The 42,984-nt window shown below is 67.3% G+C and carries 43 protein-coding genes and 1 tRNA gene (1 of these 44 cut by a window edge); 14 read left to right on the top strand and 30 right to left on the bottom strand.

Annotation, left to right across the window (positions count from 1 at the left end; all coding sequences use genetic code 11):
- Both G554_RS0105575 and G554_RS0105570 read left to right on the top strand, forming a co-directional pair.
- The coding region (locus tag G554_RS0105575) for an integrase core domain-containing protein (protein WP_027587129.1) at window positions 1-304 on the top strand (304 nt) is incomplete at its 5' end.
- Between the two features lie 105 nt (window positions 305-409).
- Window positions 410-2,494 carry a glucose PTS transporter subunit IIA gene (locus G554_RS0105570; protein WP_027587128.1) on the top strand — a complete coding sequence of 695 codons (2,085 nt, stop codon included), beginning with the start codon at window positions 410-412 and terminating at the stop codon, window positions 2,492-2,494.
- A gap of 81 nt (window positions 2,495-2,575) precedes the next feature.
- On the opposite strand, the gene G554_RS14930 is transcribed toward G554_RS0105570, so the two are convergent.
- The 3 genes from G554_RS14930 to G554_RS0105550 form a co-directional block, all read right to left on the bottom strand.
- On the bottom strand, window positions 2,576-5,134 hold the full coding sequence (locus tag G554_RS14930) for a glycoside hydrolase family 65 protein (protein WP_036924754.1): 2,559 nt from the start codon (window positions 5,132-5,134) through the stop codon (window positions 2,576-2,578).
- Window positions 5,131-5,844, bottom strand: a complete 714-nt coding sequence (locus G554_RS0105560; protein WP_027587127.1) for an HAD family hydrolase — start codon at window positions 5,842-5,844, stop codon at window positions 5,131-5,133. The genes G554_RS14930 and G554_RS0105560 overlap by 4 nt, the downstream gene beginning before the upstream one ends.
- Before the next feature lie 199 nt (window positions 5,845-6,043).
- Window positions 6,044-6,991 carry a tetratricopeptide repeat protein gene (locus G554_RS0105550; protein WP_027587126.1) on the bottom strand — a complete coding sequence of 316 codons (948 nt, stop codon included), beginning with the start codon at window positions 6,989-6,991 and terminating at the stop codon, window positions 6,044-6,046.
- Window positions 6,992-7,096: 105 nt separating this feature from the next.
- Here G554_RS0105550 and pgm point away from each other — a divergent pair, with 105 nt between their 5' ends.
- Window positions 7,097-8,725: a phosphoglucomutase (alpha-D-glucose-1,6-bisphosphate-dependent) gene (gene pgm / locus G554_RS0105545; protein ID WP_027587125.1), complete on the top strand. Its 1,629-nt coding sequence runs from the start codon at window positions 7,097-7,099 to the stop codon at window positions 8,723-8,725.
- A 51-nt stretch (window positions 8,726-8,776) separates the two neighbouring features.
- Here the strand turns inward: pgm and G554_RS0105540 are convergent, their stop codons facing one another.
- Together G554_RS0105540 and G554_RS16690 are read right to left on the bottom strand one after the other, a co-directional pair.
- On the bottom strand, window positions 8,777-9,304 hold the full coding sequence (locus tag G554_RS0105540; protein WP_027587124.1) for a PH domain-containing protein: 528 nt from the start codon (window positions 9,302-9,304) through the stop codon (window positions 8,777-8,779).
- A gap of 19 nt (window positions 9,305-9,323) precedes the next feature.
- Window positions 9,324-9,470, bottom strand: coding sequence for a hypothetical protein (locus G554_RS16690; protein ID WP_245569959.1), 147 nt, complete (start codon window positions 9,468-9,470; stop codon window positions 9,324-9,326).
- Between the two features lie 183 nt (window positions 9,471-9,653).
- Here G554_RS16690 and mce point away from each other — a divergent pair, with 183 nt between their 5' ends.
- Window positions 9,654-10,115, top strand: coding sequence for a methylmalonyl-CoA epimerase (gene mce, locus G554_RS0105530; RefSeq protein WP_027587123.1), 462 nt, complete (start codon window positions 9,654-9,656; stop codon window positions 10,113-10,115).
- A gap of 196 nt (window positions 10,116-10,311) precedes the next feature.
- Window positions 10,312-11,673 carry a DivIVA domain-containing protein gene (locus tag G554_RS14925; RefSeq protein WP_051232524.1) on the top strand — a complete coding sequence of 454 codons (1,362 nt, stop codon included), beginning with the start codon at window positions 10,312-10,314 and terminating at the stop codon, window positions 11,671-11,673.
- A gap of 16 nt (window positions 11,674-11,689) precedes the next feature.
- On the opposite strand, the gene nucS is transcribed toward G554_RS14925, so the two are convergent.
- On the bottom strand, window positions 11,690-12,403 hold the full coding sequence (gene nucS / locus G554_RS0105520) for an endonuclease NucS (RefSeq protein WP_027587122.1): 714 nt from the start codon (window positions 12,401-12,403) through the stop codon (window positions 11,690-11,692).
- 56 nt (window positions 12,404-12,459) lie between these two features.
- Here nucS and G554_RS18305 point away from each other — a divergent pair, with 56 nt between their 5' ends.
- From G554_RS18305 to G554_RS0105505, 3 genes are read left to right on the top strand one after another with little or no spacing between them, the layout of a single operon-like run.
- Window positions 12,460-12,747, top strand: coding sequence for a hypothetical protein (locus G554_RS18305; RefSeq protein ID WP_245569958.1), 288 nt, complete (start codon window positions 12,460-12,462; stop codon window positions 12,745-12,747).
- Complete coding sequence (locus G554_RS0105510) at window positions 12,744-13,595, top strand: alpha/beta fold hydrolase (protein ID WP_051232522.1); 852 nt, start codon at window positions 12,744-12,746, stop codon at window positions 13,593-13,595. The genes G554_RS18305 and G554_RS0105510 overlap by 4 nt, the downstream gene beginning before the upstream one ends.
- A gap of 54 nt (window positions 13,596-13,649) precedes the next feature.
- The gene (locus G554_RS0105505; protein WP_027587119.1) at window positions 13,650-14,318 is read left to right on the top strand and encodes a cob(I)yrinic acid a,c-diamide adenosyltransferase; all 669 of its coding nucleotides are present in this window, start codon (window positions 13,650-13,652) and stop codon (window positions 14,316-14,318) included.
- A gap of 68 nt (window positions 14,319-14,386) precedes the next feature.
- Here G554_RS0105505 and G554_RS0105500 read toward each other — a convergent pair whose 3' ends face one another.
- The 20 genes from G554_RS0105500 to lysA form a co-directional block, all read right to left on the bottom strand.
- The gene (locus G554_RS0105500) at window positions 14,387-14,908 is read right to left on the bottom strand and encodes a DUF2550 domain-containing protein (protein WP_051232521.1); all 522 of its coding nucleotides are present in this window, start codon (window positions 14,906-14,908) and stop codon (window positions 14,387-14,389) included.
- 112 nt (window positions 14,909-15,020) lie between these two features.
- Window positions 15,021-15,443, bottom strand: a complete 423-nt coding sequence (locus G554_RS0105495; protein ID WP_027587117.1) for a F0F1 ATP synthase subunit epsilon — start codon at window positions 15,441-15,443, stop codon at window positions 15,021-15,023.
- Complete coding sequence (gene atpD, locus G554_RS0105490) at window positions 15,443-16,900, bottom strand: F0F1 ATP synthase subunit beta (RefSeq protein ID WP_027587116.1); 1,458 nt, start codon at window positions 16,898-16,900, stop codon at window positions 15,443-15,445. The genes G554_RS0105495 and atpD overlap by 1 nt, the downstream gene beginning before the upstream one ends.
- 11 nt (window positions 16,901-16,911) lie before the next feature.
- Window positions 16,912-17,835 carry a F0F1 ATP synthase subunit gamma gene (locus G554_RS0105485; protein WP_027587115.1) on the bottom strand — a complete coding sequence of 308 codons (924 nt, stop codon included), beginning with the start codon at window positions 17,833-17,835 and terminating at the stop codon, window positions 16,912-16,914.
- Between the two features lie 3 nt (window positions 17,836-17,838).
- Window positions 17,839-19,476 carry a F0F1 ATP synthase subunit alpha gene (gene atpA / locus G554_RS0105480; protein ID WP_027587114.1) on the bottom strand — a complete coding sequence of 546 codons (1,638 nt, stop codon included), beginning with the start codon at window positions 19,474-19,476 and terminating at the stop codon, window positions 17,839-17,841.
- 65 nt (window positions 19,477-19,541) lie between these two features.
- Window positions 19,542-20,372: a F0F1 ATP synthase subunit delta gene (locus tag G554_RS0105475; protein ID WP_051232518.1), complete on the bottom strand. Its 831-nt coding sequence runs from the start codon at window positions 20,370-20,372 to the stop codon at window positions 19,542-19,544.
- Window positions 20,369-20,920 carry a F0F1 ATP synthase subunit B gene (locus G554_RS0105470; protein ID WP_027587112.1) on the bottom strand — a complete coding sequence of 184 codons (552 nt, stop codon included), beginning with the start codon at window positions 20,918-20,920 and terminating at the stop codon, window positions 20,369-20,371. Before G554_RS0105470 ends, G554_RS0105475 begins: the two co-directional genes overlap by 4 nt.
- Window positions 20,921-20,940: 20 nt before the next feature.
- Window positions 20,941-21,162 carry an ATP synthase F0 subunit C gene (gene atpE, locus G554_RS0105465; protein WP_027587111.1) on the bottom strand — a complete coding sequence of 74 codons (222 nt, stop codon included), beginning with the start codon at window positions 21,160-21,162 and terminating at the stop codon, window positions 20,941-20,943.
- A 103-nt stretch (window positions 21,163-21,265) separates the two neighbouring features.
- Window positions 21,266-22,048: a F0F1 ATP synthase subunit A gene (gene atpB, locus G554_RS0105460; RefSeq protein ID WP_027587110.1), complete on the bottom strand. Its 783-nt coding sequence runs from the start codon at window positions 22,046-22,048 to the stop codon at window positions 21,266-21,268.
- A complete protein-coding gene (locus G554_RS0105455) occupies window positions 22,045-22,308 on the bottom strand; it encodes an AtpZ/AtpI family protein (protein WP_027587109.1) in 264 nt (87 codons plus the stop codon). Before G554_RS0105455 ends, atpB begins: the two co-directional genes overlap by 4 nt.
- A gap of 140 nt (window positions 22,309-22,448) precedes the next feature.
- A complete protein-coding gene (locus G554_RS14915; protein WP_154654186.1) occupies window positions 22,449-22,898 on the bottom strand; it encodes a cyanate permease in 450 nt (149 codons plus the stop codon).
- A gap of 28 nt (window positions 22,899-22,926) precedes the next feature.
- Window positions 22,927-24,042 (bottom strand): MraY family glycosyltransferase, encoded by a 1,116-nt coding sequence (locus G554_RS0105445; protein WP_027587108.1) that lies wholly within the window; start codon window positions 24,040-24,042, stop codon window positions 22,927-22,929.
- Window positions 24,043-24,936 carry an L-threonylcarbamoyladenylate synthase gene (locus G554_RS14910; protein WP_425393339.1) on the bottom strand — a complete coding sequence of 298 codons (894 nt, stop codon included), beginning with the start codon at window positions 24,934-24,936 and terminating at the stop codon, window positions 24,043-24,045.
- A 37-nt stretch (window positions 24,937-24,973) separates the two neighbouring features.
- A complete protein-coding gene (prmC, locus tag G554_RS0105435; protein ID WP_051232513.1) occupies window positions 24,974-25,840 on the bottom strand; it encodes a peptide chain release factor N(5)-glutamine methyltransferase in 867 nt (288 codons plus the stop codon).
- A complete protein-coding gene (prfA, locus tag G554_RS0105430) occupies window positions 25,837-26,922 on the bottom strand; it encodes a peptide chain release factor 1 (RefSeq protein ID WP_084648341.1) in 1,086 nt (361 codons plus the stop codon). Before prfA ends, prmC begins: the two co-directional genes overlap by 4 nt.
- 162 nt (window positions 26,923-27,084) lie before the next feature.
- Window positions 27,085-27,303, bottom strand: coding sequence for a 50S ribosomal protein L31 (gene rpmE / locus G554_RS0105425; protein ID WP_027587105.1), 219 nt, complete (start codon window positions 27,301-27,303; stop codon window positions 27,085-27,087).
- 156 nt (window positions 27,304-27,459) lie between these two features.
- The gene (gene rho, locus G554_RS14905) at window positions 27,460-29,223 is read right to left on the bottom strand and encodes a transcription termination factor Rho (RefSeq protein WP_245569962.1); all 1,764 of its coding nucleotides are present in this window, start codon (window positions 29,221-29,223) and stop codon (window positions 27,460-27,462) included.
- Window positions 29,224-29,627: 404 nt separating this feature from the next.
- The gene (thrB, locus tag G554_RS14900) at window positions 29,628-30,593 is read right to left on the bottom strand and encodes a homoserine kinase (protein ID WP_084648334.1); all 966 of its coding nucleotides are present in this window, start codon (window positions 30,591-30,593) and stop codon (window positions 29,628-29,630) included.
- Between the two features lies 1 nt (window position 30,594).
- Window positions 30,595-31,959, bottom strand: a complete 1,365-nt coding sequence (locus G554_RS0105410; protein ID WP_281167947.1) for a homoserine dehydrogenase — start codon at window positions 31,957-31,959, stop codon at window positions 30,595-30,597.
- A gap of 40 nt (window positions 31,960-31,999) precedes the next feature.
- Complete coding sequence (gene lysA / locus G554_RS0105405; protein ID WP_027587103.1) at window positions 32,000-33,424, bottom strand: diaminopimelate decarboxylase; 1,425 nt, start codon at window positions 33,422-33,424, stop codon at window positions 32,000-32,002.
- Between the two features lie 162 nt (window positions 33,425-33,586).
- Between lysA and G554_RS0105400 the strand changes: the two genes are divergently transcribed.
- The 3 genes from G554_RS0105400 to G554_RS0105390 all read left to right on the top strand — a co-directional run bounded on the left by G554_RS0105400 (window position 33,587) and on the right by G554_RS0105390 (window position 38,926).
- Window positions 33,587-33,658, top strand: a tRNA-Arg gene (locus G554_RS0105400).
- A gap of 102 nt (window positions 33,659-33,760) precedes the next feature.
- Window positions 33,761-35,083 carry a glycosyltransferase 87 family protein gene (locus G554_RS14895; RefSeq protein ID WP_051232511.1) on the top strand — a complete coding sequence of 441 codons (1,323 nt, stop codon included), beginning with the start codon at window positions 33,761-33,763 and terminating at the stop codon, window positions 35,081-35,083.
- 135 nt (window positions 35,084-35,218) lie between these two features.
- The gene (locus tag G554_RS0105390) at window positions 35,219-38,926 is read left to right on the top strand and encodes a multifunctional oxoglutarate decarboxylase/oxoglutarate dehydrogenase thiamine pyrophosphate-binding subunit/dihydrolipoyllysine-residue succinyltransferase subunit (RefSeq protein WP_051232509.1); all 3,708 of its coding nucleotides are present in this window, start codon (window positions 35,219-35,221) and stop codon (window positions 38,924-38,926) included.
- Window positions 38,927-38,944: 18 nt separating this feature from the next.
- Here G554_RS0105390 and G554_RS17150 read toward each other — a convergent pair whose 3' ends face one another.
- Window positions 38,945-39,343, bottom strand: a complete 399-nt coding sequence (locus G554_RS17150) for a hypothetical protein (RefSeq protein WP_245569957.1) — start codon at window positions 39,341-39,343, stop codon at window positions 38,945-38,947.
- A gap of 306 nt (window positions 39,344-39,649) precedes the next feature.
- Between G554_RS17150 and G554_RS0105380 the strand changes: the two genes are divergently transcribed.
- Window positions 39,650-39,901, top strand: a complete 252-nt coding sequence (locus G554_RS0105380; RefSeq protein ID WP_027587101.1) for a WhiB family transcriptional regulator — start codon at window positions 39,650-39,652, stop codon at window positions 39,899-39,901.
- Between the two features lie 6 nt (window positions 39,902-39,907).
- Here G554_RS0105380 and G554_RS0105375 read toward each other — a convergent pair whose 3' ends face one another.
- Window positions 39,908-41,398, bottom strand: a complete 1,491-nt coding sequence (locus G554_RS0105375) for a sensor histidine kinase (protein ID WP_027587100.1) — start codon at window positions 41,396-41,398, stop codon at window positions 39,908-39,910.
- 194 nt (window positions 41,399-41,592) lie between these two features.
- Between G554_RS0105375 and G554_RS18655 the strand changes: the two genes are divergently transcribed.
- Complete coding sequence (locus G554_RS18655) at window positions 41,593-41,667, top strand: 50S ribosomal protein bL37 (protein ID WP_373887156.1); 75 nt, start codon at window positions 41,593-41,595, stop codon at window positions 41,665-41,667.
- 122 nt (window positions 41,668-41,789) lie between these two features.
- Here the strand turns inward: G554_RS18655 and G554_RS0105370 are convergent, their stop codons facing one another.
- On the bottom strand, window positions 41,790-42,050 hold the full coding sequence (locus G554_RS0105370; RefSeq protein WP_027587099.1) for a zf-HC2 domain-containing protein: 261 nt from the start codon (window positions 42,048-42,050) through the stop codon (window positions 41,790-41,792).
- On the bottom strand, window positions 42,047-42,712 hold the full coding sequence (locus G554_RS0105365; RefSeq protein WP_036924750.1) for a sigma-70 family RNA polymerase sigma factor: 666 nt from the start codon (window positions 42,710-42,712) through the stop codon (window positions 42,047-42,049). The genes G554_RS0105370 and G554_RS0105365 overlap by 4 nt, the downstream gene beginning before the upstream one ends.
- A 234-nt stretch (window positions 42,713-42,946) precedes the next feature.
- Between G554_RS0105365 and G554_RS0105360 the strand changes: the two genes are divergently transcribed.
- A protein-coding gene (locus tag G554_RS0105360) for a DoxX family protein (protein ID WP_027587097.1) crosses the window boundary here: on the top strand, window positions 42,947-42,984 show its beginning. It continues 547 nt past the right edge of the window; only the first 38 of its 585 coding nucleotides appear in the window; its start codon is at window positions 42,947-42,949; its stop codon lies off the right edge, out of view.

The raw sequence follows: 42,984 nt of genomic DNA, 5'->3' as shown, positions 1-42,984 counted from the left end.
CACCGCGGTGATGACCGACAACGGTTCCTGCTACCGGTCAGGCGCCTTCGCTGACGCGCTCGGCGACCATGTGAAGCACAAGTGGACCCGGCCATACCGGCCGCAGACCAACGGCAAGGTCGAGCGGTTCAACCGCACCCTCGCCGTCGAGTGGGCCTACGCGAAGCCCTACGCCAGCGAAGCCGAGCGCGCCGCAGCCTACGAGACCTGGCTCCATCACTACAATCACCACAGACCCCACACCGGGATCGGCGGCCAGACCCCCTCAGCCCGCGTTCACAACGTCACGGGGAAGTACACCTAGCGGGCCTCGGGGAGCCGGACGAGGTCATCGGCGCGACGACGACTATGCTTGTCAGGTGTCCCGTTCGGGACACCGTGAAGTTCCAGTCTCAGGAAGGACAACGATATGTCCTCGTCCTCACCAGCCTCCGAGATCGTGAAGGCGGTAGGTGGGCCTGACAACATTGCCAGTCTCACCCACTGCGCCACACGACTGAGGTTCCAGCTCGTCGACGGGTCGGTGGTCAATACCCCGACCGTCGAGCAGATCCCCGGTGTGATGGGGGCGGTTCCCCAGAGCGGGGACCGGTATCAGGTGGTGATCGGAGGGGCCGTCACCACCGTCTTCAACGACATCATGGGTCTGCCCGAGATGGCCCACGAGGGTCAACCCGGCGGATCGGCAGGCAGGTCCGATGCCGAGATCAAGGCAGCCGCCCGTTCCGGTGGCCCGCGCGGCAAGTTCAGCTGGCTCGACAGCTTCTTCGAGTTCCTCTCCGACTCCTTCCGCCCGCTGATCGGCCCGCTGCTGGGAGCCTCGCTGTTCATCACCTTCATGTCGCTGATGGCGACCACGGGGGTGATCGGCAACTGGGCCGACCCGCGGGTCCCGCTGTCTCCTTCCTGGCAGTTCATGAACCTCACCTGGAAGACGGTCTTCTACTTCCTGCCGCTGATGGTCGCCTACAACGCCGCCAAGAAGGTCGGCGCCGATCCCTGGGTCGGTTTCGCCATCATGGCGATCGTCATGCTGCCGGGATTCTCGGCTCTCAAGGACGTCGCCCACCAGGCCACCATCGCCGGTTCCCAGGTCGACATCGTCACCATCTTCGGAGCCCCGCTGACGATCTTCGACTACGGCTCACAGGTCTTCCCGCCGCTGTTGATGGCAGCAGTCCTGGGGCCGCTGTGGAGAGGTCTGAAGAAGCTCGTGCCGGAGAATCTCCAGCTGATCTTCGTACCCTTCCTGGCGATGCTGATCATGCTGCCGCTGACGGCCTTCATCATCGGGCCGATCGGCGTCTACGCCGGCGCCTACCTGGCCAAGGGACTGTCGGCGGTCAACAGCGTCTCGGCGCTGATCTTCGCCATCGTCATCCCGCTGGTCTACCCCTTCATGGTGCCGCTGGGCCTGCACTGGCCGATCAACGCCATCATGCTGCTCAATATCCAGACCCTGGGATACGACTACATCCAGGGGCCGATGGGAGCCTGGAACTTCGCCTGCTTCGGCGCCACCGCCGGTGTGCTGGTGCTGTCGATCCGGGCCAAGGACACCACCATGCGCCAGACCGCCACCGGCGCCCTGGTGGCGGGCCTGGTCGGCGGCATCTCCGAACCCTCGCTGTACGGCATTCACCTGCGTTACAAGAGGATCTACCCCTCGATGCTGGTCGGATGTCTGATCGGCGGGGTCATCATCGGCATCGGCGGCGGCCTGCACACCAGCGCCTTCGTGTTCACCTCACTGCTGACCATCCCTGCCTTCAACAAGATCCCGCTGTACTGCATCGCGATCGCCGCGGCGTTCTTCGCCTCCATGACCATGGTGCTGATCCGCGACTACCGGACCCCCGAGCAGAAGGCCGAGGCGCTGGCCGCCAAGAACGCCACCGAGGCGGCCGATGCCGCTCCGGCGGCACCGGTGCTGCCCGGTGCCCACGCCGACGCCACGGCGCCGGTCAGTCCCGACGTCACCGCCGTCAGCACCTCCGCTTCCCCGGCCGCGGCCGGCGGGGTGGACACCGCGACGCGGACGCTGACGATCACCTCTCCGCTGGTGGGCCGAGCCCTACCGATCACCGAGATCCCCGATCCGGTGTTCTCCACCGGAGTGGTCGGTCAGGGTGTCGCCATCGATCCCGAGGAGAGCACCGTCTACTCCCCGGCGGACGGCACAGTGGTCACCGCCCCGGAGTCGGGCCATGCCTTCGGGCTGGCCCTGGACAACGGCGTCGAGCTGCTGATCCACGTCGGCATCGACACCGTGGAGCTGGGGGGCAGGGGATTCGACGTCAAGGTCAAGGCTGGTGACACCGTCACCGCTGGTCAGCCCCTGGTGGTCTTCGACAAGAAGGTGATCGCCGACGCCGGATACTCCAACATCACCCCGGTGCTGGTGACCAATGGATTCGCCTTCGCCGAGGTGACCGGCACTCCGGCCGACCATGTCGACACCTCGACACCGGTGATCACTGTCACCACCAACTGAGGCACCACCGATCGACCGACAGACCGATGGCCGCCACCCCGCTCGGGGTGGCGGCCATCGGTCTGTCCGGGCCCAGCGGGATCAGTCGCGCGGGGACTCGGCCAGACTCACCATGGCCGGATCCGGATTGTGCTCGCTGGAGACCGACTCGGGCACCTCGGCGGTGACCAGGGAGCCGTCGGCCCGGCGCAGCCCGGCCACCGGAAGGTTGCCGTGCAGGCTGGCGCGGATCGGCCCCTGGTCGGCCAGCGGCACGCTCACCGGCCCCTCGCCGACGTGGATCGACTCACCGCGCACCGTGACATCCAGCGGTCGGCCCGAGGTCACCGTGAAGGTGATCGCATCGCGCACCAGCTCCACCTCCAGGACACTGCCCGCCAGAACCAGATGGAAGCTGATCGACTCCCAGTCGGCCGGCAGTCTCGGGTCGAAGCTGACATTGCCCTTGTAGAACCGCATCCCGGCGAATCCGTTGACCAGACAGGCCCAGATCCCCCCGGTGGAGGCCACATGGACACCGTCGGAGGAGTTGCCGTGAGAATCCGACAGGTCGCAGTACAGCCCCTCGCGAAAGTACTCCATCGCCATCTCCTGATGGCCCACCTCGGCCGCCACGATGGACTGGACCAGCGAGGAGAGGCTGGAGTCACCGGTGGTGATCGGGTCGTAGTACTCGAAGTCGGCCAGCTTGACGGCCTTGGTGAAGTCCTGCCCCTGCAGGAACATCGCCAGCACCACATCAGCCTGCTTGAGGACCTGGAACCGGTAGATCACCAGCGGGTGGTAGTGCAGCAGCAGAGGCCTCTTGGAGGCCGGCGTGTTGGCCAGGTCCCACAACTCCCGTTCCAGGAACTGATCGTCCTGGGGATGGATCCCGAAGGTCTCGTCGAAGGGCACCACCATCCCCTCGGCGCACTCCTCCCAGGCTCCGATCTCCTCCTCGGTGAGATTCATCTGGCCACAGAGGTGCTCGTACCACAGCGGGTCCTCGTCGGCCATCCGGCGCATCAGCCTGGCGGCGTCGAAGAGGTTCGCCCGGGCCATCACATTGGTGTAGAAGTTGTTGTTCACCACGGTGGTGTACTCATCGGGACCGGTGACGCCGTGGATGTGGAACTCGCGCCCGCCATTGATCCGCCAGAAGCCGAGATCGGCCCACATCCGGGCGGTCTCGATCATCACCGGTCCGGCGTCGTGGAAGAGGAAGTTCTTGTCCTGGGTGGCCCAGGCATAGGTCATGAGGGCGTGGGCGATATCGGCATTGATGTGGTACTGGGCGGTTCCCGCCGCGTAGTACGCCGAGGCCTCCTCACCTGTGATGGTCCGCCAGGGGAACAGCGCCCCACGCTCCGACAGCTCGGCGGCCCTCACCTTCGCCTGCGACAGCGTGCTCACCCTGAACCGCAGGGCGTTCTCGGCCAGCCGCGGGTGGGTGAAGGTGAGCATCGGGATGACGTAGACCTCGGTGTCCCAGAAGTAGTGGCCCTCGTAACCCGAACCGGTCACCCCCTTGGCAGGGATGCCTCGCTGGTCGGCGCGGGCCGCGGCCTGGGCGATCTGGAAGAGGTTCCAGCGCACCGCCTGCTGGACGCCGACCGGCGCCCCCTTGGTCTTCACATCGGCCGTCGCCCAGTACTCCTCGAGCCACTCGCGCTGGTCCTGGTAGTAGTCCTCGGTGCCCTTCTCCCGGACCCGGTCGAGGGTCCGCCTCACCCGGTCGAAGAGTTCCGGCACCGGGACCCCGCGCGAGGTGTGGTAGGCGACCGCCTTGTGGATCAGGATCGGCTGACCCTGCTTGGCCTCGATCTGGTAGACCTTCTTGCCCATCTCCGGGGAGGTGTCGATGATCTCGTCGTAGGCGTTCTCGGTCTCGATGGTGTGGTCGGCGCCCACCGCCAGGGTCATCTTGGAGCGCGCGGTGCGGTACCCCAGGATCATCCGCCGGTCCGAGTGCCAGTTGCCCTGGGGCTCCAGCACCCGGTCTCCGAGCCGGGCAGCCTTGCGTGGATCGTTCGCCAGCCCGACGCCCAGCGGACCGCCCCGGCCGTGGTACTCGTCCTGGCCGTCCTGGCGGTTGAGCAGCTGGGAACTGATCACCACCGGGGCATCTCCCTCCAGCATGGTGACCTCGATGCTCAGCAGGGCCAGATGGCGCTGGGTGAAGGAGATCATCCGTGAGGTGGCGACCCGGACCAGCTTGCCGGCCGGGGTCCGCCAGACCAGTTCCCGACGCAGCACTCCCTCCCGGAAGTCGATCCAACGCTTGTAGGACTGCAGCTCGTTGACCGACAGCAGCAGGGGCTCGTCGTCGACGTAGAGCTTCATGAGCATCGAGTCGGGGACGTTGACGATGGTCTGCCCGGTGCGGGCGAAGCCATAGGCGTTCTCGGCGTGGTGGATGTCCCAGACCTCGTGGAAGCCGTTGATGTAGGTGCCGTGGGTGTGGGTGTCACGGCCCTCCGAGGGGTTCCCGCGCATTCCGAGGTAGCCGTTGCCGATCGCGAACAGGGTCTCTGTCTTGCCGAGATCCTCGGTGCTCGGTCTGGTCTCCACCAGAGCCCACTGGTCATCGGGGAATCGGAACCGGTCGATCGGATCCTCGTGAGACCCGAACAACCCCGTTGCACCATTACGGGTCATTGGATGACCTCCTCAAGATCATTGACGACGACATCTGCACCAGATGCCAGCAGCCGCTCGGCGCCGACTCCGCGGTCGACCCCGACGACCAGTCCGAAATGCCCCGCAGCACCGGCCTCGACCCCCGAGACGGCGTCCTCGAAGACCACGCACCGGGCCGGGTCCAGGCCCAGCAGCTCAGCACCGCGAAGGTAGGTGTCGGGAGCCGGTTTGCCGGCCAGCCCCTCCTTGGCCGCCAGCAGTCCGTCGACGACGACATCGAACCGGCTGCGCAGCCCGGAGGCTCTCAGCACCGAGTCCGCGTTGCGTGAGGAGGACACCACCGCCATCTCGACCCGGCGGGCAGCCAGCGCATCGACCAGACGCTGGGAGCCCTGATAGGGCCCGATCCCGTCGCGGGCCAACACGTTGACGAAGACCTCGTTCTTACGATTGCCCAGTCCGCAGATGGTGGCGTCCTGCGGGGAGTCGGTGGGACTGCCCTCGGGCAGCGTGATCCCCCGGTCCGCCAGCAGGCTACGGACCCCGTCATAGCGAGGTTTGCCGTCGACGAACTGGAAGTAGTCCTCATCGGTGTAGGCCCTGGCAGCCGGATACTTCGCCAGCACGGAGTTGAACATCTCGCTCCATGCCTTGCGGTGAATGTCTGCAGTGGGGGTCAGGACGCCGTCCAGATCGAAGAGGGCTCCCGAGTACGCGGTCCAGTCCATGGGCCCAATCGTAGGGGCGATCCGTTGCCGACTGCGACCGACTTCTCACGCCGAGAGCAAGAAAGCCGGCGGGCAGCCCTGCCGATCCCACCGGCCGGTGCCGATCGAGATGAACTCCTGCCGCCCCTGGTGGGGCCTGGAGGTCAGCTCCACGGCGGACACCCGTTGCGCGTCATGGCCAGACCCCGATCCTCACGGCTCAGAACAGTGCAGCGGCCAGCGCCCTGCGTGCCGATGCCACCGTCGGATCGTCGCCCACCATCTCGAACAGCTCCAGCAGCCGCAGCCGCGCCTTCTCCCGATCCTCGTCGCGGGAGGTGCGGATCACCGCCAGGATCCGCCGGAAGGCAGTACCGGGATCTCCCCCGATCAACTCGACGTCGGCGGCGGCGAGCTGGGCGTCGACATCGGAGCCGGCCTCATCGGCGGCCGCCAGCACGGCCTCCTGATTCCTTCCCGCCAGTCTGCTCAACAGGGCGGCCCTGGCCCGGCCGGCGGTGAGCACCGGGTCGGCGGGGTTCTTGGCCAGCAGCTCGTCGTACCCGGCGACCGCCTCGTCATAGCGGCCCTGATCCATCAGGGCCTCGACAGCCGTGGTGCGCGGGTCGGGACCGGCGTCCTGACCGGTGTCGGCCACTGCGGCCTGGGACACCGGGGCGGCGTTACCGGCGATCCCATTGGCCACTGCGAGCTGGCTCACCTGATCGGTGAGCTGGCGGATCTGGTCGGCCGACAGGGTGCCTTGGATCGGCTGGGATACCGGCTGACCGCCGACGATCGGCAGCAGGGTGGGCAACGCCTGGATCTGCAGCGCCTGGGCGAGCTGAGGAGCCTTGTCGGCGTCGACACGCACCAGGATCCAGCGACCGGCCGCCTCATTGGTGATCTGGTCCAGATCGGCGTCCATCGTCTCGGAATGGGCCTGCGCGGAGGTGAACTCGATCAGCACCGGGTGCTGCAGTGATTTCTGGACGTAGTCATTGAACCCCTGCTCGTCATCGACCAGCGCGATCCAGCTGGCGCCGGTGGGGCCGGGGGATCCTGCGCTGGCGGAGGCCGGTGCACTGCTGGACTGAGCCCGGGCCGCCAGATCTGACAGGTCCACGGCTCCAGGACGATTGAACGACTGAGCTGACATGTCCCCAATTCAAGCATGCTGAGAAAGGCCTGTGTACCACTGAACAGGCCCATCTGCGCCGACCTCGAGGATCCGGCCGCACTCCGGGAGCGCAACGGTGGCAGGATGAGGCACATGGCTCATCCACGCGCTGGGCAACCCGCCCAGGAACAAGATCTCATCGACGTCGACGCGGTCCTCTCGGCCTACTACGACATCACACCCGACCCCCACGATCCGGATCAGCAGGTCGTCTTCGGCACCTCCGGGCATCGCGGCTCCTCCCTTGATGGAGCGTTCAACGACGCGCACATCGCCGCCACCACCCAGGCCATCGTGGAGTACCGCGCCGGGCAGGGGATCACCGGTCCGCTGTTCATCGGCAAGGACACCCACGCGCTGTCCGGCCCGGCCTGGCGCACCGCCATCGAGGTGCTGCGCGCCAACGATGTCACGGTGATGGCCGAGCACGAGGATGAATGGACGCCCACCCCCGCTGTGAGCCGGGCGATCATCGTCCACAACCGCGACCACCAGGGTCCGCGGGCCGATGGCATCGTCGTCACCCCCTCCCACAACCCGCCGCGCGACGGCGGTTTCAAGTACAACCCGCCGCACGGCGGCCCCGCTGACACCGACGCGACCAGCTGGATCGCATCACGCGCCAATGAGCTGCTGAGCAATCCCGCCGGGATCCGCCGCAAGCCCTACGAGCAGGTCGAGGCCGACGTCATCCGCCACGACTACCGCACCGCCTACTGCGAGGACCTGCGCAATGCCATCGACATCGAGGCGATCGCCAGGGCGGGGGTGCGCATCGGCGCCGATCCGCTGGGTGGCGCCTCGGTGCAGTACTGGCAGTACATCAGCGAGCATCTCGGACTGGATCTGAGCGTCGTCAACCCGACGGTCGACCCGACCTGGCGGTTCATGACCCTGGACACCGACGGCAAGATCCGGATGGACTGCTCCTCCCCCAACGCGATGGCCTCGCTGATCGCCCACAAGGACGACTACGACATCGCCACCGGAAATGACGCCGACTCCGACCGGCACGGCATCGTCACCCCCGACGCCGGGCTGATGAACCCGAATGCCTACCTGGCGGTGGCGATCCAGTATCTCTACTCGCACCGCCCGGGCTGGTCGCCGGACGCCGGGGTGGGCAAGACCCTGGTCTCCTCCTCCCTCATCGACCGGGTGGTCGGCGAGCTCGGCCGCACCCTGGTCGAGGTGCCGGTGGGATTCAAGTGGTTCGTACCGGGGCTGATGACCGGAGACATCGGTTTCGGCGGCGAGGAGTCGGCGGGAGCCTCCTTCCTCGACCTGTCGGGCAAGACCTGGACCACCGACAAGGACGGCCTGCTGCTGGCCCTGCTGGCCAGTGAGATCCAGGCCGTCACCGGACGGTCCCCCTCCCAGCACTACGCCGACATCGAGGCGAGATTCGGCAGGTCCTACTACGCCCGGATCGACTCCGATGCCAGCCGTGAGCAGAAGGCCCGCCTCAAGGCGCTGTCCCCCTCCGACGTCACCGCCGACACGGTGGCCGGTGAGAAGGTCGAGAAGGTGCTCACCGAGGCCCCCGGCAACGGCGCGGCGATCGGCGGCATCAAGGTCATCACCGAGCACGCCTGGTTCGCAGCCCGACCCTCGGGCACCGAGAGCAAGTACAAGATCTACGCCGAGTCGCTGCTCAGCGCCGAGCATCTCGCCCAGGTGCAGGGCCAGGCGAAGGAGGTCGTGGACGCCGCTCTGAGCTGACCGCCGTTCCTGCCGGGTTCGTCCGGGGCGGCGCGGTGCGCCGTCCCCGGACTACCTGGGATGAGCCAGATTGGTGCGCAGCCCGGCCACCTGGATGACCCGCTGGATGGTGAGGTCGCGCTGCTCGGGATGTCCGACGTAGCGGATCACCCGGAGACCCTGGTCCTGGGCGGCCGACTCGAAGACGAAGTGGCCGTAGCCCAGGATCCGCCCGAGGAAGGGCTGCTCGACCGAGATGTCGAGGATCCGGGTCATCGGCATCGTCGCCAGGTGCTGATTGATGGCCCCGTGCACCCGGAAGACCCGCATATTCGTGATGACGAACCGGTCCATGTGGATCCGGAACATCCGGATCACCGCCCAGACGTCCAGCGCCAGCCCGAGCACCATCAACAGCCACCAGGCCGCACCGGCGTTCACCATCGCGATGTAACAGCCCAGGCTGAGAGCCAGCGCGCACATCGGGGGAACCAGCGTGACCCAGTGCTTGATGACCTCGTCGATGATGAACTCGCCCTCGCTGGCGAGCAGCCGACGGTCCACATCGGGGTCGATGAAGCCTCGCAGCTTACGGGTCAGGGCCGACACGGCGCGCCGATCAGCCGCCCAGGGCCCTGATGAACCCGAAGATCCCGCCGAAGAATCCCCGCACCACTCCCGCTGTCCCCTCGGGGTCGGTGAAGACGTAGTAGAGCGCGAAGGCGATCAGGAAGACGGCGATGGTCGTCGTCAGGAACTTCTTCACGGCGTCTCCTCGGCTGGGATCCCGCAGCCGGGATCTGGACATTCCATCACTGATGGTGTCCCAGTGGGCCCCGGGGCGCCAGCCGCAACGCCGCTACCGGGCGGATCCGCCACCAGCCGGCAGCGGCGCCATTGGGCGGGCCCCGATGTCACTGGCGCCGACCGGGGTGGAAGGATAAGAGGCATGGAGAACTTCAACAACGATCCCTTCGCGTGCATCGACCACGTGGGCTACGCCGTTCCCGACATGGACGAGGCCATCAAGTACCACACCGAGGTGCTCGGTTTCCATGTGCTGCTGCGTGAGACCAACCCCGGACACGGCGTCGAGGAGGCGATGATCGCCACCGGCAAGCGTGGCGAGGAGAGCACCGTCGTCCAGCTGCTCGCCCCCTACGGCGAGGACAGCACCATCGCCAAGTACCTCTCGAAGAACCGCAACATGATCCAGCAGGTGTGCTACCGCACCTACGACATCGACAAGACGATCGCCATCCTCAAGGAGCGCGGCGCCAAGTTCATCAACGACCAGCCCTCCCTGGGCACCGCCGGCTCCCGGGTGGTCTTCCTGCACCCCAAGTACACCGGTGGACTGCTCATCGAGATCACCGAGCCCCCGGCCGGCGGAATGCCCTACAAGGACTGAACCGGGATCGACCGACCCGAACCGGTGACGGCGACGACGCCGTCCAGCACTGCGGCGCAGGACCTTGACGGGTCCTGCGCCGCAGGCGTCCAGCCGGTCATGATGAGAGTCCCGGAAACCGGCCGGTCGCCGACCGTTCGACCTGGCGACATTGGTAGCGTGGTGTCGGTAGCGATCTCAGTGGAAGGAGCCCGTGGTGAGCGAACCAGTCACGCCTGGCAGCGAGGTGCCCGTCGACGAGGAGACCGGCCTCAACCTCTTCGACGACAGTGCGAGCGCGGCAGGCAGTTTCGCCCATGCCATGTGGGGCTATGACCGCACCAGCGTCGACAATTACGTCCGTGAGATCGAGCAGCAGGTCTCCACTCTCAAGCAGCTCACCCGGCACCTGCGTCACGAGGTCGCCACCGCCGAGCAGGAGGCCGACAAGTCGGACTTCGCCCGGCTGGGCGTGCACGCGACCGGAATCCTCACCGCCGCAGAGGCCCAGGCCAAGGATCTGGTGGCCAAGGCCGGCAATGAGGCCGAGCGGATCAAGGAGGAGGGTCGCCGGGTGGCTGCCGATCTGCGGTCGGCCGCCCAGACCGAGGCCGATGACATCCGGGTCGCCGGGTTGGCGAACCAGCGCGAGATGCTGGACAAGGCCACCGAGGAGGCCCGGTCCTCCATCGATCAGGCCCGCCAGCAGGCCGGCACCCTGCTCACCCAGGCCAAGACACAGGCGGCCTCGGTCCTCAATGACGCCAAGGTGCATGCCGAGGCCACCCGCCAGAACGCCGAGGCCCAGGCCCGCGAGATCCTGCAGGAGGCGCAGAAGGAGGGCTCCGCCATCAGCGCCAAGGCCCGGCAGGAGGCCGACGCGCTGCTCAATGGCGCCCATCAGCAGGCCGATGCCGCCCTGGAGGCGGCCCGGCAGGAGAGTGCCCAGCTGACCGCCGATGCCAAGGCCCAGGCCGCCGAGACGACCACCAAGGCTCATCAGGATGCCGACGCCGCGATCGGCCAGGCCCGCGAGGAGTCCAAGCGGATCGCCACCGCGGCCAGGACCAACCACGACCAGGCGGTCGCCAAGATCGACGAGCTGCGCGCCAGCGCCAACGAGAACATGCAGCAGGCCGGCAAGTCCTTGGAGGAGGCGACGGTCGCCGCCGAGAAGATCCGCGAGGAGGCTCTCGCCGAGGCCGAGAAGACCCGTGGCCAGGCGGCCCGCGATGCCGAGAACCGGATCGCGGTGGCTCACCGCCAGTCGGCCATGATGAAGGAACGTCTGGAGGAGCAGTACGCCTGGCGCAAGGAGCAGCTGGAGCGCGAGGTGGCCGCGCTCCAGCAGCATCGTGAGGCGGTGGTCGCCCAGCTCGGAAGTCTTCAGCAGCTGGCGGCACAGGCCGACAAGGAGTTCCCGGGCACCGATCCCTTCGCCAAGGACTCCTCGGACTCCCCCCAGCAGCAGGCCCCCGCCGAATCGTCGCAGAGCGAGCCGGGCGAGGCCGACAAGACGATGATCCGCCCCGCCAGCCAGCAGGCCGGGTCCGACGAGCCCACCACCGTGCTGGAGTAGTCAGCAGGCCCGCTGGTCAGAACAGCCTGTCCTCGGGGTGGTCCATCCCGCGCAGCGCGTCGTAGTCGACCGTCAGGCAGTCGATCCCACGGGTCTGTGCCAGCACCCTGGCCTGGGGTCTGATCTGCTGTGCTGCGAAGACGCCGATGACATGGTCGCCCAGCAGGTGGTCCCGGTTCATCAGGTCCAGGTACCGGGTGAGCTGCTCGACCCCGGCTATCTCGCCGCGGCGCTTCACCTCGACCGCGACGTAGCAGCCCTCAGCGTCACGGCACAGCAGATCGACCGGGCCGATCGGCGTCATGTACTCCCGCTGGACCACCGTCCAGCCATCGCCGAAGGCCTGCGGGTTCTCGGCCAGCAGCTCCTGGAGATGGGCCTCGACGCCGTCCTTCTGCAGGCCCGGGTCGACTCCCAGCTCCTCGGTGACGTCGAGATAGCGAACTCCCAGGAGCACCTGGAGATGGTCACCCGTGGTGGCGTCCACCTCCCAGACCTGCTCGATCCGGGCATCGGCGTCGCCGGTCGCCGCGGCCTCGTCGGCCCTCGGCTCGCGCACCACCATCGAGCACGGCGGGCTCATCCAGTTCAGCGGCTTGTAGGCCCGGTCGTCGGCGTGGATGCTCACCGAGTTGTCGGCCTTGACGATGAGGAGCCGTTTGGCCCAGGGCAGATGGGCGGTGAGTCTGCCGCTGTAGTCCACTTGGCACTGAGCTATCACGAGTCGCACGACAGTCGACTTTACCGCCGGGAGAGAGCCGGCGGCGTCCCGCTATCATCGGGGCCATGGGCCGTCACAAGACTCGCAGCAGCCGCCGGCTGCACCCGACCAGGCCGCTGGCGGGGGGCTCGTACCCGCACTGCGAGACCAAGCGCGACGGGGACCATGTGGTGCGCAATGTCCCGGCCGGCCGGGCGACCAAGATCTACACCTGTCCCGGCTGTCTGCACCCGATCCCTCCGGGCACCCCTCATATCGTCGCCTGGCCGCACGACGCCATCGGTTTCGGTACCGAGTCCCCGGTCTCCCAGAGACGCCACTGGCACACCGGCTGCTGGCAGTCGCGGCCATGACGGGTCCCTCGGCGGCACGGTCCGGCTCCGGACCCGAGACCTCGCAGCTCCACACCACGGTGATCGGCTCCGGTGCCCAGACCGTCGTCTGGTGCCATGGCGTCTTCGGCCAGGGCAAGAACTTCACCCGGGTGGCCAAGGACCTGGTCGCAGACGATCCGCAGCGCTGGCGCTGCGTCCTGGTCGACCTGCCCAACCATGGACGCTCGCCGTGGACCGAGCAGGTCAGCTACCCGCAGATGGCCGCCTCGGTCGCCCGGGTCATCGAACGAGTCAGCCCCGCCTCCCCGGTTCACCTGCTGGGCCACTCGATGGGAGGCAAGGTGGTGATGCGCACCGCCCTGGACTTCCCCGATCTGGTGGCCAGCCTCATCGTGGTCGACATGGCACCGGTGGTCTCCCCGCTGAACCTGCGCTTCGACCGGCTGGTGCGCGCGATGAGATCGCTGAACCTGGCGGAGCTGAGCAGCCGTGGCCAGGCCCAGGCCCAGATGTCGATCGGGGTGCCGGATCCGGTGGTGCGCCAGTTCCTGCTGCAGAACCTGCGCCACGACATCAGCGCCGAGCCCCGACATCAGTGGCACTGGCAGATGAACCTGGACCTGCTGGCCGCCCAGATGGATCGGGTGGCCGGCTGGCCTGAGACCACCGGCCGCAGCTGGCCGGGTCCGGTGCTGTGGATCAGCGGCGAGGACTCCGACTACGTCCATGACGGCCACCAGGCCGCGATGGCCGCCCTGTTCCCCAGGGTGCAGCGAGTGCGGATCAAGAACTCCGGGCACTGGGTGCACGCCGACCAGCCGGAGGTCTTCGTGCATGTCCTGGAGCATTTTCTTCGATCCGTCTGATCGCTCTGGGGGCAGCGCTCCCCCCGGATTCGGGCCACGTCGTAGGCTGGCGCCATGGTGACTCTCTCCCGCATTTACACCCGGACCGGCGACCACGGAAAGACCCGGCTGGTCGACAACTCGGTGGCCTCCAAGACCGATCCCCGCGTCGAGGCCTACGGTCTGGTCGACGCCGCCAATGCCGCCATCGGGATGGCCCTGGCCCTCGATGGCGAACCTGGCGAGGAGTCGGTGTTGAGCCAGTCCCAGCGGCAGGCCCTCGGCATCATCCAGAACGAACTCTTCGATGTCGGTGCCGATCTGGCCAATCCGCTGGTGGCCCATCCCGAGTGGGAGCCGCTGCGCACGGTGACCACCAGCATCGAGCGTCTGGAGGGGTGGTGCGACGAGTTCGGTGAGGAACTGCCCACCCTGCGCTCCTTCATCCTTCCCGGTGGCAACCGGGTCGGTGCCCAGCTGCACGTCTGCCGGACCGCCGTCCGCACCGCCGAGAGGGCTGCCTGGATCGCTGTGGAGCGCTACGGCACGCAGCCCTCCGAGGATCCCGAGACCACCCCGGGCGGGGTCAATGAGCTGGCCATCGGTTATCTGAACCGACTCTCTGATCTGCTGTTCATCCTCTCGCGGGCGGCGAACCGGGCCGGTCAGACGGCCAATGACGAGGTGCTGTGGGTGCCCGGCGGTGAGCGCAATGCCGAGGCTCCGCACCATCACCACGACTGAACCCCGGAGACAGCAGTGCCCCGGCATCCTCGCCGGGGCGTGAGTACCAGGTTGATCGGTCTGGTGGATCAGATGGTGCGGGCCGTGAGACAGTTCGCCCCACCCGGAGGAGCCGCCTCCAGCCAGCTCATCATGCCGGTGAGGATCTGCTGGTCCAGCACCACCTGACATCGGCTCCACTTGCCGCCGGTGGCGATGGACAGGGTGACCACCTGGGAACCGAGCAGGAATGGGATGTCATCACTGGGAGTGGGTCGGTGATGCTCCACCATCGCGAGTTCGCCACGGTGCATCACCAGACTCGGTGTCAACAGCGGGTTGATCGGCCGGTACCACTTGAAGTCTCCGCCGCAGTACTGGGCAACCCCCAGCATCCATGCACTGGCCCGCTGTCCGCCGGATCTGTCGCGGCCGAGCAGCCGCAGCCCGCAGACGAACACACCACGGCGCCTCAGCAGCAACTGGTGGCGGATCAGCAGCCATCCCATCACCAGGATCATCCCGACCGCCACGACCAGCAGCACCAGGCCGAACTCGAACCCGACCCCCGACAGCATCGCCACCACCGGATCAGCAGAAAAAGGGGCCATGGCGAAACGCTAGACCGAAAAACCGTGGGGTCCAAATGAGATGCTCATCCGGGCGCCACGGCGTGATCGAATCGTGACCTGCATGCTGAAGTCACCCACGGCCGATGGCCGTTCAGTCCTTCTGCGCGGCGATGTGTTTGGCCGCCAACAGTTGGGCCTGGGCCAGATGGAGGCGGTGCACGTCGTCCTCACTGAACTCATTGCGGTCCATCATGCGCGAGATCTTGTCGACATCCTGCTGGGCGCCCTCCCGCGAGATCTCACCGGAGCGGCTGGCGTACTGGGCCAGGATGGATACGTGGCCCTTGTCGTCGACGGCCACGTATCCGCCGTCGACAGCGATCACCTCCTGCTTGCCGTCATCAGTGATGATCCGTGCAGCACAGGGCACCAGATTGGCGAAGATCGGCTCATGGCCGGGCAGGATGCCGATATCGCCCTCGGTGGTGCGGATGATGATATTGACCGCATCACCCTTCCACACCTGGCGATCCGCGGCCACCACGTCGACGTGCAGCGGCTTCGGGGCAGCCATCAGGCGTCCTTCTTCTGCATTTCGTCCCAGCGCTTCTGGACGTCCTCGATGCTGCCGACGTTGAAGAAGGCCTGCTCGGGGATGTGGTCGACGTCGCCGCGGCAGATCATCTGGAAGGACTCGATGGTCTCCTTGATCGGCACCGTCGATCCGGGGACCCCGGTGAACTTCGCACCGGTGTAGGTGTTCTGGGAGAGGAACTGCTGGATCCGGCGAGCACGCCCGACGATCACCTTGTCCTCCTCCGACAGCTCCTCGACGCCCAGGATCGCGATGATGTCCTGGAGTTCCTTGTTGCGCTGCAGGATCTGCTTGACCTGGGTGGCCGTGTCGTAGTGCTCCTGGCCGACGTACTGCGCGTCCAGGATCCGCGAGGTCGAGGTGAGCGGGTCGACGGCCGGGTAGAGGCCACGCGAGGCGATGTCACGAGAAAGCTCCGTGGTGGCGTCCAGATGGGCGAAGGTGGTGGCCGGTGCCGGGTCGGTGTAGTCATCGGCCGGCACGTAGATGGCCTGCATCGAGGTGATCGAGTGACCCTTGGTCGAGGTGATCCGCTCCTGGAGCTGGCCCATCTCGTCGGCCAGGTTCGGCTGGTAGCCGACCGCCGATGGCATCCGGCCCAGCAGGGTGGAGACCTCGGAGCCGGCCTGGGTGAACCGGAAGATGTTGTCGATGAACAGCAGCACGTCCTGGTTCTCGACATCGCGGAAGTACTCGGCCATCGTCAGCCCCGACAGTGCGATCCGCAGCCGGGTGCCCGGGGGCTCGTCCATCTGGCCGAAGACCAGGGCGGTGTCCTTGAGCACTCCGGCCTCGTCCATCTCGTTGATGAGGTCGTTGCCCTCACGGGTCCGCTCGCCGACACCGGCGAACACCGAGGTGCCGCCGAAGTTGTGGGCGATGCGGTAGATCATCTCCTGGATCAGCACGGTCTTGCCCACGCCGGCACCGCCGAACAGGCCGATCTTGCCGCCCTTGACATAGGGGGTCAGCAGGTCCAGAACCTTGATGCCGGTCTCCAGCATCTCGGTCTCCGGCTCGAGCTCGTCGAAGGCCGGCGGCTCTCGGTGAATGGGCCAGCGCTCGGTGATCTCCACGCTGGCGGGGTCGGCATTGAGCACCTCACCGGTGACGTTCCAGACATGTCCCTTGGTGATGTCGCCGACCGGGACGCTGATCGGTGCGCCGGTGTCGATGACATCGGCACGACGACGCATGCCGTCGGTGGGCTTCAAGGAGATGGCACGCACGGTGTTGTCGCCGATGTGCAGTTCCACCTCGAGGGTGATGGTCTGCTTCTTGTCCATCACCTGGGTCTCGACGTGGAGGGCATTGAGGATCTCGGGCAGGTGGCCTGCCGGGAACTCGACGTCGACGACCGGGCCGATGACCCGGACGACCCGGCCGGTGGCGCCCTGTTGGGTGCCCTGCTGGGTACTGGTCGCGGTAGCTGTCATGGCTTCTCTCTTCACTCCTCGGGGGTGGAATCTGTCAGGGCGGCAGCGCCACCCACGATCTCTGTGATCTCCTGCGTGATGGCCGCCTGGCGGGCCTGATTGGCCTTGCGCGAGAGGGTCTGGATGAGCTGTTCGGCATTGTCGGTGGCCGACTTCATGGCTCTCTGACGACTGGCCAGCTCCGAGGCCGCAGACTGCAGCAGGACGAAGTGGATCCGGTTGGCGACATACAGCGGCAGGAGGTTGTCCAGCACCGAGGCCGCGTCCGGCTCGAAGCGGAACTGATGGAAGATCTCCTCGTCCTCCTCCGGCTCCCCGGACTCCTCGCCCTCCTCGTAGTCGACGACCTCCAGGGGCAGCAGCCGCATCACGCGGGGCTGCTGGATCAGCATCGAGTGGAAGTGGGTGTAGACGAGATGGATCTCATCCAGGCCGCCCTCCTCGGTGGGGGTCAGGAAGTCAGCCAGCAGCTTGTCGGCGATCTGGCGCGCGTTCTGGTAGGTCGGCGCGTCGGAGAACCCGCTCCAGGTGTGCGCCACAGGACGTTCCCGGAACTCGTAGTACTGGATGGCCTTGCGGCCGCACAGGTACACCTTGATCTCCTGGCGGTCCTCCAGGGAGGCCGTCAGCTCCTCGGCCGCCTTGATGGCATTGGAGGAGTAGGCCCCGGCCAGTCCACGGTCGGAGGTGATCACCAGCACCCCGGGCCGAACCGGATCGGTCACCGGGCGGGTCAGCGGATGATCCTCCTGGGAGTGGCTGGCGACCGCCGAGATGGCTCTCTTCAGCTCGTGGGCGTAGGGACCCGCCGACCGGACCTTGCGCTGAGCCTTCGGGACGCGCGAGGAGGCGATCAGCTCCATCGCGCGGGTGATCTTCTTGGTCGTCGCGACCGAGTCGCGACGATCCCGAAGTTGTCTCAGATTCTCGGCCATCGCTCAGCTCCGCTTCGCACGGACGATCTGGGCCTGGTCGATCGAGCCCGGATCCATCGGCTGGAACTCCTCATGACCAGCCAGGTACTTGCCCTCGGAGGTCTTGAAGGACTCCTTGACCTTCTCGATCGCCTGCTCGGCGGTCTTCTGGAGGTCGTCGGGGAACTTCCCGGTCTCCCGGATCTCCTTGAGCACCTCGGTCTGGCCGGCCAGGTACTCCAGCATGTCATGCTCGAAGCGCAGCACGTCGTCGACCGGAACATTGTCCAGCTTCCCGGTGGTGCCGGCCCACACACTGATGACCTGGTTCTCGATCGGGTAGGGGCTGAACTGACCCTGCTTGAGCAGCTCCATCAGACGGGCGCCACGCTCAAGCTGGGATCGTGAGGTGTCATCCAGGTCGGAGGCGAACATCGCGAAGGCCTGCATGTCGCGGTACTGGGCCAGGTCGATCTTGAGGGTGCCCGAGACCTGCTTCATGGCCTTGATCTGCGCAGCTCCACCCACCCGCGAGACCGAGATGCCAACGTCGACCGCAGGTCGCTGGTTGGCGTTGAACAGGTCGGACTGCAGGAAGATCTGGCCGTCGGTGATCGAGATCACATTGGTCGGGATGAAGGCCGAGACGTCATTGGCCTTGGTCTCGATGATCGGCAGACCGGTCATCGACCCGCCACCCAGCTCGTCGGAGAGCTTGGCACAGCGCTCCAGCAGCCGCGAGTGCAGGTAGAACACGTCGCCGGGGTAGGCCTCGCGGCCCGGCGGGCGACGCAGCAGGAGGGACATCGCCCGGTAGGCCTCGGCCTGCTTGGTGAGGTCGTCGAAGACGATCAGGACGTGCTTGCCCTGGTACATCCAGTGCTGGCCGATGGCCGAACCGGCGTACGGGGCGACGTACTTGAACCCAGCCGGGTCCGAGGCGGGGGCGTGCACGATGGTGGTGTACTCCATCGCCCCGGCCTTCTCCAGGGAGCCCTTCACCTCGGCGACCGTCGATCCCTTCTGACCGATCGCCACGTAGATGCAGCGGACCTGCTTGGCAGGGTCGCCGGACTCCCAGTTGGCCTTCTGGTTGATGATGGTGTCGATGGCGATCGCCGTCTTGCCGGTCTTGCGGTCACCGATGATGAGCTGGCGCTGGCCTCGGCCGATCGGGATCATCGAGTCGATGGCCTTGAGACCTGTCTGCAGCGGCTCGCGGACCTCCTGGCGATCCATCACACCGGCGGCCTGCAGCTCCAGGGCGCGGCGTCCCTCGATCCCGGTGATATCACCCAAGCCGTCGACCGGGTTGCCCATCGCATCGACGACCCGGCCGAGGTAGCCCTCACCGACCGGCACCGAGAGCACCTCGCCGGTGCCGCGCACCGTGGAGCCCTCGTCAATGCCCTCGGACCCGCCGAGCACCACGACGCCGATCTCCCGCTCGTCCAGGTTCAGGGCAATGCCCATCCGCCCGTTGTCGAACGTGAGGAGCTCATTGGCCATCACCGACGGCAGCCCGGCCACCCGTGCGATGCCGTCACCGGAGGTGATGACGGTCCCGACCTCCTCGCGGGTCGCCGCCTCCGGGCTGTAGTTCTGGACGAAGTTGTCCAGTGCGTCACGGATCTCCTCCGGACGTATCGTCAGTTCCGCCATTGCTTCTCCTTCAGCATTGACTCGGGGTTCAACTTCTCAGGCTCTTGGGGATTCAACATTCTTGGTCAGCCCAACGTCTGCCGGGCCTGGTCGAGACGCCGGGCCACCGTGCCGTCGATGACCTCGTCGCGCAGCTGCACCCGGACTCCGCCGAGCACCGCCGGGTCCACGATCTCCCGCAGGTCCACCGAGTGCCCGGTGATCCTCTCCAGTTGCCCCGCCAGCTCGGCGCGTTGTGCCTGGCTGAGGGGCCGAGCGGTGACCACCACGACCAGAGAGGCGCCGTGCAGGGCGGCCGACAGCTCCAGGTATCCGGCGAGAGTCTCCACATAGGAGGCGCTCCCGCTGGTGGGTACCGCCCGCTGCGCGAGAGTGCGGGTCTGGGCCGTCGCCTGTCCGGTCAGCAGGGCTGCGATCAGTTCGCGGCGGTCGGCCACCGAACGGTCCCGGTCCTCGATGGCCACCGTCAAGTCGAGATCACCCAACACTCCTTGACGCAGCCGGAACAACTCCTCCTCGACCTGGTCGGCGCTGCCCTCGCCGGCTGCGGTCAGCAGCACCGCGCGGACGCTCTGTCGCTCCAGCCCCTTGACGAGTCCCGAGGGACCGTTCCAGCGGATCGCGATGGCGGCGCCGACCACCTGAAGAGCCGCCTGACCGACCTGATTCTCCAGCAATCGGGCAGCCAGCTCCCGACGATCCGCCGGATCACTGCCTGGATCGGTGAGGGCACGGGCCAGCGCAGGCTGGCCCACCAGCAGATCGACGACGGCGAACAGCTCGTCGCTGAGGTGCGGGGTGACCTGGACGCCGTCCAGGGCCGCGTCCAGAGCGGCGGTACGTTCGGCGGCGACCCCCCACGGTGCGGGGTCGGCCTGGCCTGCGGGGGAGGTCATGCCTTGTCCACCGCCCGGGCCGAACGTGCCGGCTGGGTCGCCAGTTCTGCCAGGAACCTGTCGACAGTGGCCTGCACCCTGGTGTCGTCATCGAGGGACTCACCGACGATACGGCCTGCCAGGCTGGTGGCCAGCCCGCCGATCTCGCGGCGCAGCTCCCCCACCGCCTGATCCCGCTGGGCCTGGATCTGGGCGTCGGCGTGGGCGGAGATCCGCTTGGCCTCCGCCTCGGCGTTCGCCCTCATCTCCTCGACGATCTGGGCACCCTGGGTCTTGGCGTCCTCACGGATCTGGGCGGCCTCGTCGCGGGCGCCGGCCAGCTGGGCCCGATACTGCTCCAGGGCCGCCTTCGCCTCGGCCTGGGCCTTCTCAGCACGCTCGATGCCGCCCTGGATAGCCTCGGAGCGCTCGTGGTACATGTCCTCGAAACGAGGAACGATGAACTTGGCGCAGGCCCAGGTGATGATCAGCACCAGAACGATGCCGGCGATGATCTCGATGGGATGCTCGGGCATCAAGGGCCCGAGATTGACCAGTAGTACTGTCAACGGCGCGGCCATGACAGTACTCACGAGACGATGAATGCCAGCGCGAAGCCGAACAGAGCCAGCGCCTCGACGACCGCGAAGCCGATGAACGCGGTGCTCATCATGGCGGGCTTGGCCTCGGGCTGGCGGGCCGTGCCGTTGATGACGGCGGCGAAGATCATTGCCACGCCGATGCCGGGGCCGAGTGTCGCGATGCCGTATCCGATGGCGTTCAGAGAACCGCCGATAAGCATGGGAACCATGAAGTGTGTCCTTCCGGATTGATGCCCCCACCGGGGCGTTTCTCATCTACGTCCCCAACTCGCGGGGACGAAAACTTGGGGTGTCTCTCAGAGCTCCAGTGACTCAGTGCTCGCTGGCAATCGAGGTGGAGACGTACTGCGCTGACAGGATGGTGAAGACGTAGGCCTGCAGGAATCCCACGAACAGCTCCAGCCCGAACAGCGCGAAACTGAAGATGATCGACAGTCCGCCGGTCACGTTGTACATCGGGTTGCCGGAGTAGGTGAGCAGGTAACCGCCACCGACCAGGAAGATCATGATGATGAGGTGGCCGGCGAACATGTTGACGAACAGTCGCAGAGCCAGCGTCACCGGGCGGGTGATGAAGTTGGACAGGAACTCCAGCGGAATGATGAGGATCCACAGGGCCGGCGGGACGTCGGGCGGCAGGATCGAGTTCTTGAAGAACTTCAGCGGACCATGGGCCCGGATTCCGGCGGCGATGTAGACCACCCAGGACACCAGCGCCATACCGTACACGAAGCCGACATGGGAGAAGGTCGGGAACATGAAGATGAAGAACTCGCCGAACCAGTTGTTGACCAGGATGAAGCTGAACAACGCCACCAGGTAGGGCAGCCACTTCCGGAAACCCGATCCGATGATGTCGCGGGCCAAGGTGTTGCGGATGAAGTCGTAGCAGTACTCGGCGAACACCTGACGCTTCCCGGGCACCACCTTCATCGAGTGACTGAGCCACAGCCACAGACCAATCACCAGAACCGCGGAGATGATGACCTGCCAGAACGGCTTGTCCAGCCAGGTGACGCCGAAAGTGCCGTGGAACTTGAAGTCCTCAAGTCCTGGGGTGTGGTACTCGAGAGGCACGAGCAACCCGTGGCTCACTTCTCCTCCTCGCTCTCGCTGGAGATCGGGGCGTCGGACCCGTACCTCTTCACGATGAGATAGACGCTGGCGGCCAGACCAAGAATCATGCCGATCGGAAAGATCCAGCTCTGATGGAGCCACCGGCCGATGAACCAACCGAGCCCGCCGTAGAGAAGCAACCCGGCCAGAACGTAGCTGAGCACGCCCATGGCGTCCTCTGATCCTGATCCGTCAGATCCCTCGCCAGCTGGCTTGCGCGACGACGCGTATGTGTTCATGACGCGAGAGACTCTATCAGCTGAAACCGGCCCGATGAGCCGTCCGAAGCCACCCGACACAGGCTGACGGCTGAAAACTCGGCCGCGCGGCCCGGGCCGGGGTCTGTCGCCGACCTGCCGGCGAGGCCCGACCCACCGCGCTACCCCCGGCGGTCCTGGAGGATCCGCTGATGGCGTCTGGCCCCCGCCACGACCACTCCTGCGGTCCATGCCAGCGCCACCATGGCCATGGACGCCGCCAGTGGCACCGGCCCGCTGCCGACCCGGGCCAGCACGTCCTGGCGCAGGATCAGCAGACCCAGCACCCCCAGCACCCCCAACTGCAGCAGGAAGAGCAGCATCGCGCCAGCGAAGGATCCACCACGGGCCAGCAGGTGGATGGACAGTCCGCTGGACAGGAAGACCACCGCCAGTCCCGATCCAATGAGTGAGGCCAGCAGGTCGGCGGGCCGATTGGCGCCGAGGATCGCCCATCCCAGAGCCGCCAGCACCGTCGCTGTCAGGGCCCATCCCATCGCCCCCCACATCAGGGCGGCCAACTGACGGCCGGTGTGGTCCTGCTGCTGTCCTGATGCTGGCGCCGGTCCCACCGGCCTGAATCTCACCGGGACGGGCCTCTCAGGAGTCCCCGCCGGCGCCATCGCCGGCCGGATGGTTGTTGGCCACGGTGAGCACGATGGCCACTGTCAGCGACACCAGGAAGGCTGCGACCGACCACAGGCTTCTGGCCAGCCCCATCGTCACCGCGCCGAAGGCCAGCACCGCCGACCACAGATACATCAGCAGCACGGCTCTCACGTGGGAGTGGCCGCGGGCCAGCAACCGGTGGTGGATGTGCTTCTTGTCGGCGACGAAGAACCAGGTGCCGTGCAGGGTGCGCCGGACATATCCCATCACCAGATCCAACAGGGGGATGCACAGCACCACCATCGGCAGCACGATCGGTAGGTAGGCGGGGACCAGTCCACCGTCGCGGGCCACCAGCGCGCTGGAATCCACCTGGCCGGTGAGCGAGATCGTCGAGGAGGCCAGCAGCAGCCCGAGCAGCAGGGCGCCCGAGTCCCCCATGAACATTCGTGCCGGGTGCCAGTTGTGAGGCAGGAAGCCCAAGCAGGCCCCGGCGGTCACCGCAGTGATGAGGGAGGCTGTGGTGGCGACCACGAAGTCCTGCTCATAGGCCAGCAGGTAGGTGTAGATGAAGAAGGCGATGGAGCCGATCGCCACCACTCCCGAGGCCAGCCCGTCCAGACCGTCGACGAAGTTCACGGCATTGGCGCACAGCACGATGATGAGCACCGTCACCAGGATCGAGGTGGGTGTTCCCAGCGCGATGATCGAATTGGGCAGCGGGATCCAGAACAGCCGCACTCCGCCGTTCACCACGATCCCGGCGGCCAGCACCTGGCCGGCAGCCTTGGCCAGTGCCGGCAGGTCCAGAAGGTCATCGACCACCCCCACCGCGCAGATCACCAGACCGGCGATGCAGATCGTCAAGGCGTCGTCGCCCACCAGAGGATGACGCCCCAGGAAAGGCAGGTTGTCGGCCAGCAGGCATGACAGCCCGACTCCACCGAGCATTGCCACCCCACCGAAGTAGGGAATGGGAACGGTGTGCACATCGCGGGAGCGGACCTCGGCCACCGCTCCGACGCGCAGCGCCACCTGCCGACAGAGCCCCGCCAGCAGGTACGTGGTCACTGCCGAGACGAGCATGACCAGGGAGTACTCGCGCATCTAGTCGGCCGTACCGGAGTTCTCGTCCTCGCTCGGCGGATCTCCGATGGTCGGGGCCTGGCCGGCGCTCCCAGCCGAGTCCGGTGTCAAGTCGGGCTCGGGCGCCGGCTCGGGCTCCTCGGCCTCCAGTGCCACCACATCGGGGGCGATCAGATGGATCTCGGCCAGGGACAGCGCCCCCTGCCTCACCACCTTGCCCTGGTCGGTGGAGGCGAAGTCGATGATGGTGGAGGCCTCACCGATCCTCGAGGGCCCGGCATCCAGGTAGAGCGCCACCGAGGTGCCCAGCTGGCCGGCGGCCTCCTGGGCGCTCAGCGCAGCCGGCTGACCAGACCTGTTGGCGCTGCTGACCGCCAGCGGGCCGGTGATCCTCAGCAGGTCCCGGGCGGAGTCCTGATCCGGGACCCGAACCGCGATCGTTCCGTTGGTCTCCCCCAGGTCCATCGTGAGGTCCTGCTGGGCATGGAAGATCAAGGTCAGCCCACCGGGCCAGTAGGCCTCGGCGAGGGACTGGGCGGCCGGCGGTACCCGGTCGCACAGGGCAGGCAGCACCGCGGCGTCTCCGATGAGCACCGGCGGTGGCATGTCGCGCCCCCGTCCCTTGGCCATCAGCAGCCGCTGGACCGCGATCGGGTCCATCGCATCGGCGCCGATCCCGTAGACGGTGTCGGTCGGCAGGACCACGCACTCACCCTCCTTGAGGAGGGCGGCGGCACGGCTCAGTGCCTGCGGATCCGAGATGTCGATGGTCTCGGTCTGCACCGCTGGGTCGGTCTCCACGGTCTGGTCGGTCCCCACGGTCTGGTCGGTCCCCTCCGGGCCCTGGCCCGCGTCGACGACCTGAGGGGCCACCGCCCCGGTCACCTCACCGTCAGTGTCTTCACTTGGATCCATGCCTGTCATTCTTCCACCAGTCGGTCTTCTGCCCGGCTCAGGCACTGCGGCATGCGGTGACGAAGCGGGCACGCCCGGTCAGGTCGTCGTGATCGCAGATCCTGCACCATCGACCGTCCCGGACGAGAAGCTCGGGCAGGCTCTCGTGCTGGCTCGGATCATGTTCGATGACCAGTGATCCGCCCGGCCGCAGCAGAGTAGCGGCATGAGGTACCAGATCCCTCATCAGATCCAGTCCATCGGCACCGGAGAACAGCGCCGCCGTCGGCTCGTTGTCGATCACCTGGGCCGCCACCTGGTCGCTGAGGGCCAGTGGCAGGTAGGGCGGGTTGGTCATCACCACATCGGCCTGCCCCGCCACCCCCTCGGGCAACCGGCGGGCGTCGCCGGCGTGGAGACTGACGCCGGTACCGGAGAGATTCCTGGCGGCCCACTCCAGAGCGTGTGGATCGGCCTCCACGGCGTGCACCCGGGCCTCCGGGAGCTCACCGGCCAGCGCGGCGGCCATCGCCCCCGAACCCGTGCACAGGTCCACCACCACTGGGCGGCGGTCGGACACCGCAGCGGATCGGCAGGCCTCGAGCGCCGCCCCGACGACCAGCTCGGTCTCCGGACGGGGGATGAAGACCCCGGGCCCCACCGCCAGGCGCACGCCGCGGAACCAGGCCTCGCCGATCAGGTACTGCGCCGGCCGACCGGCGGCGCATGCCGCCACCAGGTCGCAGTATCGGCCGACCTGCTCATCGGTCGGCGGCGCAGCCAGGATCAGGCCGGTGGGATCGACCTCCAGGACATGACACAGCAGCAGCCTGGCGGTGGCCGGGGCGGACTCCTGTCCGGCGGCCCGCAAGCTGCCGGCACCCTGTCCCAGCAGCGCTGCGACACCGCGCCCTCCGGCCCTCACCGGCGAGCCCTGCTGGCCGCCGCCACCCGCCGTGCCACCTCATCGTCATGCAGAGCAGTCTCCAGATCCTCCAGCTCACCGTCGAGGATCTGGTCGAGGCGATGCGACTTGTAGCCGATCCGGTGATCGGTGAGACGGTTCTCCGGGAAGTTGTAGGTGCGGATCCGGGCGGATCGGTCGACCGAGCGCACCTGGTCGCGGCGCATCCGGGTGTTCTCGTCGGCCGCCTCCTCGGCGGCCAGCGCCATCAGATTGGCGCGCAGCATGCGCATCGCCTGCTCCTTGTTCTGGAGCTGGCTGCGTTCGTTCTGACAGCTCACCACGATGCCGGTGGGAAGGTGGGTCAGGCGCACCGCCGAGTCGGTGGTGTTCACCCCCTGGCCGCCGGGCCCCGAGGAGCGGAAGACATCGACGCGGATGTCGCCGGGGTCGAGATCGACCTGGGCGGCGTCGACGTCGGGCATCACGAGCACCCCGACGGCCGAGGTGTGCACCCTTCCCTGGGACTCGGTGACAGGGATGCGCTGAACCCGGTGCACCCCGGCCTCGTACTTCAAGGTTCCGTAGGCGGGCCGCTCGGTGGTGCCGCGGACTCCCACCGTCGCCGACCTCAGACCTCCCAGATCGGTGGGCTGGGAGTCGAGCACCTCGACCCGCCAGCCCAGCGAGTCCGCATAGTGCTGGTACATCCGCAGCAGATCCGCGGCGAACAGCGCCGACTCCTCGCCGCCCTCCCCCGAGTGGATCTCCAGCAGGGCGTCCTCGTCATCGAGCGGATCTGAGGGGGCCAGCAGCTCGGTGAGCTGCTCGCGGCCGCGCGCCAGGTCCGCGGCCAGCCGGTCGTGCTCGGCGCTGAAAGCATCGTCCTCGGCGGCCAGCTCGGCTGCGGCCTGGGTGTCGGCAGCCAGTGCCGTCACGGCGTCGGCGTGACTGAGGACCCGCGACAGGCGGGCCCGCTCGCGAGACAGCCGACGCACCTCGGAGGGATCGGTGAGCACCTCGCTACGGACCAGGGCGGCGTCGATCTCCTCGCGCCGCGCTCTCATGGCCGCAACGACGTCGTCCTGCTCGAGGCCGGCCATCTGGTCACGGCTCTCGGCCGACGGAGCTGACACGTGAGGACCTCCTCGGTCCCTCTGACGACATCACAGGGTTGTCTGTCAGAGTCGACGTGACAGGGCGCCGGGTCATCGACCCGGCGCCCTGTCATTCAGATCTGGGATTTCAGCCGTGGAGCGGCTGGATCACTTCTTGGTCGCGGTCTTCCCGTAGCGACGCTGGAAGCGGGCGACCCGGCCACCGGTGTCCAGGATCTTCTGCTTGCCGGTGTAGAAGGGATGGCACTTGGCGCACACATCAGCACTCAGCGTGCCGCTGGGGGCGGTGCTGCGCGTGGTGAAGGTGTTGCCACAGGTGCACACCACCGTGGTCTCGTGGTAATCGGGGTGAATACCCTGCTTCATGGAACTGCTCCTTGGGTTGTATCGATGCCGGGTCGCCCACAATCTGTCCTCGAGGGCGTGAACCGGCAGCGTCGACATATTCTTCCGCATCCGGGTGGCCTGTTCAAGTCGGTGGCAGCCCGGCCGCCGACACCCGGTGGGGGCCGGCCCGACCTGTCAGTCCGAGCCCGGCGTCGTCTTGGCGATGGTGAAGAGGAACTCCGTGTTCGTCTGGGTCTTGCGCAGCTTGGACAGCAGCATCTCCAGGGCCTGGGAACCATCCAGGCCCGACAGCACCCTGCGCAGCTTCCACATGATCGCGGTCTCCTCCCGCGACAGCAGCAGTTCCTCCCGCCGGGTGCCAGAGGAATCCACGTCGATGGCCGGGAAGAGCCTCTTGTTGGCGAACTCCCGACGCAGCCGCAGCTCCGAGTTGCCGGTGCCCTTGAACTCCTCGAAGATCACCTCGTCCATCTTCGAACCGGTCTCCACCAGGGCGGTGGCCAGGATGGTCAGCGATCCGCCGTTCTCGATATTGCGGGCGGCGCCGAAGAACCGCTTCGGGGGGTACAGCGCCGCCGAGTCGACGCCGCCGGACAGGATCCGGCCGGACGCCGGGGCCGCCAGGTTGTAGGCCCGCCCCAGCCGGGTGATGCCGTCCAGCAGCACCACGACGTCGTGACCCAGCTCCACCAGCCGCTTGGCGCGCTCGATGGCCAGCTCGGCGAGCTGGGTGTGGTCGTCGGCGGGGCGGTCGAAGGTGGAGGCGATGACCTCCCCGGAGACGGTCCGCTGGAAGTCGGTGACCTCCTCGGGACGCTCGTCCACCAGCACCACCATCAGGTGCACCTCGGGATTGTTGGTGGTGATCGAGTTCGCGATCGACTGCATGGTCATCGTCTTGCCGGCCTTCGGCGGGGAGACGATGAGTCCGCGCTGACCCTTGCCGATCGGGCTGACCAGGTCGATGATCCGACCGGTCAGGTTCTTGGCATCGGTCTCCAGCCGCAGCCTCTCCTGGGGGTAGAGCGGGGTGAGCCGGGAGAAATCGGCGCGATTGTGCATCTGCTCGGGGTCGGCGCCGTTGACGGTGTCCAGGCGGACCAGGGGGGCGAACTTCTCCCGCCGGTCCCCCTCCCGCTTGGCCCGCATCGCACCGGTGATGACGTCTCCCTTGCGGAGCCCCTGCTTGCGCACCAGGTTCATCGAGACATAGGCGTCACCAGGTCCGGGCAGGTAGCCGCTGGTGCGCACGAAGGCGTACTGATCGCGGATGTCGAGAATTCCCGAACACGGCACCAGCACGTCGTCCTCGCGGACGCTGCTCTCCGGCTCATTGTTGCCACCCTGGTCGCCACCGCGCTTGCGGCGGTTCTGACGGTCACGCTGGCGGCGGCGCCGTGACCGGCGTCCCCCGTTGTAGTCCTCCTCGCCCGATGCTGACACCGGCGACTCCTCATTGTTCTCATGCTCGACGCTGCGGTGGTGGCCGGACTGCTGGGATCCGGCCTGATGGGAGAGGGCCTCCAGGCGCGCTCCCACCTCGTCGCTGACCTGGCTGGTCGACAACTCGGGGGCCTCCTGCTGCTCGCCGCCGTGCTGCTGATCATGCTGCTTGGAGTTCTGCTGGTTGCGATCACGGCGGTTGCGCTGCTGATCGCGGCCCCGCTGTCTGCGTCCCTGCGGAGGATTGTCCCTGTCCTGGTCGGTACTGGCCGGCTCGGGGCTGGCCTGCTCGGTCTCGTCCGGCTTCGGGTCCGGGTGATCGGCCGGAGCCTCGCTGCCGGACCGCTGGGTGTCCTGCGAGCGGCGGCCGCCGCCGGAGCGCCCGGGGTTCTGCGACGAGCGGGGGGCACCGGTCTGCGCGGCCTGGAAGCCACCATCGGTGATGGCGGCCACCAGATCGGCCTTGCGCATTCGCTGCGCTCCCTTGATGCCCATCTGATTTCCGATCGACCGCAGCTCAGGCAGGAGCTTGGCCGACAGGTCGGTTGCCGCCGGAGCCCCTGTCGGGCTGGCCGGACGTGTGGGTTGTGTCACGTATGTCCCTTCACACTGCCTTGTCCCGGGAGGATCTGCCCGGTAGGCGGAAGAATCTGTTGGCCGCACATCTCACCTCGGGCCCCTTCGAGGGCCGGTAGGGAGGCTGCAGCCAGAAGGAACCCCGGTGATGGGCTGAGTGCGCTACGCCAGACACCCACAGCTGAGGAGCTCTCACAGATGAGGGAATCTCGCACGTCAGGGCATCTCATGCACCACGACGGGGAAATCGCGTCGGTGACGCGTTGTATCCGAGTATAGCAGCGAGACCGCTGGGCGTCATCAGGCCGGTCTAGGCCCGAGTGCTACTCGCTGTCACCAGACGGGTCGGTGCCGGCGTGCTGCCCCTCCTCGGCCAGCAGCCGGACGCCGCCCGCCAGCTCCAGATCCGAGACGACGAAGCCGTCGGCGTCGACCCGGTCGGCGGCCTGCAGCATCTGCGCGTTCCCCAGGGCCAGCACGGTGGGTCCGGCCCCCGAGATCACAGCCGGAACCCCTACTGCCCGGAGCCGATCGATGAGATCCCCGGACTCGGGCATCAGAGGACGCCGATAGGGCTGGTGGATCCAGTCCTGGGTGGCGGCCAGCAGATACTGCGGAGCGGTGCTCAAGGCGGTCACCAGCAGGGTCGAGGCCAGCACCTGGTGAACGGCATCGGCACGCGGGATGGTCGCCGGCAACACGTGTCGGGCCAGCGCGGTGGGGACATGACGGTCCGGCACGTAGGCCCGGAATCGGATCCTGGGATGCACGTCCAGCCCGATGTGACGCACCTCGCCGTCCTGCACCCAGGCGACCTGGGCGCCCCCCATGATGGCCGGCGCGGCATTGTCGGGGTGGCCCTCGATCGCAGCGGCCATGGTGAGTAGCCGGTCACGATCCAGGGGCTCCCCCGGTCGGGCCAGTCCCCAGGCCAGGCACAGCCCCGAGGCGATCGCCGCCGCAGAGGATCCCAGCCCTCGGCTGTGGGGTGTCCGGTTGTGGGCGGACAGCTTCAGGCCGATGTCCGGGCGGGGATGGCCCAGGTCCACCAGCCCCTGCCGCAGGGTCGCCACCACCAGGTGGGACTCGTCGTGGGGCACGGTGTCATGGCCCTCGCCGGCCACTCGGATGCTCAACCCGGGCCTGTCACGTGTGGTCACCGAGACGTGGTCCCACATGCTGAGGCTGACACCCACGCAGTCATATCCCGGGCCCAGATTCGCCGAGGTGGCCGGCACCTCGACGCGGACCTTGCGGCCGGCGAGTGGCTCGGCAGGATTCGCCGCCATCTCACATCCCCTCGACCCGGATGAACCGGGGTTCCCCGTTGACCAACGGCGACTGACTGAGCTCGACCAGGCAGGCCTCGAAGTCTGACTCCCGCGTCTGGTGGACGACCATCCGCAGGGTCGCCGACCAGCCGTCCTCCTTACCGGCCCCCTCCAGGGCCGACTGCTGGACGGTCTGCAGGGAGACGCCGTGGGAGGCGAAGATCGAGGCGACCTGGGAGAGGATGCCGGGCTGGTCGCGTACCTGGATGCTCAGCTGGAAACGGGTGTGGACGGTACCGATGTCGGCCACCGGTACGTCCCCGTAGATCGCCTGGGGTTGCCCGGCGACGCCGCGCATCCGGTTGCGGGCGACCGTCACCAGATCACCCATCACCGCCGAGGCGGTGGGGGATCCGCCGGCGCCTGGGCCCATGAACATCAGGTGCCCGGCCTCCCGGGCCTCCACGAAGATCGCATTGTTGGCGCCGCGGATTCCGCCCAGCGGATGGTCCTCCGGAACCAGCGCCGGATGGACCCGCACCGAGACCCCCTCGGGCTCCATCTCGCAGATCGCCAGCAGCTTGATGACGCAACCCATCCCGCGGGCAGCGGTGATGTCCTCGGGAGTGATGCCGGTGATTCCCTCGCGGTACACCTGGGAACCGCGGATCCGGGTGTGAAAGGCCAGTGAGGCCAGGATCGCGGCCTTGGCGGCGGCGTCGAAGCCCTCGACGTCGGCCGTCGGATCGGACTCGGCGAAGCCCAGCCGCTGGGCATCCGCGAGTGCCTGGTCGAAGGACATCCCCTCGCTGGTCATCTTGTCCAGGATGTAGTTGGTGGTGCCGTTGACGATGCCCATCACCCGCCGGATTTCGTCGCCGACCAGGGACTCGCGCAGCGGGCGGACGATCGGGATGGCGCCGGCCACCGCAGCCTCGTAGTAGACGTCGACGCCGTGGGCGTCCGCGGCGGCGTAGATCTCATGGCCATGGGCCGCCAACAGCGCCTTGTTGGCGGTGACCACCGAGGAACCGTGCTCGATGGCGGTCATGATGAGCTCATAGGCGGGATGGATACCACCGATCACCTCGACGACGATGTCGATGTCATCGCGGGCCACCAGGGACTCGGCGTCTGCGGTGAACAGGTCCTGGGGAAGCCGGGCACGGGGGCGGTCCGGGTGGGCCACCGCGATCCCGGCCAGCTCCACCGACCGGCCGACCCGGGCGCAGATGTCGTCACTGCGCGACAGGATCATCCTGGCCACCTGGGAACCCACCACACCGCAGCCCAGCAGGCCGACCCGCAGCGGGGTGCCCGGGTGCAGCTGCTCCTGGGGCAGCCCTGAGGGGGCGGAAACCGGGCGGGGGCTGGTGAGGGTCATCTGAGCGGGTCCTTCTGCTGGATTCATCGGGTTGGTGGCTTCAACGCGGGAGGGTTCCGGTGATCGGACCGGCATCCAGGGCGAGCAGATCGTCGAGGGTCTCGCGGCGCAGCAGCGTGGTCCATTCTGCCTGACGGACCGAGATCACCGGGGGGCGCGGCACATGGTTGTAGTTGCTGGCCATCGAGCGGGAGTAGGCCCCCGAGGTGGGCACTGCGATGAGATCCCCCGGATGGATGTCGGCGGGAAGGTAGACGTCGCGGACCAGGATGTCGCCCCCCTCGCAGTGCTTGCCGACCACCCGGCACAGGGTTCCGGGCTCGGCAGAGGACCGGTTGGCCAGCACCGCCGAGTACTCGGCGGCATACAGCGCCGGGCGGATGTTGTCACTCATCCCGCCGTCCACCGAGACGTAGACCCGCTGGGCCCCGCCGTCCAGGTCGACCGGCTTGACGGTGCCGACCTCATAGACCGCCATCCCGGCCGGTCCGACAATCGCCCTGCCCGGTTCCAGACAGACGTGGGGAACCGGCATCTGGTGGGCAGCGGCCTCGCTCTCGACGATGTCGCGCAGGTCGGCGGCCAGGTCCTGAGGTGTCGAAGGGGTGTCCTGGGAGGTGTAGGCGACGCCGAATCCACCACCGAGATCCAACTCGGGCAGCAGCACGCCGGTGGCCTGGCGGAACTGCCAGCGCAGTTTCATGGTGCGTCGGGCCGCCACCTCGAAACCGCCGGTGTCGAAGATCTGCGAGCCGATATGGGAGTGGATGCCGAGCAGCTCGATGAGCGGACTGGACTGACATCTCACCATCGCCACCATCGCGGCGCCATTGGCGATCGAGAATCCGAACTTCTGGTCCTCATGGGCGGTGGCGATGTACTCGTGGGTGTGCGCCTCCACCCCGGGGGTCACCCGCACCATGACGCGGGCCCTCACCTCCAGGCGCTGGCACAGCTCCTCGATCCGGTCGATCTCGTCCAAGGAGTCGACGATGATCCGTCCCACCCCGGCCCGCAGCGCCAGCTCCAGCTCCCGGCGCGACTTGTTGTTGCCGTGCATGCCGATCCGGGCCGCCTGGAAGCCGCCCTCCAGAGCAGTCCTCAGCTCGCCCTCGGTGCAGACCTCCAGGAACAGCCCCTCCTGGTGGACCCAACCGGCCACGGTGCGGGTGATGAAGGCCTTGCTGGCGTAGTACACGTCCCAGCCGGCGAAGGCGTCCCGGAAGGCCCGGGCACGCGACCGGAAGTCCACCTCATCGATGATGTACGCCGGGGTACCGACCTGGCCGACAAGAGTCCTGAGGTCGATCCCGCCCACCTCCAGGACCCCGTCGCGACGCCGCCGCACCGTCGAACTCCACAGCTCCGGGTCCAACTCATTGACGTCGGTGGGAACGGTGAGCCACTGCGGCCCTGCTGCGGCGACGTCGGCGTGGACAGAGCCTGCCACATGCATATGGGTCATGACGCTAGCCTGCCATCTGCGCCACCGGCCCCGCACATCGTCCACCGCCCAAGATGGCCGGACCACCCGTACGATGACCTGGTAGGCCAGATCGCCCGCCCGGATTGCCGCTTCCGCCCGCCAGGCGCTACAGTCGATGACTGGTCCGAGGATTCGGACCGGGCCCCCGTAGCTCAGGGGATAGAGCACCGCCCTCCGGAGGCGGGAGCGCGCGTTCGAATCGCGCCGGGGGCGCCCGCATGATGGTTGCAGGGACCGTGTCAGGACCGGCCCGGGACCTCTGCGGGGGCAGCAGCCGGGCTGTGTGCTGGGGGGCAACCAGTACAGTGGGGCCCCGTGCCGGACCCTCAGCAGAGCAAGACCTTCAACCGGGCGCGTGCCGAATTTCTCACCGGTGCCGGTGTCACCGCGCTGTGGGTGCTCACCAGGCTGCTGATGCTGCGGATCTTCACACTGCCCAATGCCTCCTACATCACCGGGGACGTGGGGTACTACCACTACTGGCTCACCGCAGCTCACATTCCGGTCCAGGAGATGCTGAGGGAGTACCCGGTGCCGGTGATCTGGGGTATGAGAACCCTGCTATGGGCCTCCGGCGGCTCCGATGCGAACTATTTCCTCGTGCTGTTCGTGGTCGCGATGATCGTGCTGGACGCCATCATGACACTGGCCCTGTGGCGCTACGGTCACCGGGTCGGGGCGCTGTGGTGGATCCTCTTCGTGATGGCCATCGGGCCCTTGATGTGGTTCCGTTTCGACATGGTTCCGGCAGTCTCGATGGGTCTGGCGGCCTTGTGGTTCCGGCGTCACCCCTCCGCCTGCGGGGCGGCAGTGGCAGTGGGGGCCGCCATCAAGCTCTGGCCGGCCCTGCTCATCCTGCCGATGATCGGACGCACCCGGGCAGCGGTACGCAGGGCGGTGGCATTCGCGATCAGCGGCGCAGCACTGGCACTGTGCTCCCTGGCCGCTGCCGGGATCACGCGCTCGCTGTCACCGCTGACCTGGCAGTCCGACCGGGGCCTGCAGATCGAGTCGATCCCCGCCACCGTCCCGATGTTGCAGCGCGCGATCTCGGCCCCCGATCAGTACCTGGTGGCGCTGTCGACCTTCAACGCCTACGAGATCAGCGGCCCGGGCGTTTCCGAGTGGCTCAACCTCTCGTCGGTGGCGATGGTGCTGGCGGTGGCCGCCGCGGCACTGATCGGCTGGATCGCCTGGGCCCGCGGCGGACTCAGCCACCGGCAGGCGGTGCTCGGCGCCGCGGTGATCATCGGGGCGCTGATCGTGGCCAACAAGACGCTGTCCCCCCAGTACTTCATCTGGTGGGGCGCTCCGGTGGCCGTGCTGCTCGACCGGTCCGGCGACGAGGCGGACTGGCCCAGACGCCGCCTGGATCGGGTCGGGCGGATCTGCCTGGGGATCGCCGGCGCGCTGTTCGCCACCGGCCTCCTCACTCAGTGCGTCTACCCGCTGAGCTACAGCCACATCATCTCCCCGATCCCCGCGGGCTGGGCCACGGGGCTGCTGGTGGTACGCAACCTGATGGCGGTGGTGACGCTGGGAATATGTGTCTGGGGGCTGGTCGTCTCGCTGCGGACCAGCTCCGCCCCCGCGGCGGACCGCGCCCGCGGGATCTCGCCTCTGGAGAAAACAGTGTGAGTGTCCCCATCCCGCTAGCATCATGGCCACACGGGCCCCGGCAGTGGGGTCGAAGGCAACGGTGCTGTGTGGATTGGGGCTGAGTCAGCCCACCTCTACCGCGCACCGTGCACGACCACGGAAGAAGGCGCAGAGGTGTCATCAGGAACCGTCGGACAGACCACTCCTCAGGCGAACCCGGAGTTCGGGGCCAACGACTGGCTCATCGACGAGATGCGCGACCAGTTCCGCGCCGACCCGGGATCGGTAGGCCCCGAATGGGTCACCTTCTTCCAGGCCGAGGGTGCCGCCCCGGCAGCCCAGGCTCCTGCCAGCCCACAGACGCCGCCCGATCCGGCTCCCGCTGCCAGTGTCGACCAGGGGCTGCCCGAACCGCCCGCAGCCGCACCGCCGCAGGCCGCACCCGTACGGCGTCCACCAGTCGCGGCCGAGGCGCCCAGGACCCCCGCCCCGCCACACTCCAACCCGCCCCAACCGCGCACCGAGAGGCTTCGAGGGGCACCGATGCGCACCGCCCGGAACATGGAGTCCTCGCTGTCGATGCCGACGGCCACCTCGGTGCGAGATGTCCCGATGAAACTGGTCATCGAGAACCGGTTGATGATCAACAAGTTTCTGCGCCAGAGCAAGGGCGGCAAGGTCTCCTTCACCCACATCCTCGGCTACGCGATGGTCCAGGCCCTCAAGGCCAACCCCGAGATGAACAACGCCTACGCCGAGATCGACGGCAGACCCAGCATCATCGAGAATCCCTCGGTCAACCTCGGACTGGCGATCGATGTCGTCGGATCCGATGGCACCCGCAAGCTGGTGGTGCCGGCCATCAAGATGGCCAATGAGATGGACTTCCGGCAGTTCATGGCCGGCTACGAGGAGATCGTCGCCAAGGGACGCCGCAACGAGCTGACGGTCGACGACTTCAAGGGGGTCACCGCATCCCTGACCAATCCCGGCGGTATCGGCACCAACCACTCGGTCCCCCGGCTGATGCCCGGCCAGGGCATGATCCTGGGGGTGGGATCCATTGACTACCCCGCGGGTTGGCAGGGGGGCAGCCCCACCCGGCTGGCCGAGTTGGGGATCTCCAAGGTGACCACGCTGACCTCCACCTATGACCACCGGATCATCCAGGGAGCCCAGTCCGGGGAGTTCCTCAAGCGGATCCACCAGTTGCTGCTGGGCGCCGACCGATTCTACGAGGAGATCTTCGAGTCCCTGCGGATCCCCTACGCCCCGGTCCAGTGGGCTGCCGACCGGATGGCCAATCGACCCGATCAGGTGAGCAAGCAGGTCCGCGTCATCACCCTGATCGACGCCTGGCGACAGTTCGGGCACCTGTCGGCCGATCTGGACCCGCTGGAGTACAAGCCCCGCTACCACCATGACCTGATGCTCAACAGCCACGGGCTGACCCTGTGGGACCTGGACCGGACCTTCCCGGTCAACAACTTCGGCGGGGTCAAACGGGCCAATCTCTCGCTGCGCGAGATCCTGGAGATCCTGCGCGACTCCTACGCCTCCACGATGGGCATCGAGTACATGCACATCACCGACCACGAGCAGCGACGGTGGTTCCAGGACCGCTTCGAGCGCGCCCACACGCCACTGTCACGCGACATCTACCTGCAGATCCTCGACCAGCTCACCGATGCCGAGGTCTTCGAGACCTTCCTGCAGACCAAGTACGTCGGCCAGAAGCGGTTCAGCCTGGAAGGCAGCGAGTCGGCGATCGTGCTGCTGGCGGCGATCTGCGCCCAGGCCGCCGACCAGGGTCTGGAGGAGGTCTGCATCGGGATGCCGCACCGGGGCCGGCTCAATGTCCTGGCCAACATCATCGGCAAGTCCTACGGTCAGATCTTCCGCGAGTTCGAGGGCAACGCCGAACCCTCCAACGCCCAGGGCTCCGGTGATGTCAAGTATCACCTGGGAGACGAGGGGATGTTCACCGCCCACTCGGGCCACACCATCAAGGCCTCGGTGGCCGCCAATCCGAGCCACCTGGAGGCCGTCGATCCGGTGCTGGAGGGAATCTGCCGGGCCAAGCTCGACGTTCTCGACAACTCCACCGACTTCCCGGTGCTGCCGATCCTGATGCACGGCGACGCCGCCTTCGCCGGCCAGGGAGTGGTCTTCGAGACTCTGCAGATGAGCCAGCTGCGCGGCTACCGCACCGGCGGGACCATCCACCTGGTGGTCAACAATCAGGTGGGGTTCACCACCGCCCCCGGCGACGGTCGCAGCTCCCAGTACGCCACCGGCGTGGCCAAGTCCATCGCGGCCCCGGTGATCCACGTCAACGGCGACGATCCGGCGGCGGTGGCCCGGGCCGCCAACATCGCCTTCTCCTACCGGCAGACCTTCCACCGCGATGTGGTGGTCGACCTGGTCTGCTACCGGCGCAGGGGACACAACGAGGGCGATGACCCGAGCTTCACCCAGCCGCACATGTATGACCTCATCACCCACAAGAGGTCGATCCGCAAGGTGTACACCGAGAACCTCATCGGCCGCGGCGACATCACCCTGGAGGACGCCGATGCCGCCATGACCAGCTTCCGCAAGAAGCTGGAGACCGCCTTCGAGCAGGTCCGGGATGCCAACTCCCGGCCCCAGCCCTACGACTCGGTGCCGGACTACCCGGTCAAGAGGCCCAGAACCCAGCCCAGCGCCATCAGCGCGGAGCTGATGGACAAGGTGGCCGCCGCCCAGGCCGAGCTGCCGGCCTCGTTCACCCCCCACCCGAAGGTCTCCCCCCAGCTGGCCCGCCGCGCCAAGGCGCTGCGCGGCGAGGGACCGATCGACTGGGCCTCGGCGGAGATGCTGGCGCTGGGATCGCTGGTGGCCGAGGGACTGCACGTCCGGCTGACGGGCCAGGACTCCCGTCGAGGGACCTTCTCCCAGCGCTTCGGCACCATTGTCGACCGGGTCACCAACAAGCACTATGTCCCGATCAACCACATCGAGGGGATCAAGGGGGGCCTGGACATCTACGACTCCCCGCTCAACGAGTACGCCTCGCTGGGCTTCGAGTACGGCTACTCGGTGGCCCGACCCAACTCCCTGGTGCTGTGGGAGGCCCAGTTCGGCGACTTCGCCAATGTCGCCCAGCCGATCATCGACGAGTTCATCGCCTCGGCAGGTGCCAAGTGGGGGCAGAAGTCCGGAGTGGTGCTGCTGCTGCCGCACGGTTACGAGGGTCAGGGCCCCGACCACTCCTCGGCCCGACTGGAGAGGTTCCTGTCGCTGTGCGCCGAGGAGGCGATGGCGGTCTGCCAGCCCTCCAGCGCCGCGAGCTATTTCCACCTGCTGCGTTACCACGCCTACGTCAACCTGCACCGCCCGGTGGTGATTGCCACCCCCAAGTCGATGCTGCGCAACAAGGCTGCGGCCTCGACCGTGGAGGATTTCACCCAGGGCCGGTGGCGTCAGGTGATCGGCGATGAATCGATCAGCGACCCCTCGCGAGTGCATCGCCTGATCCTGTGCTCGGGAAAGGTCCGCTGGGAGCTGCTGCGACGCCGTGCCCAGGAGCATCTTGACGATGAGGTGGCGATCGTCACCCTGGAGCGGCTCTATCCACTTCCCGCCAGGCAGCTGGTGGAGGCGCTGGAGGGTTATGGCCAGCTCACCGACATCCGCTGGGTCCAGGAGGAGCCGGTGAACCAGGGTCCCTGGCCCTTCATGCGAGCTCACCTCGGCCAGGCGGTCTCCGCCATCCGACCTGGCCTGCTGGACGCCATGACGGTAACCGCCCGGCCCTCCTCGGCAGCAGCTTCGGTGGGCCAGCACAGCGTCCACATGGCTGAACAGGAGGCCCTTCTGGAGGCCGCCTTCACGCAGTAGGCCAGCTGGGCCGGCATCTCAGATCGCCCGGCGTCGTCCCAGTGAGAGCATCACAGCAGCCACCAGGACGGCGCCGGGGATCAGCAGGATGGACCAGAACCAGCGGGGCGCACCTGAGCCCAGCAGGCTGACCAGGACCGCGATGTGCAGCAATGCACTACCGATCAGCAGGCCGTCCGCCCAGCTCCTGGCGCGATGCGCGGCCCACCCGATCAGACCCAGCAGGACGGCGTAGACCAGCAGCATGGCCGCGACCCCGAGGGCGAACCGACCATGGCCTCCTGCCACCGAACCGACTGCCACCCCGGCAATCACCAGGGCTGACAGCCAGGTGGCAGAACTGGCCAGCCATCGCCAACCTGCCCGCCGCGCGCTCAGCCCCTCGGGCCCGGCACCGGACTTCGGCACATCCCTCACTCAAGGTCCTTCCCGAAATCCTTCCGCAACTGCGGCCTCCCGCATATCATAGGGGCGGTGCTCCGCCTCCAGCGGATCTGCGAACCGGTGCACACCTGCGCACAATTGACGGTCGATCGCCTGCACAACCGGAATGGGTCTTGTCAAGAGCCCAACTAGTTGCCAGTATTTATTGGTCCGACCAGAACTGTGCGTCATCTGCGACGGTGATCCCATCGCTGGATCGGACGACAGCCCGACCGGCGGGCTGCACGAGAACTTGTGCTTATACCCACGCCACGTGGGCCCTGAAGGAGTGACATACGCATGGACTGGCGCCACAAGGCTGCCTGCCTGGACGAGGATCCGGAGCTGTTCTTCCCGATCGGCAACACCGGTCCCGCTCTGGCCCAGATCTCGGCCGCCAAGAGGGTCTGCGCTCGATGCGAGGTTCGCACCGAGTGTCTGACATGGGCTCTGGAGGCCGGCCAGGATCACGGCGTGTGGGGGGGAATGAGCGAGGATGAGCGTCGAGCCATCAAGCGCCGTCAGTCCCGCTCCCGGGTCCGTCGGTCCTGACCTGGATCACTCGGCCGTGGCGCCGGGCTGATCGAGCCTGGCGCTGATCGTGGCGCAGGTGCCCTTGCCCTCCGGGTTGTTCTGGAGGGTGAAGGTGCCGCCAAGATCCTGAACCAGGGTGCTGACGATCGACAGTCCCAGGGACTTGCGGTGATCCGACAGCGAGAATCCTTCGGGCAGCGGCTTGCCGTCGTTCCTGATCTCCACGATGAGGTGGCCCTGCTCGCGGTAGGGGTGGACCACCACCTCCCCCGAGGAGGAGGCCAGACTGTGCTCGATGGCGTTCTGGCACAACTCCGTGGTGGCCAACGACAGAGGCGTGGCGATATCAGCGCGCACCTTGCCGAAACTTCCCTCCCGTCGGGCGATCACCCTGCCCGAGGAGGCGGCAACGTCACCCACCATCCGCAGGATCCGGTCGACGACCTCGTCGAACTCCACCTCATCGTCGAAGTTCTGGGAGAGGATCTCATGGACCACAGCAATGGCTGCGACCCGCGCCATCGCCTGCTTGAGGGCGAGCTTCGCATCGACATTGGTCATCCGACGCGATTGCAGCCGCAGTAGCGCGGCCACCGTCTGGAGGTTGTTCTTGACCCGGTGGTGGATCTCGCGGATGGTGGCGTCCTTGGTGACCAACTGGCGGTCCCTGGTGCGCAACTCGGTGAGATCGCGAACCAGGATCAGGGTGCCCGCCGGCACCTCCAAGTCGTCGAGCCAGGTGCGTAGCGGGATCACCCGGGCACGCAGCGTCGCCTCGGAGTTGTCGATGTCGGTCTCGCGCAGCGAGCGGCCCTCCAGGTCCAGCCCGACCGTCTGGCCGACATCCTGAAGGTTGGGACACAGCTCACGTACCACCGGGATGAGGTACTCGCCGTCAAGGTCCCCCGACAGCCCCAGCTTGCGGAAGGCCGACAGAGCATTGGGACTGGCATAGGTCACCATTCCGGTGGTGGCCACCCGCAGCACCCCATCGGTCACTCCGGGCGCCAGCGCCCGATCGTGGCCTGGGAACAATGGGAACTGGCCGTGGTGGAGCATCTCGGAGAGGATCCCGGCGATCTCCAGGTAATTGTCCTCGGTGGACCCGGGGGCTCGCACCCCCATCTGGTTGGTGTGCCTCTCCACGACCGCGATGACCTCGTCGTGGCGGATCACCGGGATCGCCCACACATCGACCGGGATGCCGGCCGACAGCTTGTTGTCGCTGGTCTCGCACATCTGACCGCTCATGAAGGCCTCGGTGACCAGGTTCTCGTCGTCGAAGGCCACCGACTCCCCCACCACGTCGTCCTCCAGTGCGGTGGGACCGGTGTCGGGCCGCACCTGAGCGGCCGCCCAGTAGATCGACGGGTTCTCATCGGGTACCCACAGGATGAGGTCGGAGAAGGACATGTCGGCCAGGATCTGCCACTCCTCGACCACGGCGCCCAGCCAGGCCACGTCGTCCTGGTCGAGCTGGCTTCGGGCAACCATGAACCGGTCCAGGGAAGGCATGGCCCCACTCTATGGCCCCTGCACACTCCTGGTCGCAGCGGGCCAGCAGCCATCGCGGTGGTGGCAGGAGGCTGCCGGAGGCCGACCGACAGGCGTCATTTGGCTGAGCCAGCGCTCTGCGGCACAATGGATGGTCGTTGCCGCGCATCACGCGGCCCCTCCGTCGGAGGGTGCACCGAGTTGAGGAGAGCGCCATGGGCAAGACAGGCCGCAAGCGTCGCGCGCGTCGCAAGAAGAACGCCAATCACGGCAAGCGTCCCAACGCTTGATCCCGGCGCACCGCACCGGTGCGCTCCACCCGGCCCGTGACCGGGTGCACCAGGGCTCCCGTCTGATGACGGGAGCCCTGTTCGTCTGGGGCATCGCTCTCAGCCCTCGATGTGCACCGCGCTCAGCCTTCGATGTGCATTCGCACAATCTTGAGCCGCAGCGAGGAGTTGGCCCTGGCACTGCGGTTGCAGCGTTGCAGCGCCCGGCTCACCGCCGCCTCCAGATCAGCCTCGTCCAGACAGGACTCGCAGGCGGCGATGTGGCGGCGGAAGGCATCGGCCTGCTCCTCGTCCAGTTCACCGTGCAGAAAGGCCTGGAGATGCTCCAGTGCCCAGTCGCAGGCATCCTCGGGGCAGTACGCCGGGTCCGGGTCATTCGTCATGAGTGCACCTCCTGACCGAGCGTCTCCTCATCGACCTTGCCGGCCAGCGGGCCGATGCCGCGAGCACCGGCCACATCGACCAGCTGCGCGCGAAGCTGCTTGCGGGCCCGGTTCAGCCGGGACATCACCGTGCCGATCGGAGTGCCCATGATCTGTGCGATCTCCTTGTATGAGAATCCCTCGACGTCGGCCAGCAGGACCACCTGGCGGAAGTCGTCGGAGAGCCCCTCCAGAGCATCCAGCACCTGTGTGTCGGGCATCGCGTCCAGCGCCTCGACCTCGGCCGAGCGCAGGCCGGTGGCCTGGTGGGAGGCTGCCCGGGCGATCTGCCAGTCCTCGACATTCTCGTCATCGGAGGTCTGTGGACGCCGCTGCGCCTTGCGATAGGTGTTGATGTAGGTGTTGGTGAGGATTCGGAACAGCCACGCCTTGAGATTGGTCCCCGGCTTGAACTGCTTGAAGGACGAGAAGGCCTTGGCGTAACTCTCCTGCACGACGTCCTCGGCGTCGGCGGGATTACGCGTCATCCTCAGGGCAGCACCATAGAGCTGGTCGAGGTAGCCCATGGCATCGCGCTCGAAACGTTCCACACGCTGCTCATCGGTCTCCTCGGCCAGATCCGGGAGAGTCTCGGCCTGCGCCGGAGTATCTGGGAGGGTCATCGGCTGCAAGCGTAGTCCACGCCGCAGCCCGCGCACTCGCGCGAGCTCGCGAGGCGGGCAGGTGCCCGCCGTCCTCGCCCGGGCCGGGCCGGTCACGATCGCAGTAGCCATACCATCTGGAACACCGCCGGGGTCCCAGTATTCCCCCGGCACTGCCCGCGATGCAGGCAGAGAAGTCCATGGATTGACCGGATCTGCTTCCGCCGGTGCCCCTCAGACGGTACTAATGGAGTCATGAGCATCATTCGTGGTCTGGGCCGAACCCTGTTCGC

Origin of the sequence: Acidipropionibacterium thoenii DSM 20276 (genome assembly GCF_000423445.1) — a bacterium.
GTDB lineage: Bacteria > Actinomycetota > Actinomycetes > Propionibacteriales > Propionibacteriaceae > Acidipropionibacterium > Acidipropionibacterium thoenii.
Note: the sequence above shows the minus strand (reverse complement) of the source record. Positions and strands in the feature narration are given on the sequence as shown.

Bases quoted from the DNA above. Each gene is read 5' to 3' on its own strand.
- G554_RS0105560 (WP_027587127.1), bottom strand. From the start codon at position 5,844: ATGGACTGGACCGCGTACTCGGGAGCCCTCTTCGATCTGGACGGCGTC.
- prfA (WP_084648341.1), bottom strand. From the start codon at position 26,922: ATGGCCGGCCTCGAGCAGGACGACGTCGTTGCGGCCATGAGAGCGCGG.
- G554_RS0105410 (WP_281167947.1), bottom strand. From the start codon at position 31,959: ATGACCCTCACCAGCCCCCGCCCGGTTTCCGCCCCCTCAGGGCTGCCC.
- atpD (WP_027587116.1), bottom strand. From the start codon at position 16,900: ATGACAGCTACCGCGACCAGTACCCAGCAGGGCACCCAACAGGGCGCC.
- G554_RS0105455 (WP_027587109.1), bottom strand. From the start codon at position 22,308: ATGAACACATACGCGTCGTCGCGCAAGCCAGCTGGCGAGGGATCTGAC.
- G554_RS0105510 (WP_051232522.1), top strand. From the start codon at position 12,744: ATGACGGGTCCCTCGGCGGCACGGTCCGGCTCCGGACCCGAGACCTCG.
- G554_RS14910 (WP_425393339.1), bottom strand. From the start codon at position 24,936: ATGGATCCAAGTGAAGACACTGACGGTGAGGTGACCGGGGCGGTGGCC.
- rho (WP_245569962.1), bottom strand. From the start codon at position 29,223: ATGGGCATCAAGGGAGCGCAGCGAATGCGCAAGGCCGATCTGGTGGCC.
- G554_RS0105505 (WP_027587119.1), top strand. From the start codon at position 13,650: ATGGTGACTCTCTCCCGCATTTACACCCGGACCGGCGACCACGGAAAG.
- G554_RS0105570 (WP_027587128.1), top strand. From the start codon at position 410: ATGTCCTCGTCCTCACCAGCCTCCGAGATCGTGAAGGCGGTAGGTGGG.
- atpE (WP_027587111.1), bottom strand. From the start codon at position 21,162: ATGGTTCCCATGCTTATCGGCGGTTCTCTGAACGCCATCGGATACGGC.
- G554_RS0105375 (WP_027587100.1), bottom strand. From the start codon at position 41,398: ATGCCTTCCCTGGACCGGTTCATGGTTGCCCGAAGCCAGCTCGACCAG.
- atpA (WP_027587114.1), bottom strand. From the start codon at position 19,476: ATGGCGGAACTGACGATACGTCCGGAGGAGATCCGTGACGCACTGGAC.
- lysA (WP_027587103.1), bottom strand. From the start codon at position 33,424: ATGACCCATATGCATGTGGCAGGCTCTGTCCACGCCGACGTCGCCGCA.
- mce (WP_027587123.1), top strand. From the start codon at position 9,654: ATGGAGAACTTCAACAACGATCCCTTCGCGTGCATCGACCACGTGGGC.
- G554_RS0105475 (WP_051232518.1), bottom strand. From the start codon at position 20,372: ATGACCTCCCCCGCAGGCCAGGCCGACCCCGCACCGTGGGGGGTCGCC.
- G554_RS0105485 (WP_027587115.1), bottom strand. From the start codon at position 17,835: ATGGCCGAGAATCTGAGACAACTTCGGGATCGTCGCGACTCGGTCGCG.
- G554_RS0105500 (WP_051232521.1), bottom strand. From the start codon at position 14,908: ATGGCCCCTTTTTCTGCTGATCCGGTGGTGGCGATGCTGTCGGGGGTC.
- thrB (WP_084648334.1), bottom strand. From the start codon at position 30,593: ATGGCGGCGAATCCTGCCGAGCCACTCGCCGGCCGCAAGGTCCGCGTC.
- G554_RS0105380 (WP_027587101.1), top strand. From the start codon at position 39,650: ATGGACTGGCGCCACAAGGCTGCCTGCCTGGACGAGGATCCGGAGCTG.
- G554_RS14930 (WP_036924754.1), bottom strand. From the start codon at position 5,134: ATGACCCGTAATGGTGCAACGGGGTTGTTCGGGTCTCACGAGGATCCG.
- pgm (WP_027587125.1), top strand. From the start codon at position 7,097: ATGGCTCATCCACGCGCTGGGCAACCCGCCCAGGAACAAGATCTCATC.
- G554_RS18305 (WP_245569958.1), top strand. From the start codon at position 12,460: ATGGGCCGTCACAAGACTCGCAGCAGCCGCCGGCTGCACCCGACCAGG.
- G554_RS0105370 (WP_027587099.1), bottom strand. From the start codon at position 42,050: ATGACGAATGACCCGGACCCGGCGTACTGCCCCGAGGATGCCTGCGAC.
- rpmE (WP_027587105.1), bottom strand. From the start codon at position 27,303: ATGAAGCAGGGTATTCACCCCGATTACCACGAGACCACGGTGGTGTGC.
- G554_RS0105495 (WP_027587117.1), bottom strand. From the start codon at position 15,443: ATGGCTGCCCCGAAGCCGCTGCACGTCGACGTGGTGGCCGCGGATCGC.
- G554_RS0105445 (WP_027587108.1), bottom strand. From the start codon at position 24,042: ATGCGCGAGTACTCCCTGGTCATGCTCGTCTCGGCAGTGACCACGTAC.
- G554_RS0105365 (WP_036924750.1), bottom strand. From the start codon at position 42,712: ATGACCCTCCCAGATACTCCGGCGCAGGCCGAGACTCTCCCGGATCTG.